Raw genomic sequence first — 57,671 nt, 5'->3', positions numbered from 1 at the left:
ATCTTCTGAGATTGCACTCTATTCAAGCTCTAAAAGCCATGTTGCCAATGCATCTGATGATTTTTATTATGACATGAATCAAACCGACTATGCAGAAATTCCTTTAATCATAAATCAGCTAAATTTTCCCATTGATATTCCAGATAATATACAAAAAGATTATTCATTAATGCGTTTTTATGCTATGGGAGTTGATGCTTGGCGACTTGCTAACCGTTTTAATCAATTAGATTCTTATGAACCTAATTTCTTAGATGGTCTGACAGGTAAGCTATCAACAAATAATCTTTGCGAAGTAACACGTGCATTATCTTGGCAGCAATATACATACGGTTCAGCTAAGTCTAATTCGAAGAATGAATAAAAAACAAATTGGTGAGCATTATGAAAATATTGCTTGCCAGTACTTAATTAAGCAAGGACTTAAACTTATTGCAAAAAATAGTCAATATCGCTATGGTGAGCTTGATCTAATCATGCAAGATAAAAAATGTTTGGTCTTCATTGAAGTGCGTTATCGGAAAAATGCTAATTTTGGTCATGCAGAAATGACTGTAACACTCAGTAAACAGACCAAAATTAAACAAGCGGCTCAACTTTGGATGGTAGCACAAAATTTAAATATTGAAGAAACAGAGTTTAGATTTGATGTTTTTGCCATTACTGGTAAAAACCAACAATGGATTATCAATGCGTTTTAATATTTTTTTAGGTGAAAACGTGCAAGATTTAATTAAAAATTACTTTACAGAAAGTATACAAACACAAATTGTGATGGCTGAATCATTGGGATTCTCAATTGAAAAAGCCGCTAAAATTATTGTTGAAGGTTTGCTTAGTGGCAATAAAATTATGAGCTGTGGTAATGGTTCTTCTGCTGCTAATGTGCAAAGTTTTACTTCACGATTGATTACTAGCATTGCTATAGAAAGACCAAGTATTCCTGCTTTAGCATTAGTATCTGATAACGTTTTATTAAGTGCCATTGTTAATCATGAAGAAATTTATGCCCGCCAAATTCAGGCATTAGGTCAACAAGGTGATATTTTAATTGTAGCAACTTGCCAAGGTAAAAGCCGAGCAATTATCCGCGCTGTTCAAGAAGCGGTAATTAAAGATATGAAAATTGTTGCATTAACAGCATTTGATGGTGGTGAAGTTATTGGTTTATTGGGACAAAATGATATCGAAATTAGAATTCCATCTTATAAAAAAGTCATGGCTTATGAAATGCATGCTATGATTTTAAACTGTTTATGTCAATTGATTGAAAATAATCTATTTAATCACGCTGAATAAATAGAAATAAAAATAGTTTTGTTCTGCCTTAATAATGAATATTATGCTACAATTATAAGCTGTTTTAATGAATTAAATTATTAAGAGAATTTGGTGTTATGACCGAACTAGCCAAAGAAATAACCCCCGTTAATATCGAGGACGAACTAAAATCCTCATATCTTGATTATGCAATGTCAGTTATTGTTGGTCGTGCGTTACCAGATGTGCGCGATGGTTTAAAGCCTGTACATAGACGTGTTTTATTTGCAATGCATGAAGCTGGATATGATTGGAATAAACCTTATCGAAAATCGGCACGTGTAGTTGGGGATGTAATTGGTAAATACCATCCACATGGTGATTCTGCAGTTTATGACACAATTGTACGTATGGCTCAACCGTTTTCATTGCGTTATATGTTGGTTGACGGACAAGGAAATTTTGGTTCTGTTGATGGTGATTCAGCTGCAGCAATGCGTTATACCGAAATTCGAATGCAAAAATTTGCCGGAGCATTATTAACTGATCTTGATAAAGAGACTGTTGATTTCTCGCCAAACTATGATGGATCAGAAATGATTCCTGATGTGCTACCAACTCGTATTCCAAATTTATTAATTAATGGTTCATCAGGAATTGCAGTTGGTATGGCAACTAATATTCCTCCTCATAATTTATCCGAAGTTATTAATGGTTGTTTGGCCTTTATCGAAGATGAAAATATTTCGATTGAGGGTTTAATGGAATATATTCATGGGCCCGATTTTCCAACAGCAGCATTAATCAATGGTCGAAAAGGTATCGAAAACGCATATCGTACTGGTCGTGGTATTATCTATATTCGCTCTAGAGCAACAATTGAAGTTGATGACCATAGTGGTCGTGAAACAATCATTGTTAACGAAATTCCATATCAAGTTAACAAGAAGAAATTGATTGAAAAGATTGCTGAATTGGTCAAAGATAAAAAAGTAGAAGGTATTTCTGCATTACGCGACGAATCAGATAAAGATGGTATGCGTATTGTTATTGAAATAAAACGTGATGCGGTTGGTGAAGTTGTTTTAAATAACCTTTTTTCTTTAACTCAATTACAAGTTTCATTTGGTATTAATATGGTCGCCTTGTATAAGGGGCAACCTAAGTTGTTAAATTTACGTGAGATGATTGAAGCTTTTATTCTTCATCGCCGTGAAGTTGTAACTCGTCGAACCATTTATGAATTACGCAAAGCACGCGAACGAGCTCATGTATTAGAAGGTTTAGCAATTGCACTTGCCAATATTGATCCTATCATTGAGCTCATTCGTGCTGCTGCAACACCTAGTGAAGCAAAAACTAAATTATTGAGCCAAGCTTGGCAACTTGGAAATGTTGCGGCCATGCTAGAAAAAGCAGGTAATGATGCAGCTAGACCAGAAGATTTAGCTCCAGAGTTTGGTATTCATGATGGACGTTATTATTTATCAGAAGCACAAGCTCAAGCGATTTTAGATCTCCGCTTACACCGCTTAACCGGCCTTGAACATGAAAAAATTCTTGATGAATACAAAGAATTATTGCTTCAAATTGCTGAGTTATTGCATATTTTAGCTAGCTCAGAACGTTTAATGGAAGTAATTCGTGAAGAATTAGAAAGCGTTCGAGAACAATTCCAAGATGCTAGACGAACAGAAATTACAGCGAGCAGTGCAGATATTAATATTGAAGATCTTATTGCTCAAGAAGATGTGGTCGTTACTCTTTCCCATCAAGGTTATGTAAAATATCAACCACTTTCAGATTATGAAGCTCAACGACGTGGTGGTAAAGGTAAATCTGCCACTAAAATTAAAGAAGAAGACTTTGTCGAAAAACTATTAGTTGCCAATACTCATGATACGATTCTTTGCTTCTCAAGTCGAGGTCGATTATATTGGATGAAAGTTTACCAATTGCCCGAAGCCAGCCGAGGTTCTCGAGGTCGTCCAATTATTAATTTGTTACCTCTTGAAGAAAACGAACGAATCACTGCAATCTTACCTGTTCGAGAATTTGATGATGAACATTGCGTATTTATGGCTACAGCACAAGGTACAGTTAAGAAAACATCTTTAATTGAGTTTAGTCGTCCACGAAGTGGCGGTATTATTGCGATTAATTTGCGCGATGATGATGAGTTAATCGGCGTTGATTTAACTAGCAATGATCTTTCAGCTATTGTTGATGATGAAGAACTTTATGATGATGCCATTGTTGAAGAGATTGACTCAGAAGATGATAACCTGATTGGTGAAATCTCAACGACTGAAGATATTATGTTATTCTCTGCTAATGGTAAAGTTGTTCGTTTCCCAGCCAATAAAGTTCGTTGTATGGGCAGAACGGCTGCAGGTGTACGTGGCATAAAACTTGATAGTGATGATAAAGTGGTTTCATTAATTGTACCTAGAGGTAACGGTGCAATTCTAACTGCAACTCAAAATGGATATGGTAAACGCACACAGCAAGAACTATACCCAACCAAATCAAGGGCAACTAAAGGTGTTATTTCAATCAAAGTTAGTGAGCGAAATGGTACTGTTGTTGGCGCAGTTCAAGTTGATGAAACCGATCAAATCATGCTAATCACAGATGCAGGAACACTTGTTCGTACTCGTGTTTCAGAGGTAAGTATTGTTGGCCGTAACACTCAAGGTGTCATGCTTATTCGAACAGCTGACAATGAAAAAGTTGTCGGGTTACAACGAATAGCCGAAACAGAAGATGACGCAAGTGAATCGGAGGTATCGGAAAATAATGAACGGGCTGATTCACATCAGGAATCCGAAGATTAATTATTTAATAATTTAAAAGGATTAGTCTTGCTAATCCTTTTTTATTTTAAGAACCGTGAGAAGGAATAGTATTAGATGTCATTTTTTATAAAAAAAATCTTAACAAATCTTGCATGGCAGATTTTGATTGCTTTAATTTTAGGGATCGCGGTGGGTGCTTATTTATATGAACTCTCTATTCCTAGCCATCCTTTACACTCTTATTATCAATTTTCGATAATTAATATTTTCCAACCAGCGGGCGATATCTTTATCCATTTAATTAAAATGATTGTATTGCCTATTATACTTAGCACATTAACTTTGGGTATTGCAGGTATTGGTGGTTCGAAACGATTAGGGGCACTAGGTTTAAAAACAATAGTTTATTTTGAGATTATTACAACTATTGCTATTTTATTAGGTCTTTGCTGGGGAAATATTTTTGCGCCTGGAGTGGGGATTGATCTTTCAACACTTGCTGTAGCAGATGTCAGCAAATATGAAAAAGCAGCAGGAGAATTAAGTGGAAAACCTCATGGTTTAATTGTTATGATTCTTGATATGATTCCTGCTAATATCTTTAAAGCTATGGCGGACGGTGCTGTTTTACCTGTAATTTTCTTTTGTGTCTTTTTTGGTCTTGGCTTAATGTCTTTGCCAGATAAACAACGTGAACCTTTTCTTTTCTTTTTAAAAGTAGTTTCTGATACCATGTTTAAGGTAACTAATATGATAATGCGTTATGCACCTATTGGTGTTTTTGCACTTATCACGGTAACGATTGCTAAATATGGATTTGAATCTCTACTTCCATTACTTAAATTAATTTTAACCGTCTATTCGGCAATGGTTATTTTTACGCTAGTGGTATTAGGATTTGTTTGTAAACTTTGCAAGTTTAATATTTTTACATTATTAAAAATATTGAAAGAAGAATTAGTGATCGCATTTTCTACGGCAAGTTCTGAAACTGCATTGCCTAAAATAATTGAAAAAATGGAAGCTTATGGAGCACCAAAATCGATAACTAGTTTTGTTATTCCTACAGGCTATTCATTTAATCTCGATGGTTCAACACTTTATCAAAGTATTACTGTTATCTTTTTAGCACAGTTATTCCATATAGATTTAACTATTTTGGATCAGGTTATTATTGTTATCACCTTAATGATTGCATCTAAAGGGATTGCCGGTGTGCCTGGCGCTTCAATCCTTGTTTTATCAGCAACACTAGGCAGTGTTGGTATTCCTCTTGAAGGGATTGGCTATATTATGGGGGTAGAACGTATTTTAGATATGGGGAGAACAGTAGTTAATGTGGTTGGTAATGCACTTGCAGCAATTGTTATTGCACGTTGGGAACATGTTTTTGACGATAAAAAAGCAAGGGCTTATGAACATCAGTATTTGAAATAATAAAATAATTATGTAGATTAATTTATTCAAAAAAACTACTTGTTTATCAGGTAGTTTTATGCAAAACATATATTATAGATATTAGAAATATTTTGTCATATCAATTTTCAACTTTCACTCTATCATGGTTACTCATCAGAAAAAATGGACTTTGTAATGTCTTCTTTTGTCATAAAGAGGAACTTAATTGCATAACTTAGTTGTTTAATATTTGCAAAAGCTTTTTCTATATTACTTACCTCTAAAGTAAAAAGTTCGATACCATAATTATTTATAGTTGAGGGAATTATGTAAGGTAAGTGTGATATGGCTTTAAATTAAGATGACAAGCTAAACGTTATAATAACCCCTGTTCTGATGAAATTCTTCATAAGGATTAAATTATATCTCCTCATTGAATGAATATAAAACACTAAAATAAGTAACATAATTTTCTACGTTAGTCTTGTACTTACTATGGGGTATTTACAGAACAGTTTACTTTTTAGGTTATGTTTTTCGTAAAAACATTCAGGCGTCTATACTATTTAGTGATTAATTGAGACTTCGCTGTCTCTATTTTTTTAAAACCTGTGATAACCATTATATCAATCAAAAATTTACAAAACTTACCGAGAGAGAGATAACCTTTAATTGAGATATAGTATTTAGCGATTCAAAAGATAGAAACTAAAAGTTTTAGTAATTTAGGGGAACCAACTTATGAATTTTTAGAGGTTATTTTAGTGATGAGGTATAAAAAATCCGTTATTTCCCTATAAGTTAATATTGCTATTTATGACTAATGCTAGATGCTTGTAAGATAAAGAAAAATAGGTGTATTTTATTGAAAATTTTGATAAATTTTTCCAGAAGTTGATAAAAAACCCAGCAAATGCTGGGTTTTCTTATTTATTTGATAACTATTTAATTTTAGCTTCTTTATAAATAACATGTTGACGAACTACAGGATCGTATTTTTTGATCTCCATTTTTTCAGGCATAGTTCTTTTATTTTTGCTAGTGGTATAAAAATGACCTGTACCAGCAGAAGAAACTAATCTGATTTTTTCGCGTACACCTTTAGCCATGATATGGTTTCCTTATTAGTACTTTTCACCACGGGCACGAAGTTCAGCTAGAACTGCATCAATACCCTTTTTATCGATAATTCGCATACCTTTAGCAGATACACGCAATTTTACAAAACGTTTCTCGCTCTCAATCCAAAAACGGTGAGTTTGAAGATTTGGTAGAAAACGACGTTTAGTAGCATTCATCGCATGAGAACGATTATTTCCTACTAAAGGGCCTTTTCCTGTTACTTGGCATACTCGTGACATGTCAATAATTCTCCGAAATTTCTATGCTTAAGCCTTGGGCGTAATATGTTAATGGAATTAACCTCGTCAGGCTTTTAGTTTGCTGCAGTTCTATCTGAGAAGCAGTCTAACCTCTCACACTACACCCACGATAATGAGGTAGCGAAGTATACGCTGTTATGCACAAATTCTCAAGTATTATCTTATGTAAGCATAAAATAAGTTTAAGAGTATAAAATTTAAATAAGATATAAGTATTGTGTTAGTCGAAAATTCTCCTACATTGCCATTTGTATAAATTAATAAAAAGAGTTTAATAAAATGAATTTAAAATAGTTAAAATTTTCAAGGAACTTAAAAAAGTCAATATTACATATTAAATTAATAATATTTTTCAATCAGTAAACCAAAGTTCAGCCACTAAATTTGAGAATTTCAAAAAGAATTAACCAGCATTTTCGGTAAATTCATTAAATCTTCTTCTATTTATAGTTCTAATTATATTTGCAAAATAATGAAAGCATTTTTGCTTCTCTTTTTATCTGGAGATGTCACAGAATATTATTGAAACCTTAAAGATAAAAATATGAAATAGATATTTATTTAAATTGATAAGATAAGTCTGATGTTTACCATAAAAAATTAAATAACAAAAATCATGCTTTATCTAAATGCACAAGCTTGATTTAAAAGAACTGATTCATGAAAAACTTATTTCTTTCATAGTAAAGAAGTAGTATGAACAGTGCGATTGATAACATGTTAAGTAAGCCTAGTTGTAACCAAATATTGTCTGTCATGTTGAAATGGAAAGTTCCTTGATGGATTTCTGTATCAATAAATTATGGTATTGGTATTATACCTAAAACACTTATTCGAAAGAATTTAATGCTACTTTTGTTTCTATGAAAAAAAGTTATTAAAAGTATATTGTTATTATAACAATGAAAAATAAGCAGTTATTATCTGTTTTTTAAAAATTTTATCATTTCTTAATTAAGTATATTTGGGTGCTATATTGGGGCACTAAATTATTCTATGATAGTTACATTGTCAAAAAAGGTTTTATTGAATGATAATTAAAAGTTACCATTTGTACTAATTCAATAATGTATGGACTACTTTTAATTACGATATGAAAATATTGTTATTTATAAGGTAATTTTTAATAAAAAGTCATTTCTGTGTTAAAGTCTAAGTTATTTCCTATATATTAAACAATTGAATATAAAACAAATTTTTAAATTAAACTTTTTCCAAAAAATGATTTAATTTTAAAATAAATATGCTTTAATACTTTGATCAAGATTTTTTCTATTCAGTTTTTCATGTTTTATTTTCTAACTTTAAAGGAGATTATATGAATCAGTTCACGCCATATAGTATATACGGTATTATCGGTTATCCTCTAGGGCATAGTTTGAGCCCACTAATTCACACAATATCATTTCAAGATCATGGTATTCCAGCAGTTTTAGTCCCATTCACAATTCCTCCAGAAGAAATTGCTACATTTTTTAACGCAGCAAAATTATTAAATATTCAGGGGTTATGTGTCACTATTCCTCATAAACAAACTATCATTCCATATTTAGATGAAGTGAGTGAGCATGTAAAAAAAGCTGGAGCGGCTAATTTAGTCTACTGGGATGGTGATAAGCTTTGTGGTGATAATACTGATATTGTCGGTTTTATGGAGCCTCTTCGAAACAAGAATCTGGGAGTTGAATATAAAAAAGTTTTATTACTTGGTGCTGGTGGAGCTGCGCGTGCTGCTGTTGTTGGATTACAAGATCTTGGTTATACCGATATTACTGTAACGGATATAGTGGATGCTTTGCCACAAGCATTAGCTGAAGAATTCAATCTTAAAACTGTTGCATGGCAAGAACGTAATAAAGTCGAAGCACAAATTATTGTTAATTCAACTCCACTTGGCATGGCAGGAAAGTTTGAAGATCAAACACCTTATGAAAAAGCATGGTTTAAAGGTAAAGGTTTGGCTTATGATATTGTTTATAACCCATATAATACTCGTTTTAGACAAGAAGCAGAAGAAGCTGGATGGGAGTCTATTTCTGGACGTGAAATGTTTATTGGTCAAGCTAATGCTCAATTTAAAATTTGGACAGGTAAAGATATTTCTAAAAGAGCAAAACAGGAAGTTATCAATGCTTTATCTGGAAAATAAATAATAATGACATGCACACTTAATAATACCTAATTAAATGTATTTTTAAGCTACGAAACAAATATGTTTTATTATCTTTGGATTTATTATTGAAAAAATGGTCTTAATAATTTATTTGATTGTATCAATCAAAATATAAAAAGAGCATTTATGATTAACTTAGAATTACAAGTATATCGTCGTATTCTTATGTTAAAAATATCTGAAATAAGTGAGTATATTGGTAAAACAGATGCTAAAACTTGACAGGTATGGGAAAAGGGCCGCAGTTCTTGCCCCAGATTTTGTTGTAACGGCAATGCTGGAATACGATTCGTTATTTTATAATGCATGAAGAATTTGAAAAGGCTAATCCTATCCTTGGTGCTATTCAATGGCGATTATATCAATCAATTGCCACCAAATTTTATTTTCGTAATTTAGAAAATCTATGTTAATTAATATAAAATATAATTGTAAATTTTTGAACATTCAAAAATTTTTAAATTGATTATGTAATTTTATCTTTACATTTTTAATAGAGTTATAGATTCATTTCATAAAAATGAAAGTGTTTTATAATGTTTATTGATATATAAAATAATGATTGCAAAAATTAGAGTGAGTCACTAGCATAATCAACATATTTTGTAATCTGCAAATCTCAAAGGACCAAATATGAATAAAACAATTTTTTTAGTTGGTGCAAGAGCAGCAGGAAAAACAACAATGGGTAAGATGCTTGCTAACACACTATCATTTTCTTTCATAGATACAGATTACCATTTACTTGAAACCACCAAAAAAACTGTAGCCGAAATTGTCGAAAAAGAGGGCTGGGAAGGATTTAGAGCTAGAGAAAGTCAAGTGCTTATCGACACAGCCAAACCTAACTGTGTAATTGCAACTGGTGGGGGAATGGTGCTAGCTGACCATAACCGTGATTTTATGAAACAAAATGGCACCGTTATCTTTTTATTGGCATCTGCTGCAACGTTAACTGCTCGTTTAATGAAAGATCCTAATGTAGCACAACGTCCTTCATTAACAGGATTGTCTATTATTGATGAAATGGAAAAAATTCTAGCTGAAAGATTACCTTTATATCATGATGCCGCGCACCATGTGATTAATGTTGATCAAGATGAAAGCTTAGTTCTTGCTAAAATGCTTGAAATACTAAAAAGTTAACCAAGTTGTTTTTTCAATGCCTTTCTATAAAAAAGAATTAATTTTGAAATTATAATAAATTATTTTTTATTTGATTGAAAAATGTATTTTTTATTATAAATAGCTCTAGAATACATAAATAAGTGTGACGGATTTAAAAGTTTAGCAATAAATTTATACTTATCACTTTCAGATTAATATTGATGCTTGTATATTGGATATAACTCAGGTTTTAAGTTTTTAATTTTAAATATAGGGCACGAAATGGATAATCGAAAAGTTAATTCTTATGGAATTGTTGGATCTATTTATGCAAATTATATTATTCAAAGTATTGCATTAATTGTGATTATGCAATTTTCTGTAGCTCTTTCAAAACAACTTAATACCGATATAGTTGGGCTTGGTTATGTTGCGTCAGGAATTGGCATTGGAAAAATACTTTTAATGTTTGTTGGTGGCGTGCTCTCTGATAAATTTGGCAGAAAGTTATTCATATACTTTGGTATGAGTTGTTACACGTTTTTTTTTATTGGAATGACTTTTTGCTCCAATATTCATATCGCTTTTTGTTTAGCGATTGCTGTAGGGGCTGGTAACTCTTTTTTAGATACAGGCTCAATGCCTGCTTTAACCGAATGTTTTCCAAATTCAGCAGGATCTGCTAGTGTACTAATTAAGGCGTTTATTTCTATTGGAACATTAGTTCTTCCTTTTATTGTCACTTTTTTCTATATTAACCGATTATGGCATGGTTGGGCATTTCTTGGTTTCGCGATTTATTTAATGATTAATGGCTTATTATTATTTCCTCAAAAGTTCCCAAATAAAGATACTACAATAATGGGTAGTGAAGGCTCAAAAAACTACTTCAAAGCTAAACCAAAATTCTTAATTGAAGGTATTTTTCTGATACTTATGGGATTCACAACAACAGCTACCTTTGTCATTATTTTACAATGGCTTCCTACTATCGCTATCAATGGTATTAATATGAGCGATCTCGATGCTAAACAGCTGATTAGTTATTATAGTACTGCATCTATTGCGTCGGTATTTTTTACGGCTTTTATTGTGAAACATTTATTAAAACCTATATTTTGCATTATCATTTTGCCTACATTATCAGCATTAGTATTAATCCTTTTTTACTTGAATATTTCATCATTAATGTGTGTTATCGCTGCTATTGGTATGGGATTTACCGCTGCTGGGGGCGTGCTTCAATTAACCTTGGTTGTTATGCAACAATTATTCCCAACTTGTAAAGGACTTGCTGTTGGATGTGTGTACACTTTTAGTGGTTTATCTTTTCTAGTGATTCCGCTAATAGTGCCAAAATTGGCTATGATAGATGTTAGCTATGTAATTTTAACTGATTTTTTCATTGCATTGTCAAGTATTGTGTTTGGTTTAATCGTATATTTTCGGTTCATTAAAGTTATTGATATCAAAAAAATTTAGAATGTAACATTAATAGGTGTTGAAGAATTATCCTATTTATTCAGTATTAAAAGAGCTTACTTATGCCAGAATAAATAAGATTAATTAGCAAAGTCCAACAAAGTGTGTATAGCTTTTGATGCTGTTCGGAGTATTGTTTATTATGGGGCATTATCGGATAAATTTGAGAGTAAATCATCTATTGCTTTTAGGTAGAGGGGATAGCTCAACGTTTTATGTCGGGACCTATCAAGTCCTAATGTAATCTTTTGCAAAATCACTGGATTGAGCATCAATATTAATTAAAGCTGTACTTGACGCTAGTCAATCTGTAGTGTCTTATCATTATAGTTGAATATGTATTTTATACTGTATTATTTTAAGCATAAATGTACTAATTGTGCTTAAAATATCATTGCTAAATCATAAAAATTTTCCTAGCGGTAAGAAAAAATATTTATAAACTATTTAAAGTAATACGGAGAATTTAAAGAAAAAATAGAAGGTTGAGATAGAAAGTATCTGTTTTATTGTAATTAGTTTTACCTCTACAGAGACTATTTAATTTCTTCTTGTTTAAAAAACTTTTTATAAATGGTTGTATGTATGAATAAACCTTATTTCTTACAAGCTTTCTAATCACAAAACATTGGTATATTAGTTAGCATATTCCTAACTTCAATTTTATTAAAAGGCTTTATGTGCAGGGTGATGGCATTGTGCTTTATTGCAAAAAGTACTTATTAAAATTACCCTTAACCGCAATGACTGAATTTTTCCATGTGGAAAACTGTTGGGTATTTTTTCACATTTTTCGAGCGCAGCAACTGACATAATTCTATATTTAATATTGGATATCAACCAATTTGGGTTTATGTTATTTTGTCTTAGTATCAGTTATTGCTGCCTTAAATACATTATTAGCTGTTATTGAGTTAACACATTACTAATAAAAATGTTTGGCTTTCCTATCAACTCCCCTTAATACCTAATAAAGAAAGATATTTTAATAAAAAGAGATATAAAAACTCGATGTTTTTTTTATTTATATTAAAAATATTGTTTTTAATACTTCCTTGTTAATTTAAATTATCTATTTTAATCCTGCATTTTTATATTACTAAAGTCTCTGTTTTTTAGAATTTGTTAAAAACTTCTTGCTATTAAATTTAAAATAAATAAAAATACATAAAATATGAATAAATATTCATTAAGGTCTTGTGACAATGAAAGAACGAACAACTGAATTGGTCGAAGGATTAAGGCACACTGTACCTTATATTAATGCTCACCATGGTAAAACATTTGTTATCTTACTCACTGGAGCGGTGTTAAAAAGCAATAATTATTCAAGTATTATCAATGATATTGGATTACTCTACAGCCTTGGTATCAAACTTATTATTGTTAATGGCGCTCGAAATCAAATTGATGAATCACTCAAAAAACACAATATTGAACCTAAATACCATAAAAATATGCGCATCACTGATACAGAAACGCTAGATATAATTAAGCAAATAACTGGATTGCTGCAACTTAATATTACTGCAAGCTTATCAATGAGCTTGAATAATACACCATTACAAGGCGCACATATTAGTGTTGTTAGCGGTAATTTTGTAATTGCTCAGCCTTTGGGAGTGGAAGATGGTGTTGACTATTGCCATACGGGTAAAATTCGCCGTATTAATAAAAAGGCTATATCTGAACAACTGGAGCGGGGCTCAATGGTGCTATTAGGACCTGTTGGCGTTTCAGTTACGGGAGAAAGCTTTAATTTAGCTTCTGAGGATATTGCTGCAGAAGTTGCTATTCGTTTAAAAGCAGATAAATTAATTAGTTTTTGTGATGAACAAGGTGTGCTTGATGAAAAAGGACATGTCATTACCGATCTTTACCCAAATGATGTAGATAGTTACATTCTTCAAAAAGAAAAGCAAGGAAAGCATTTATCTAGTGAGGTTCGTTTTTTACGTGCGGCATCGAAAGCATGTCGAAGTGGGGTGAGACGAAGTCATCTAGTGAGCTATTTGATTGATGGTTCTATTTTGCAAGAACTATTTTCACGGGACGGTATTGGAACACAGGTCGCAATGGAGCATTCTGAACAAATTCGTCTTGCAACTATTAATGATATTGGTGGAATTTTAGAGCTTATTCGTCCTCTTGAAGAACAGGGTATTTTGGTTAGACGTTCGCGCGAGCAGTTAGAAATTGAAATAAATAAATTTATTATTATTGAACGTGATAATATGACTATTGGTTGTGCTGCTCTCTATCCTTATCCTGAAGAAAAAATGGGTGAAATGGCGTGTGTAGCAATTCATCCTGATTATCGCAATTCATCTAGAGGCGATTTACTGATACAAAAAATAGAAGAAAGAGCAAATAATTTAGGTTTAGAAAAAATATTTGTCTTAACTACACATAGTATTCATTGGTTTAGAGAAAAAGGGTTTAATCCAGCCGTTGTAGATGATTTGCCTATAAAAAAGAAACAGCTTTATAATTATCAACGCAACTCAAAAATTTTAATACTTGATATGCTTTGATTAACGTATTATTAAGTTTTATCCTAAAAAAATTAGCATTTAGTAGAATGTAAAATTTGCATCGTAAATGACTTTTTTAGATAGAATCCTCTAGGGCGCGTTAATATAATATCCCCATTCTCGCCAATTGCTTCTGTTAAAGCCTTTCCATTAGCGGCTTTTGGTCTAATTTGCAGATAAGTACCATAACGAGCTGTGATTTTTTCAATTTGACCGAGGGCAATCATGTCCATGAGCTCTTGCCAATCTTGCTTTAGTTGCTGTTCTTGTTCTTTAGTGGGGGTCCACAAAATAGGGTGACCAACTTTTCGTTGATGTAGTGGAATCGATCTTTCACCTTCTATGGGAATCCAAAGTACTTTAGAAAGCTTATATTTAACGTGACTAGTTTCCCAAATAACACCATAATTTGCCATAAGTGGTATTACACTGACAAAAGTGGTTTCTAAAGGGCGCCCTTGTTTATCAACAGGGATTGTTTTTAATTCAATACCAAGATTAGCAAAATCACGCAGCGCTTTACTACCGGCGTTAGCCCCTAAAAATGTTTCAATAAGGTTGCCTACCCAACCTTTTTGTTTATTAAGGTTACTTGGTATAGGGATATTTAAATATTGTGCTATTTCACCGAAAGTATAACCAGCTACTAACTGCGCTCGGTTTAACAATTCTTGTTCACTGGTTGGATAAAATGTTGCCATGTAAAAAACGTTATCACTTACTAAATAAACCCACAGTTAATCAAAAAACTGTGGGCACCAAATTAAACTTAATTAACTTAATTTTTCAACCCAATTAGCGTAACAATTAATGATAATAGAAAGAAATTCTTTTGTTTTTTCGTTAATATTTCCATTTTCATCAAAACCTGAATTAATATTACCAATATAAGCTTCTGGTTGTTGCATAGTTGGCATATCCAGGAAAACCAATGATTGGCGAAGTTGATGATTTGCACTAAAACCACCAATGGCACCTGGTGATACTGAAATTACCGCAGCAGGCTTTTTAGCCCAAACACTCTTGCCATAGGGTCGAGAACCTACATCAATAGCATTTTTAATAACTGCTGGTAAGCCACGGTTATATTCTGGAGTTACAAAAATTACACCACTACATTCCATTATTTCTTTTCGGAAAAGTGTATAAGGTGTAGGTGGTATATCAGTATCAATATCTTCGTTATAAAGTGGTAAATCGCCTATTTCAATTATATATAACGATATAGAAGAAGGAGCAATTTTTTGTAAAACTTTTGCTACTTTCAAGTTGTAAGAATCTTTACGTAAACTTCCGACTAATACGGCAATTTTTTTACTCATTTTCAATCCTCACATATGCTTAATAGAAGAGGCATATATACTGCCTCTTATCAACATTATTCACTATTAAAAATTAGTAATTAATGACCAGATGAATCCATTTTACGACCAGTTTCAAACAAGAACCATGCACGTCTTTCAGTTTGATCAATCCACTCTTCAATTAAACTTGCTGTTGCTGTGTCATTATATTTATCGCAAATATCGTGTGCCACACGCATACGTTCTGTTAGTTTAACATTGTCTTGGCATAGCTCAGCAAGCATATCAGAAGGCTCAACAAAATCAGCATCATTATCACTAATACTTTGTAATTTTGAAATATGACCAATTGATCGTAATGTTGTGCCACCTAATTTACGTACACGTTCAGCAATTGGATCGGTCATTGCGAATAGCTCTTCACCATGATCGTCTAACATTAAATGGTAATCACGAAAATGGGGACCGCTTACGTGCCAATGAAAGTTTTTTGTTTTTAAATATAAGGCAAAAACATCAGCTAACACAGAGTTCATTGCACCAGAAATATCTTTTGATGCTTTTTGCCCTAAGTCAGTTGGAAATAAAATTGCAGATTGTTGAATTTTTTTTGCAGAAATAGTACTTTTAGCCATAACATATTCTCCTTTTGTAGAATAATTTATTTACTGTACTTTACCAAAGTACGCTAACTACTTATAAATGTCCAATAATATTAGGCTATTTTTAACTATCACTGCTATTTCAGCAATCTATTATTTTTTAATTTGAACATATTAAATTATTATTTAAAGTAAAAGAAAATATTTTAAATTTTTATGAGGTTAAATATTTTAAATCTTTAAGATTTATAACTTTTTTTCGAAGTTAAACTTAATCAGTTGTGATCTTATTTAACATTAGCACAATAATAAGTGATAAACTGAATAAGAGAATAAAGTAAAAATGGCATTTAAAGCAATGATTGGGTACATGCAAAAATCTACACCAAAAAGTTTAAACTAAAAATTATTTCGCTCATTCTAGATAAAAGACATCCGTTTTCACAAATTTGTCGGGGCGTAAATATCAATAAAACTATATTAAGTTATTGGTAGCATTCTTATGTTAAATACAGATACTTAATTAATCTTATTTGTGGAATAATTAATGTAGGGACATAGCCAATATGTTTTTTATAATTTAAGTATCGATAGATATCGTTATTAAGGATAATAATTTAGATAATAAATATTATGGTAAACGTTGTATAACGATGCATTAAAGTAATTAAAGTTAGAGTAGTCCATAAATAAACTTAAAAATAAATTTTTATTTTCCTACTTCAATTTCGGACGTTAGCTGAGCTATAAAAAACATAAAGCAAAAAAACATCCGAAAAAATAAATTTAGTTTTTATTGAAAAAGATGGTTATTTTTTTGCTTATCTCATCTTTTAGAAAAGCAATCTTGCTCGGATAGTCCCTGATACATTTTTTAACTTAACTAATAACTCTTCAGCTTTGTCTTGCTTAACTCTATCAATATCAATAACAACATAACCAATTTTTGAGTCAGTTTGTAAATATTGGGCTGAAATATTTAGACCTTGTTCGGCAAAGAGCGTATTGATAGCGGTTAATACACCAGGTTGATTATGATGAATATTGATAAAGCGACTTGAACCTTTCTCGGGAATGGGTAACGAGGCTTCAGGGAAATTAACGGCAGAAAGTGTAGCTCCAGTATCTGAATATTTTGCGAGTTTAGTTGCAACTTCAATACCAATGTTTTCTTGCGCTTCGCTAGTTGAACCGCCGATGTGGGGAGTAATAATCACATTATCAAATTGACATAATGGAGATTCAAAAGGGTCGCTATTACTAGCTGGCTCTGTTGGAAATACATCGATTGCTGCACCACTAATTTTGTTTGTTTTTAGCGCTAGAGTTAAAGCATCTAGATCAATAACTTTACCTCGAGATGCGTTGATTAAAATTGCACCATTTTTCATGGTGTTGATTTCATTTTCACTAATCATTTTGATTGTTGTTGTGTTTTCAGGTACATGCATACTAATAATATCACTTATAGCAAGTAAATCTTTCATTGTTGGTATTTGTTTAGCATTACCTAATGGCAATTTTGTCTCAATATCGTAAAAATAAACATTCATACCAAGTGACTCAGCTAGTACGCTTAATTGACTACCAATATGTCCATAACCAACAATTCCCAAATTTTTACCACGTGCTTCGTGAGAGCCGGTAGCAATTTTATTCCATTTACCTTGATGTGCTTTAGCGTTAGCTTCTGGTACTCGGCGCAATAATAAAATCGCTTCTGCTAGTACTAGTTCAGCAACAGAGCGCGTATTTGAAAATGGCGCATTAAAAACAGGGATACCTTTAAAGGTAGCTGTCTCAAGATCAACTTGATTAGTACCAATACAAAAGCAGCCAATACCAGCAAGTTTTGGTGCTGAATTAATGATGTCTTGGGTTAATTGTGTCCTTGACCGGATGCCAACAAAACGGACATCTTTTAAGGCTTCTTTAAGTTCAGAATGTGATAATGCACTTTTAAGATATTCAATATTGTTAAAGCCTGCTTTTTTTAATGTTTCTATTGCACTAGGGTGAACCCCTTCAAGTAACAAAAACTTATTTTCATCTTTGGTTAAAGCTTGAACAACCATTTTTCCCTCTCTTTTTTCCCTTTTAGGATATACATTGATGATTATTGTTACACAACTCGATGAAGCTTATCATTTTAAATAAACTTATTTTACCTCTTTTACGCCCATAGGCGTGCCTATAAGTGCAATATCAGCACCTTTGTTCGCAAATAATCCAACTGTTACAACACCTGCTATATTGTTGATTCGATTTTCTAATTCTATGGGATTAGCAATAACAAGATCATGAACATCCAGAATAACATTACCATTATCGGTTATGACATCTTGACGATATACAGGTTTACCGCCAAGCTTAAATAGTTCACGAGCAACATAGGAACGGGCCATTGGAATTACTTCGACGGGTAAAGGAAATTTTCCTAAAATATTAACAACTTTCGACTCATCTACAATGCAAATAAATTGTTTAGCAAGTGCCGCAACTATTTTTTCACGCGTTAAAGCTGCCCCTCCACCTTTAATCATTTGCATGTGATGATTAATTTCATCTGCACCATCGACATAAATATCTAGACTATTGACTTCATTACAGTCAAGCACAGGAATACCATAACTTTTTAATTTTTGTGTGGATGCTTCTGAACTCGATACTGTTCCTTTTATTTTAGCTTTAATTGTAGCTAACGCATCTATAAAATGTGACGCTGTCGAGCCTGTGCCAACTCCCACTAATGAATCTGGCTTTATAAATTTTAATGCAGACCATCCAACTGCTTTTTTTAATTCATTTTGTGTCATAATATTACCGTATTTTGAGCATAATTTTCTCAAAAAAAATTTTTTTTGAAAGCAAAATTTTTGAAGATATGGCATAGTAACGAATTGGAAAGCAAAAATCATTAGGATTTTAAAAAATATATTAATTTTAGAGATATATTTAAAGCTTTTTGCGATATTAAAGTAACTTGATTACCCAAGCAATGATCAAATCATTAGTAAAGAGATTATGAAGCGTCCAGATTATAGAGCATTACAAGCATTAGATGCGGTGATAAAAGAACGAGGATTTGAAAGAGCAGCAGATAAATTGTGTATTACGCAACCTGCGGTATCGCAACGTATTAAACAATTAGAAAGCTTTTTTGGTCAACAACTTCTTGTTAGAACCATTCCCCCTAAAGCAACGAAACAAGGTGAGCATTTATTAGGCTTATTACATCAAGTTGAATTGCTTGAGCAACAGTGGTTAGGTGATAATGAACAAAATATTACACCTCTATCATTATCCATTGCGATTAACGCTGATTCTTTAGCAACTTGGCTTTTACCTGCGTTAAAACCTGTTTTAGATAAGAATATATTACGTTTTGATATTCAAGTAAAAGATGAGGAGCATACTTTAGAACTTTTGCGTTTAGGTACAGTGGTGGCAGCTATTAGCATCCAAGCCAATCCTTTACCTGGCTGCCTATCTGATTTATTAGGAGTATTGGATTATATTTTTGTTGCTTCTCCTAATTTTGCTAAAAAATATTTTCCTAATGGTGTAACTCGTGCATCCCTTTTGAAAGCGCCAGCTGTTGCTTTTGATCATTTAGATGATATGCATCAAGCATTCTTGCAAGAAAACTTTAATCTTACTCCAGGCAGTGTCATATGCCATATCACTAGTTCGTCAGAAGCTTTTGTTCAATTAGCTAAGCAAGGTTCTGCATGTTGTATGTTGCCGAGATTACAAGTTGAACAAGAATTGAAAAATGGTGAGCTTATAAATTTGACAGAAGGGTTATATCAAAGGCGCATACTGTATTGGCATCGTTTTGCACCAGAAAGTAGTATAATGCAAAATATCTCTGAAACATTGATTCGTTATGCGAAAAATACATTATTACAACCTCAAGATCGTAAATAATGATCATAATTTGAAAATCATTTACTGATAAGAGTTGGGTGTCCCAAAAACTTTCTAATAAAAATTTGTATTAACTTAAAGAGCTTAAGATATGAGCCAATTAAAAAATGACCGTTATTTACGTGCTTTGCAATGTCAGCCAACTGATTACACACCAATTTGGATGATGCGCCAAGCTGGTCGTTATTTACCTGAATATCGACAACTGAGAGCTAAATCAGGTAATTTTATGACAATGTGCCAAACTCCAGAGCTTGCATGTGAGGCAACGTTGCAACCTTTAAAAAGATTTGATTTAGATGCTGCTATTATATTTTCTGATATTTTAACTATCCCTGATGCCATGGGCTTTGGTTTATATTTTGGCGCAAGTGAAGGACCTAAATTTACTAAGTCTATCTCTTGTTTATCAGATATAAAACAATTGCCGATTCCCGATCCGATGCAATCTCTTAAATATGTAATGGATGCAATTAGTCTAACGAAAAAAGAATTAAATGGTAAAGTACCATTAATTGGTTTTTCAGGTAGTCCATGGACATTAGCTACCTATATGATCGAAGGTGGTAGTAGTAAAACGTTTACTAAAATAAAAAAAATGCTTTATGACGAACCACAAGCATTGCATCTGTTATTAGAAAAACTTGCTCATAGTGTTGCGTTATATCTAAATGCGCAAATTCAATCGGGTGCGCAATCAATTATGATTTTTGATACTTGGGGCGGAGTGTTAAGTCATCAAAGCTATCAAACATTCTCACTTGACTATATGCAATTGGTTTTATCGCAATTAAAGCAAGGTAAAAAAAGTGAAGATATAACCTCGTACATTCCTGTTACTTTATTTACTAAAGGGGGAGGATTATGGCTTGATAGTATTATTAATACTGGTTGCGATGCGGTGGGTGTGGATTGGACAGTAAATTTAAGTCAGATTACTCAAAAAGGCAAAATAGCAGTACAAGGGAATTTAGAACCTTGCGTTTTATATGCAGGAAAACAAGTAATTGAATCCAACGTGGAGGTCGTTCTTAATGAGTTTGGTCATCACAATGGGCATATTTTTAATTTAGGTCATGGTATTCAACAAGATATCCCTGTAGAGAGTGTACAGCATTTGATTGAAGCGGTGCACCGACAGTCAAAAAGGTTTCATCATGATTAAAAATCCTGTTCAATTAAGAATAGAAAAATTACCAGTATGGCAGCAACGTTTATTTATGGTTTGCCTATGTGAGCGTATGTATCCAAACTTTGTTATTTATTGTCGTCAACAACAGAATGAAGAAAATGCAAAAAATTATAAAAAAATACTTGATTTAGTTTGGGAGTCATTATTGGTTAAGGATGTGAAAATTAATTTTGATTTACAGTTAGAAAAATTAGAAGCAATGATTCCTGTAATTACGAATGATAGTCCATATATTGTGTATCCTGCAATTGATGCGTGCCAAGCATTGAGTGAACTTTTGCACTCATATATCAGTGGTGAAATAGCTGAACATAGTGCCAAAGTCAGTAGTATATCAGCTGTTACTATTGCAGAATTTGAAATGACAAAATCTAATATTGAACTTTCAGAAGATGAACAGCTGCTTTTACCTTGTGTTATTGATGAATTTGACTTGCAATGGGATATTTTTCGACTGTTACGTGATGAAAAAAATGATGCAGTCGATTTGATAAAAGGTTTAAGGGCTGAAATTAGATTGGCTGAAACAAGTAATATTGGGTTATTTTTGAGCGATTAAAACAGTCAAGCCCTGATTTTTTTACTTTTTAATAAATTTTCCTTTTATATTAGAGCAATATAGACTACATTTAGTAGCAATGTAACTAAATGTTGTTTACAGGAAGAAAGTTAATCAATTAACTTTTCTGATTATGTTAACTTTAACAATAAAATAAATATGTAAGGATATTTCCATGAATAAAACAGAACTTGTTGATGCAATTGCTAGTAAAGCAGATATAACTAAAGTTGCAGCTAAAACTGCATTAGAAGCTACATTAGCGGCTATCACTGAATCATTAAAAGCTGGTGAGCCAGTTCAATTAGTTGGTTTTGGCACATTCAAAGTTAATTCTCGTAAAGCTCGCACTGGTCGTAATCCAAAAACGGGTAAAGAAATTAAAATTGCAGCAAGTAAAGTACCTGCATTTGTATCAGGTAAAAGCTTAAAAGAAGCAATCAAATAAATTACTTTTTCTTATAGTCAAATTGATTGATAGAAGTAATAGGTCATAGGGTGTATCCTTATGGCCTTGTCTTTAAATAAAAAATAAAATTCTTTAAAACAAGTTGATTTTAGGCTTTATTATCCTATTTATAAGTAATATTAAATCCTAATTACAAATTATACCGTTAACAATTTTAAGCGGTTATTTCAACCAATTTCGCTTGTAATATATTAACCAAATCTTGGGGCACGATTTCAATTTCTAATCCTCTTCGTCCGCCTGATATAAACATGGTAGAGTGCTCACTTGCACTCAAATCAATAAGTGTGGGTAGTTGCTGTTTTTGACCGAGTGGACTAATTCCTCCCACCAAATAACCTGTTACCTTTTGGGCTAAATTAGGAACAGCTAAATCTATTTTTTTACAGTTTAATACTTTTGCGGCTTTTTTAAGATCCAGATGACTATCGACAGGCAATACACAGACCGCTAATGTTTTATTATTACCATTTAAACTCACAATCAAGGTTTTAAATACCTGTGCCGCTGTAATATTCAAACTGGGATCAAGCTTATCAATAGCTTCTTGCCCATAATTGGTTTGGTTTGGATCGTGCTTATATTGATGGATATTAAATTTGATTTTTAACTTTTTAAGTAAATTAATCGCTGGTGTCATAATTGTTATCCAAATGGTTTTTCATTATAACAAATATAATACACAGCGAATTGATATAGCAAGTGAGTTTCCCCACCAATCTAAACTGGTGGGGATGAGAATAATTAAACGATCAAACTATTAGTTTATTGCTGATCATCTTTTGTTGGAAAGTTTGAGTTAGCATCATTAGTTGCTAACCAATAAAGACGATAGAAAAAGCTCGTCAGGAAGATATCAAAAAAGGCAGAACAGAACGAAAAGATAATATTAACTACTATATTGTTTTCACCGATTATCATAAACAATTTAGTAATAATCATTAAATATGCGATATTAATTAATAGCATAAGAAAAGAAGGAAGCCATTGCGTTTTTGTCAGTTGACAACTTAACGAAAATAACTCAGAGAAGCTTTTTTGTTTAGATTCAGCTAATAATCCAAAAAAGAAGCTAGTAAAAATAAAGAAAAGTACAGAGAAAATAATTAGCGTTATAAAAATTAATGAAATAATCAAAGGTTTGGGAAGTAGTGAATTTAAAGTAATAAAGATTAAAAATAAAAATAATACTATAACAACTAAGTGAAAAATCATCGCAAAGTAAAAAACAATAATTTTTAATAGATTTTCTAATACTTTAGACAGTAATAATTTGGGGTTAAGTTTATCACTTACATAAAGATTATAAACTGTTGCAATACTAATTGATTTTATAGCAATATAGATTGCAACTTCTATAATAATGACTGATACATAGCTAGCGATGTTTCCTGATAAATATAATTGTGTATACGTTTCTAGTTTGTAAAAGTAGTAACTTATAACTGGGCTCATTAGTGCTACTAATAGGCTTACAAGCGCAATTGGTATAATACGATTACGAAAAAAATTGCATGTTTGTGTAAAAACTAAAGAAAAAGGAATTTTTTTTTGCATTTCTATATAAGTTCCTTATATGTGGTAACAGGTTTAGTTACCACTATTATTTTTAAACGATTAAATTCGTAAATTAAGCTTGCAATAATGAAATATCAGCTACTTTCAAAAATAAGTTTTGTAGCTTTTTCAAAAGCGCTAATCGATTAAGTCTAATATCTTCATTGTCAACCATAACCATGACTGAATCAAAAAATGCATTCACTGTCTCTTTTAATGACGATAATTCAATTAATGCATCTTGATAACGGCTTTCACTAAAATAAGGTGAAAGTTTATCGGTTAAAATCACCAATTTTTTAGCTAACTCGCCTTCAGGACCTGCTTCTAACAATGCTGCATTGATCTGTTCAGGAATAGTAACCTCAACTTTAGATAAAATATTTGACACTCGCTTATTAGCTTCGGCTAATGACGAAGCTTCGGGCAAGGTCCTAAAGTGAGTTACTGCTTTAATGCGTGCATCAAAATCAGCGGGTTTAGTTGGATTAAGTGCTAAAACAGCTTGAATTGTATCAATGGCAAAACCTTGCTCTTGGTACCAAGCGCGGAAACGACCTTGCATAAAATTAACAATATCATCAACCACATTCTTATTGGTCAGTTTACCGCCATATAATGATGCGGCATAATTGGCTAATTCAACTAGATCTAAAGATAATGCTTCTTCAACAATGATTCGTAACACACCAATAGCAGCGCGACGCAATGCAAAAGGATCTTTATCACCTTTAGGATGTTGACCAATACCAAAAATACCGGCTAAAGTATCCAATTTCTCAGCGATAGAAACTGCACAAGAAATAGCAGTGCTTGGTAATTCATCACCAGCAAAACGCGGTTTATATTGTTCTTCAATGGCGGTTGCAACTTCAATGCTTTCGCCATCTTTAAGTGCCAAATAACGACCCATAATGCCTTGTGTTTCAGGGAATTCAAAAACGGTATTAGTCACTAAATCGCATTTTGTTAATTTGCCCGCTCGTTTGGCTTGCTCAACATCAGCACCAATTTTATCGGCAATAAAGCCTGATAACGACTCAATGCGAATTGCTTTATCCTTAACTGTTCCAAGTTGTTGTTGAAATAAAACTGTTTCAAGGCGGGGCAAACGGTCTTCTAAACGTTGTTTTAAATCAGTTTGATAAAAGAACTCTGCATCGGCAAGGCGAGGGCGAACTACTTTTTCATTACCCGAAATTACAACTTGTGGATCTTTTGACTCAATATTAGCCACAAAGATAAAGTTTGGTAATAATTTGCCTTGTTTATCATAAACGGGAAAGTATTTTTGATCGCCTTTCATGGTATAAACCAAGGATTCAGCAGGAACTTCTAAAAATCGTTCCTCAAATTTAGCAGTTAACACAACGGGCCATTCAACCAGCGATGAAACTTCCTCAAGCAAATTATCTGTTAAATCTGCTTTACCGTTTAATTTTGCTGCTTCTTCTTCAGCTTGTTGTTTAATAATAGATTTACGTTTATCGTAGTCAGCAATTACTTTACCACGTTGTTCCAAAATTTCAGGATACTGGTCTGCATTATCAATAGTGAACTCTTGTTCACCCATAAAACGATGACCACGAATAATGCGATCTGATTTAATCTCTAAAATCGTACCGGGCACAAGCTCATTACCATACAACATAGTGACAGTATGACATGGACGAATAAATTCAACTTGACGAGCTGCCCAACGCATTGGTTTAGGAATAGGTAATTTACTTAATGCGGTTTTAACCATATCACATAACAAATTAACAACAGGTTGACCTTTTTGATTTTGAGTATAAGAAAGCCATTCACCTTTATCAGTTTGTATACGTTCAGCCTGATCAACAGTAATACCGCAACCACGAGCCCAACCTTCAGCAGCTTTTGTTGCATTGCCATTGGCATCAAAGGCTGCGCTGACCGCTGGACCTCGTTTAACTATTTGACTATCGGGTTGCGTATCATTCAAATTCAAAACTTTTAATGCTAAACGACGAGGCGATGCATACCAAAGCACCTCACCATGTTCTAAATTGGCATTGTCAAGCTGCTGTATAAAATTAGCCGCAAAGCTTTCTGCCAATGTGCGGAGTGATTTTGGTGGTAACTCTTCGGTACCAATTTCCACTAAAAATGTTTTTTGCATAATCTTCTAAATTCCTACTTTGATGCGCTTTCGTTAGATTGTGAATTTTGGCACATAGGGAAGCCAAGAGCTTCGCGAGATGCATAATAGGCTTCTGCCACCATTTTTGTTAATGTTCTGATGCGCAAAATATAACGTTGTCGCTCTGTTACTGAAATTGCTTTACGAGCATCAAGTAAATTAAAACAATGAGCCGCTTTTAAGATGCGCTCATAAGCAGGTAGTGGCAGTGGTTTTTCTAACTCCAGCAAAAACTTAGCTTCTTTTTCGTGTTGTTCGAAACAATAAAATAAAAATTCAACATTTGCATATTCAAAATTATAAGTGGACTGCTCTACCTCGTTTTGATGAAACACATCGCCATAAGTTGTTTTACCAAATGCACCATCACTCCAAACCAAATCATAAACACTGTCCACGCCTTGGATATACATTGCTAAGCGCTCAAGTCCATAAGTGATTTCACCAGTAACAGGCTTACATTCAAGCCCACCAACTTGTTGAAAGTAAGTAAATTGGGTTACTTCCATACCATTTAACCAAATCTCCCAACCAAGCCCCCATGCACCAAGGGTTGGGTTTTCCCAATTATCTTCAACAAAACGAATATCATTAACAGTTGGGTCAAGACCTAATTGTTTTAACGAACCTAAATAAAGCTCTTGAATATTATCAGGAGAAGGTTTTAAGATAACTTGAAATTGATAATAATGCTGAAGCCTGTTTGGATTATCACCATAGCGGCCATCAGTTGGGCGACGTGATGGTTGAACATAAGCCGCATTAATAGGTTCTGGCCCCAGTGCACGTAAACAAGTCATAGGATGAGATGTCCCCGCACCAACTTCCATATCCAATGGCTGAATCACGGTGCAACCTTGATTAGCCCAATAATCTTGTAACGTAAGTATTAAACCCTGAAAGGTTTTGACATTAAACTTTTGCATGCTGTTATCTTAATGGTTGAATTGATATTTTCGATAATTTAAATAGTGCTGTATTTTATACTTTTTCTTGTTGCTTGTGAAATCTCTAATCGTGCAATCTTACTATATCATTCAATCATTATCATCTAATAATCTAATAGGCTTTTGATTTTGCATCTTTACCAATTTGTAGGTATAGTGACATTATCATTAATACTTGGTAATAAATTATAAATAAAACGCCATGTCTATTTATCTAAAATTTTTTGTTATCACTTTAATTTTGGCCATCAAAATTAATTCTGTTTACGCTGATGATAATCAAAAGTTAGAATCCTTACGTCGCTCGATTGAAGAGCAAGAAAATCGTTTAGCTCAGCAGAGCAAAGAGCGTTCACAATTAGTGAAAGCATTAAAAGAACAAGAAACCGAAATAGCCAACTTGCTAACATTAATTGAGAAAAATAGTTTATTACTAAAGAAATTTAACGAACAAATTAATGAATTGATAAAGCAGATTGATGTCTTGAAGATTAAGCAAAAACAGCAACAAGAAGTATTGGCAAAACAAATTGAAAGTGCATTCAAAATAGGAAAGGCAGCAGGATTAGAACTGATTTTCTCCGGTGAAAAAAGTGAACGTAATGAACGTATTATCTCTTATTATGGTTACATTAATGAAGTAAGACAACAACAAATTCGTGATATTCAAATAACACAAATGCAATTAGATGAAAAGAAAAGTGAATTGCAGAAAATGCAGGCTTCTCATAAAACAATGCAAAATCAACAAAAAAAGGAGCAAAAACGGCTTGAAATAAATTGGAAAAAACGGCAAAAAACAATTATGTTTCTTGAGTCATCAATGCAGGCGAATAAACAAAAATTAGCAAATTTACGTGAAAACGAAGCAAAATTACAAGCTAAAATTGCGCAAGCTGAACAAGATAGTAGACGCATTGCTGAAGAAGAAGAAATGCAAGCTCAATATATTGCCGAAAAGCAAAAAAATACTAATTATATTCTCAGCTCAGATGAAAAAGCCCTGATGGCAAGGGTAAGTGGAATTGGTAAGCCGCAACATCAATTCAATTGGCCTGTAAGTGGAACTGTTGTTCATCAATATGGTGAGTCTTTACAAGGCGAGCTGCATTGGAAAGGTTTGGTAATTAATGCCGTAGATGGTACTCAAGTTAAAGCAATTACTGATGGGCGAGTAATTTTAGCTAACTGGTTACAAGGGTATGGTTTTATTGTGGCTATTGAGCATGGTAAAGGGGACATGAGTTTATATGGATATAATCAACGAGTATTAGTGAATGTAGGAGATAAAATTAAAAGTGGGCAATCGATAGCTCTTGTAGGATCGAGTGGAGGGCAAAATATACCGGCCCTTTATTTTGAGATTCGTCGAGATGGTAAGGCTCTTGATCCGAGTGGGTGGCTGAAATGAAGAAACATTTGGTCTGTATATTAATTTTAAATTTTTGGATATTAAATATACAAAATGTATGGGCAGCAAAGCTCGCTATTGTTATGGATGATTTTGGATATCGCCAACGCTATGAAGAACAAATTATTGCATTATCTTCTCATATTACCATTGCAGTTTTACCTTATTCTCCTAATGCCAAGCGCATTGCTACAATGGCTCATCAACATGGGAATGATGTGATTATCCACCTACCTATGGCTCCTTTAGGTAAACAGCCATTAGAGAAATATACGTTGTTTCCTCATATGACTGAAGCAGAAATAAGCCGAATTATTGATAATGCTGTCGAGCGAGTGCCTTATGCAATTGGTGTCAATAACCATATGGGGAGTTTGATGACATCAAACCAAAAAGGAATGGAATATGTTATGAAAGCATTAAGTCAGTATTCAATGTTTTTTTTGGATAGTAAAACCATTGGCAAAACACAGGTAAAAGCAGCAGCCCATAATTATAATATTCCTGTTGTTGTCAGAGATGTATTTTTAGATGATGACCAAAGCGAAAAAGCAATTAGGTATCAAGTTGATTTGGCTATTTCACTTGCGCGCAACAATGGATATGCTATCGCAATAGGTCATCCTTATCCACAAACGATTAATGCATTAAAATTCAAGTTAGCCAATTTACCTGCTGATATTGAGTTAGTTAGCATAAGTCACTTAGCTACTCCATTAACTAAAAGGTCAAAAATAATTTTAAAAGATATTTTTGAAAAATATAAAAAACAATTTAGTAAAATATATTATCTTTTTTCTAATGTGCGATGACGAATTTGTACCTGCTTATTTTGTGCTCTGAAAATTTCAGCTAATCTTTCAGCAATGAAAACGGAGCGATGTTGACCACCAGTACAACCAATAGCAATAGTTAAATAACTGCGATTATTTTTTTCTAACATTGGAAACCATTGTTTTAAATAATTAGCAGTTTGATAAATAAAATTGGTAACTTCATCATGATTTAATAAATAGCTTTTTACGGGTTCATCTAGACCTGTTAAGGGACGTAAACTGGCATTCCAATGTGGATTAGGTAAAAAACGCACATCAAATACAAAATCGGCATCAATAGGCAAACCATATTTAAAACCAAATGATTCAAAAATAATAGTGAGTTCTCTTTCTTTTTTTCCTAGAACCCGTGATCTTAAGATATCTGATAATTCATGAACAGAAAGATTATCAGTATTAATGACTAAACTTGCATTTGATTTCAGGGGTTCTAAATATTTTTTTTCAAGATCAATAGCTTCTTCAAGTGAATATTGTTGATTAGTTAAAGGATGTATTCGCCTTGTTTCACTATAGCGCCGTATTAATGTATTACGACTACAATCAAAAAAAATAATTTCAGGCGTGACAGATTCGGGCAAACGTTGAAATATATCATGATTAAAATCAGAATTTGCAGGTAAGTTTCGAATATCAATACTGACAGCAACAGGTGTATTGTTATTCTTTAAAGTATCGGCTAACTGAGGTAATAAAACAATAGGAATATTATCAACACAATAAAACCCCATATCTTCTAGGGCTCGTAATGCAATAGATTTTCCTGAGCCAGAACGACCACTTACTATCATTAGAATCACTATATCAACTCCAAAATGATTGATGCTTTAATTATATACTGTTTATTTCCAAATGGGTAATTCTGATTAAAAATAATAATAGTATAAACAAAATTTTTTTAAAAAGGCTCAGTTTTGATTTTCTTAATTAATTGCTTAAGAGCTTGCCCTCTGTGAGAAATCTGGTTTTTGTGTTCTTTCGAGAGCTGTGCTGCTGTGAAATTAAGTTCTGGGATATAAAAAATTGGATCATAACCAAAACCGCCTTCACCTTGAGCTTCATTTAAGATTAAACCTTGCCATTTTCCCAAGCAGATAATTGGAGTTGGATCGCTTTCGTTTCGCATAAAAACTAATGCACAATAAAAGTAAGCTGTACGTTTTTCTTTCGGAACATTTTGTAGTGCATCTAATAGCTTTTGATTATTGCTTTTATCATTCCCATGTTCACCAGCATAACGTGCAGAATAGATTCCTGGCTGACCCTTTAGAGCATCTACCGATAATCCAGAATCATCAGCAATAGCTGGTAATCCAGTGAATTTGGAGGCATGTCTTGCCTTTAAAAGTGCATTTTCAATAAATGTTAAACCTGTTTCGTCGGCATCCGGTACATTAAATTGGCTTTGTGCAATAATATCAAAACCGGCATTAGCGAGTAATGCTTGCAATTCATTGACTTTACCTTGATTATTCGTTGCTAAAACAATTTTTTGCATTTTAATTTCCTTTATATCAGTTAGTTATCTGTTACTGATTTGAGTAGATTATATATAACGATTGCTAATTTTATATTCCTGCTTTTTTAAAAATCAGGCTCACAGCTAAACGTCATACTTTCGCCTGTTTTAGGATGGTTAATTGTTAGTAATTGAGCATGTAATAGCAACCTTTTTGACATAGCAAAGGCTTCAGGGTGGGCATAGAATTTATCGCCTAAAATAGGGTGACCAATGGCTTGCATATGTACCCGTAATTGATGTGATCGCCCAGTAAAAGGAAATAATTTCACTCGAGTTGTGTTGTCAGGATTGCGTGAAATAACTTGATATTCTGTCAGCGCATGTTTGCCATTTTCTAAATCGACCATTTGCCTTGGTCGATTGGGCCAATCACAAATTAGTGGTAATTCAACACGACCAGAATCTTGTTCAAGATGTCCATGCACAACAGCAATATAGTTTTTTTTAGGGATACGTTCACGAAACTGTTTTTTTATCTCTCGATCGGCGAGTTTAGAAAGTGCGGCAACCATGATACCACTGGTCGCCATATCTAACCGATGCACGGATTCGACGTAGCTATATTTTTGTTGCAATCGGTGAATAATACTATCAATAAATTGAGGTTTATTGCCTGAAACCGACAAAATACCCGGTTGTTTATTTACAACCACAATATGGTCGTCTTGATATAAAACAGATAGCCAAGGATCAATGGGGGGGTGATATTCCAAAAGCATTTAAATGTGACAATTTGTAAAATGAAATTGTCACATATTTTAACAAATTCAAAAAAAAGTGCTAGTTGAATGCAAATTTTACTTATTTTTCATTGTATTTTTTGGCGAAAAAATCTGTGAGAACAGCACAATCAAGCCAACAATAAGATAAGAAGCAAAGATGATGATCATCCACTGTGACATTTCAATAGTTAAAAATGTCCAAACTCTATCAGAGCAGGAGCCATAAGAGTTAAACATGCTAGGCAACCAAGAATTTAATGACAGCCAAGAGGGAAATTCCACATTAATTGCACAAGTATCAGCGAGATTTGGTTCAAATTGTAAGTGTGCATGGAGTGTAGCTAATCCAAAGCCCTTGTAAGCACTATAAATCCAAACAAAAATCCCAACTAATCTAAAGGTTATTTTATTAGGTGTGATGAGCCCAATAATGCTTGCAAGCATAATTCCATAAATAGCACAACGTTGATAAATACAGAGTGTACAAGGAGCAAGTCCTAAGCCATGTTGAAAGTAAAGCGCTATTAATTCAAAAGCAAAAGTTGAAAAGAAAAGTAAAAACCAAGCAAATCTTCCTTGTGAATATTGGTTAAGTTGTAATAGCATACTATTTAATTCTCCCAGATTCCGTTATAATTAGTTAACTTTAATTATGCTGAAAATAACTGATTTATTCCTTGATTGGAAGTAGTGTAGTTTATTTTCTAATAATGTAAACGACTTTTATTTACTTATAGCGGATTAAGTACTTCTTATGGACTCAAATGCTCCACATACAAAACTACAAGTCTCATTTGTTACTATTTCTGAGGAAAATGCGACACAGCGTATTGATAACTTTTTAATCACCTATTTAAAAGGTGTACCAAAAAGTATGGTTTATCGCATTTTAAGAAAGGGTGAGGTTCGTGTTAATAAAAAACGGATTAAACCTGAATATAAATTAAACATTGGCGATGAGATTCGTATCCCTCCTGTTCGTATGATTGAAAAATCTACACCAGAAATTTCGACCAAGCTTAATAAAGTCGCTGATTTAGAAAAGGCAATCATCTATGAAGATGAGGTAATGTTGGCAATTAATAAGCCATCAGGTATTGCTGTTCATGGCGGTAGTGGCCTAAGTTTTGGCGTGATTGAAGGATTACGCGCCTTAAGACCTGAAGCGAAATTTTTAGAGTTGGTGCATCGCATAGATCGCGAAACATCGGGCGTGTTATTGATTGCTAAAAAACGCTCAGCACTAAAAGCGTTACACGAGCAGTTGCGCCTTAAACAAATACAAAAAAATTATTTGGCGCTTGTTAAGGGAAATTGGCCTTCTGAATGTAAAGTGATACAAGCTCCATTGCTTAAAAATGTATTAAAAAGCGGTGAGCGTGTGGTGAAGGTTGATAAAGAGGGTAAGCCTTCTGAAACGCGCTTTAAAGTTGAGGAGCGTTTCAATTTTGCTACTTTGATTAAAGCTAGCCCTGTTACTGGTCGTACACACCAAATTCGCATACATACTCAATACGCTAATCATCCAATTGCTTTTGATGATCGTTATGGCGATAGACAATTTGATGGGTTATTAGCTGATACGAAGCTTAATCGTTTATTTTTACATGCAGCAAGTGTAAGGTTTATTCATCCTAAAAATTTGCAAGAGATGCAATTAAATGCACCAATGGATGATGTTTTGCAGGCTTGCTTGTCATATCTAAGAAAAGATAAATATCAAAAAACAGAATCTTAAAATAAAAAAGGTAGTTACTACGAATGAAAGATATTAATTTATATTTAATTAGGCATGGGCAAACGCAGTGGAATATTAAAGATCAGATGCAAGGCTCTAAAAACTCACCGTTAACTGAACAAGGTATTTTAGGTGCTAAATTGACTGGACAATATTTAAAAAATGTTCCTTTTATTCAAGCATACTCAAGTACACAACAACGAGCTATGGAAACCCGCGATTATATTGTTAATGAAAATAATATTGCTATTCCTACTTTTGAGCTTGCTGATTTGCGTGAGATGGATTTTGGTATTTGGGAAGGTAAACATGTACCGACCTTAAAACAAGAAGTGCCCGAATTTAACATTTATTTAACTGAACCGGCTAATTTTGATGCTTCAGTCAATCAGGGCGAAAATTATCTTGATATACTAGGGCGTATGAAGCAAGCGTTAAATATCATTGTAAAAAACGCACCCCAAAATACCGGTGATATTTTGGTTGTCTCACACGGTACTGTATTACGCATATTACTTTGTGTTTTAAATGGTGGTGATTGGCGTTTACATCGTGATGAGGATTATTTCCCTCGAATGCTAAATACTAGCATTAGTGTGGTTAATTATAAGCAAGGTAATGAACAATCTGAAGGGAAATTTACTGTAAAATTCTTCAATAATGTGGATCATTTAGCTGATAAATAAGTATTTTGTTATCTTCTCGACTAATGGGTGTGTAAATAATTAGTCGAGAGGGTTTTGTTAATAAAATTATCGTTTATAAGCTGCATAACGTTTTTGTAGCTGTTTTAATTGATTAATTCTTGCATCAATTTTGGAAATCATTGTCTGATCGCCTTTTGTTTGATTCTTAGCATTTTGTAATAGTTGAATGGATTGTTGAAATTGACCTTCTAATGCAATTAATTCCGCTCTAGCACTCATTTCTTTTGCTCTTGCATGTAATCCCCCGTAAGCAGTGACGAGTAATTCCCATCCATTTGAGTCATCGTTATGGTCAAAAGTATAGCGATGTAACAAGCTTACGGCTTGTTGATAGTTTTTGTTTTTTATATACGCATTAGCTAAGTTTAGTTGCAATGTAGAACTATTTGGTGCTTTTTTTAATGCTGCCTGTAGGCGAGTTATTGCAGTACTGCTATTGTTGAGCGCTAAATCAATATCAGTCATTAAATCAATATACCAAATATTATTGGGATCACTATCTAATAATGGCTGTAGTTGTTGTTTCGCTTTTTGATTATTTCCACTTAGATTATCTGCTAAAGCATTAGCATAAATAATAGCTGTTTTACTTTGTTCATTGTTTAGTTTTTTATAATCTTCAACTAATAGCTTTGCGGTATTTTTATTTTTAGCCATTAATATGGCCAATCGAGCTTTCGCTAAATAGTAGTTTAATGACGGAGATACATTTTTTTTGCTATATTGCAATGAACGATTTCGAATATCGGTTAATCGGCTGTTAGGTAATGGGTGAGTAAGTAAAATTTCGGGAGCCTTACTACTAAATCGGCTTTGATCGGCAAGTTTTTGTAGAAATTCTGATGAAGCATAAGGATCAAATCCGGCTTTAGCAAGCGTCCTAAGACCAACCCTATCAGCTTCTTGTTCATTACTTTGTGTAAAACTAATTTTACTTTGAGTTGATCCTGCTATAGTACTTGTCATGGCAGCAATACCTGCTTCAGGATTAGCCAATGTAAGTAAGATTGAACCCAGCGTAGCTCCCCAAATATAAGGGCTATTGCGGTTTTGAGCTTCCATTGATCGAGCTAAATGGCGTTGTGTTACATGACCAATTTCATGTGCCATAACCGATGCTAATTGACTTTCGTTATCTGTGTCTAAAATAAGTTTCGAATGAATAACAACATTACCACCAAAAAAAGCAAAGGCATTAAGCATATCACTTTGCATAATATAAAAATGGAAAGGTGTTTGTACTGATTCTGATTTTGAAACTAATTTTTTTCCTAAATCATTAATGTATTGATTCAAGATTGGATCTTCGATGATAGGGGCTTGTGCTCGTAACATTCGCATATAATAATCGCCCATTTCCATTTCTTGACCAATATTTAGTGTTGATGCAGCAGCAGTTCCTATATCGGGGAGATTGATATTATCAGCATAAACAATAGATGTACTTTGTAATAATAATGAGGTGGATAATATCAATGCAATTGTTTTTTTTAACATTATTCTAACCAATTAAAATAAGAGTTGCGTTAATTTATTCTAGCTGAAAAAAATAACAATATCACTTTGAATTTATAATTAGAGGTTTAACTTATTTGATGTAACATGTGTTACGAATAATAATGCCTATTCTTGAATTGGTAAAATAACAACAACTGGATTAATTTGTTGTTGTTATTTTGATTTTTATGAGTGGCTTTATTATGCTTTTTGACAGCGGTTTTGGATAAATTCAATGATGTTGTTAACTTTCACCATTACTTTATCACCACCTGAACGGTGTTTGTATTCCACTTCTCCATTATTGAGGTTGCGTTCACCAATTACGATAGTATGAGGGATCCCGATTAGTTCCGCATCAGCAAACATTACGCCAGGGCGCTCTTTTCGATCGTCAAATAAAACTTCAATGCCAGCAGCTTGTAAATCAGCATAAAGCTTTTCGGCTGTTGCTTGAACTTTTTCGGATTTGTGCATGTTCATTGGAATAATGACAACGCTAAATGGAGCAATCGCTTCTGGCCATACAATACCACGATCGTCATGACATTGTTCAATTGCAGCAGCTACAATTCGGCTTACACCAATGCCGTAGCAACCCATAATCATAACGTGGTTTTGTCCATCTTCACCTTGGACTGTTGCTTTCATTGCTTGTGAATATTTTGTGCCAAGTTGGAAGATATGTCCCACTTCAATACCTCGTTTAATTTGTAATGTGCCTTTGCCATCAGGGCTAAGATCTCCTTCAACCACATTACGGATGTCTTCAATGCGAGGTAAAGCAGTGTCACGTTCCCAATTGATATTAAAATAGTGTTTATGATCGATATTGGCACCAGCGCTAAAATCGCTCATCACAGCCACGTCACGGTCAATAATAACTGGCATATTTAAGTTAATTGGACCTAATGAGCCTGGTCCGGCATTCACAATCGTACGGATTTCTTCTTCGGTTGCAAATTCTAGTGGTGAGGCAACGATATCGATTTTTTCGGCTTTGATTTCGTTTAATGTATGATCACCTCGAACCAGTAAAGCTACTAATTGATGGCCACTCTCTTTCGTGGCTTTAACCATCAAGGTTTTTACAGTTTTTTCAATCGGCAAATTGAATTGTTCGACTAATTCGTCAATAGTTTTGGCATTAGGAGTATCGACTAACTCCATTGCTTTTGTAGGTTCAGTGCGTTTTTGTGTTGGTGCTAATGCTTGAGCCATTTCTATGTTAGCCGCATAATCAGATTCGGTTGAAAAAACAATATCATCTTCGCCACTGTCGGCTAATACTTGGAACTCATGTGACCAGTTGCCACCAATTGATCCTGTATCAGCACGCACCGCTCTAAAGTTTAAACCTGCACGTGTAAAAATTGCGCTATAGGCTTTATACATCTCATCATAAGTTTCTTGTAATGATTCTTGTGTAGTATGGAAAGAGTATGCATCTTTCATAATAAATTCACGTGAACGCATCACACCAAAGCGAGGGCGTACTTCATCTCGAAATTTGGTTTGAATCTGATACACGTTAAGTGGTAATTGTTTATATGAGCTAACTTCATTACGCAGTAAGTCAGTAATCACTTCTTCATGAGTTGGACCTAATACAAAATCACGGTCGCCACGATCTTTAATACGTAATAATTCAGGGCCATATTGTTCCCAACGTCCGCTTTCTTGCCAAATATCAGCAGGCTGTACAACTGGCATTAATACTTCTATTGCACCGGCTTTATTCATCTCTTCACGAACAATATTTTCTACTTTTTTAAGTACACGGTAACCAGTGGGAAGCCAGGTATATAAACCAGCAGCCACTTTTCGGATCATGCCTGCACGTAACATTAATTGATGGCTAATGACTTCAGCATCAGCAGGAGTTTCTTTTAGCGTAGAAAGAAGGTATTTACTGGTTCGCATAAATTTATCCTGAAAAAATAATTATATTTAAAAATATACTAAAAAATGCTAGTTAGTTTAGCAGCACCTAGCGCAACACTAAAGTAATTTTATTATTAATTGACGAGATAACAGTAGATTAATAATAAATTAGTTTAGTCGTTAATTTAAGGCAAGAAAAAAAGTATAAGTATAAATTACTTAAATTTAATTACTATGTTAACTATTAATATTTTGTGGTTTTGGGATTAAAAGTGTTTGTTAATATAAATTGATAGGAAATTTCTTTTAATTGTTAGCTTAATTGATATCTTTTGTGAGTAAAAAATTGTTGGAAGAGTAAAGATTAAATAGATGTAATTATTAAAATGTATATTTATAAGATATGCCATACGACATGATATATCTTATAAATATTGAGTATTTTCTAAATTGATTGTTGCTCTTCGCGTTCTTTAATTTCTTGTTTTTCTAATTTTTTTAAAATCTTTTTATGAATACCGCCAAAGCCACCATTACTCATAATTAAAATTGCATCAGTTGATTTAGCTGATTTAGTTATCATTTCAACAAGTAAATCGATATCACCTGACCAATATGCAGGCTGAATACAGGCATCAACAACATCAGCCACTAACCAGGGTAATTGTTCAGGTTGGAATATAAAAACTTCATCAGCACGACCTAATGATGGCGCTAATTCATCTTTCGATATACCTAATTTCATAGTATTTGAACGAGGCTCTAATACAGCAAGAATACGGCGGTTTGCGCCAATTTTACTGCGTAGTGCTTCAAGTGTAGCTAAGATAGCTGTTGGATGATGAGCAAAATCGTCATAAATTTCAATATGATTGACTTCACCATAAAGTTCTAAACGCCGTTTAGCATTAACAAAAGAACTGAGAGCTAAACAAGCATCATCAGGTTTAATACCAACATTATAAGCTGCAGCTATTGCCATTAACGCATTATGCATATTATGTTCACCTACAAGTGAATATTCAACTTCCCCCACCTTTTGGCTATTTAAATAGACGGCGAAATGACTTGCATCATTATTAATTCGTTGTGCTAACCAACCAGTTTCAGACTCGGTAAATACTTGTTCACTCCAACAGCCTTTGGTAAGTACTTGCTTGAGATTTACATCTTCATGAGGTGATATAATAAGTCCATTACTTGGCACTAATCGTACTAAATGATGAAATTGTTTTTGAATAGAATTTAGATCATCAAAAATATCAGCATGATCAAATTCTAAATTGTTCATGATAAGTGTTTTAGGGCAATAGTGCATGAATTTTGATCGCTTATCAAAAAATGAACAATCATATTCATCCGCTTCAATCACAAAAAAGTTACTTTCTCCTAACCTTGCGGAAACATCAAAATTACCCGGTACTCCACCAATAATAAAACCTTGTTGATAACCTTGTTTTTCTAAAATCCAGTTGACCATCCCTGCTGTTGTGGTTTTACCATGTGTGCCTGCCACGGCAATGACCCAGCGATCTCGTAAAACGTTATCATGCAACCATTGCGGTGCTGAAATGTAAGGGATATTATTATCTAATATATACTCAATACAAGGATTGCCCCTTGATAATGCGTTACCAATAATTACTAAATCTGGTATAGGATTGAGTTGCGATGGATCATAGCCTTCAATGATATCAATATTTTCTTTTTTTAAAAGGGTGCTCATTGGAGGATATACATTTTTATCTGATCCTGTTACTTTATGACCAAGTGAACGAGCTATTAATGCAATTCCTGCCATAAATGTGCCGCAAATTCCAAGAATATGAATACGCATTTTTAGTCCTTAATTTTGTATAAAATTTTGTAGGTAAAAATATCTCATTTTTATCAATATTATTTCAAATAATCATTTTATGTAAATTTGAAACAATTTAATAATTATAATCGATTTTTCTTGCTTAAGCGATAGGCCACAAATGCCTAATTAATAATTTAACAGCTTGATTACCTCGAAATTCATCAACATCTAAATGGTAAACAATTTTAACTTTTTTTATGGAATGATCTGGCCACTCAAGTCGGTTGACATTAAACGCAATACCTTCAATAAGTATGCTACTATTTACGGGTTCTAATAGTAGTTTTAAATGTTTGTCTGCTAATAATCTTTGTTGGTGAATAACAAATTCACCATCAAAAATTGGTTCAGAAAAACCTTCTCCCCATGGTCCTGATTCTTTTAGCAGCTTAGCTATAGAATAGGTAAAATCTTGTTTATCTACTTCACCATCAGTTTCAATAACCTGATTTAATGTATTTGAATTTAATCGGTTAACTAAAAGAGAATCAAAACATTGTCTAAAATAGGCTAAATTTTCTTCGCGTATTGTTAAACCTACAGCCATTGAATGACCACCAAAACTGACTAAAAGATCAGGGTGCATTTGATCTAATTCGTCAAGTAGATCGCGTAGATGAACACCTTGAATAGAACGCCCAGAACCTTTTAAAAAACCATTTTGTGCTGAAGCGAATGAAATAACTGGTCGGTAATATTTATCTTTTAAACGAGCTGATAATATACCGATAATCCCTTGATGCCAATCAGGATGATAAACAACTAAAGAATTTGGAATAGAAATATTTTGCTTTTCTATTTCCTCAACAAATGCTAAGGCTTCTTTGTGCATAGCCTGCTCAATTAACTTTCGATCACTATTGAGATTATCAAGATCAGTTGCTTTATTAAGCGCTATATCATAGTTATCACAAAGTAATAATTCAACGCCAAGTGACATATTATCCATTCTTCCTGCAGCATTTAATCTTGGTGCAATATAAAAGGCGAGATCTGTAGAGGTAAAGGAAGAAGGGTCTTTTTTGGCTATATGTAATAATGCTTTGATTCCTTCACAGCAATAATTTGAGCGTATTCTTTTCACACCTTGGTGAACTAATATACGGTTATTATGATCAAGTTTAACTACGTCAGCAATGGTACCTAATGCCACTAAATCTAATAAATTAGCAATATTATATTCGATCAAATTTTTGTTAGAAAACCAATTTTCTTGTCGTAATTTAGCGCGCAACGCTAACATAAAATAAAATGTTACACCAACACCAGCTAAGTGTTTAGATGGAAAAGAACAATCCGGCAAATTAGGATTAATTATCGCATCGGCATTTGGCAATTGTTCGGGACATAAATGGTGATCAGTAATAATTACTGTCAAGTTAGCTTGCTTAGCAAATTCAACTGCATCAACTGCTGAAATACCATTGTCTACCGTAATAATGAGATCTGTTTTTTGTAAAATAGCTTTTTCAACGACACTTATACTTAAACCATAACCATCTTCAAAACGATCTGGAATAATATAATCAACAAATTGGCATCCCATTGCTTTTAGCGCTTTAACAGCAAGAGCGGTACTCGTCGCACCGTCGGTATCAAAATCACCAACGATCATAATACGTTTATTACTCACCATTGCTGTATAAAGAATTTCAACTGCATTATCGATACCATATAACTTATCATAATTACATAAATTTCGTGTCGTATAATCAAGCTCTTGCATGCATGTGATACCACGCAGGGCAAAAATTCTCCGCAATAATAATGGGATATCTTTTGACAACTCTGGAAGTGATTCTGGTAATTTACGATGTAGTAGTTTATTCATATTCTTAATGTTAGCATTATGCTAACATGTATCTTCACATTAAGCTTAAATTTTAATTTATTATAAATTTGCTACAAATTAATTGGTTGATTTTTTGGCTAAAATATCAATTAATTTGTCTGCAGGTACATAACCTGAAACAAGTTGTCCATTTGGTAAAACAATCGCAGGTGTACCATTAATACCAAGCTGCCTACCTATGTTAAATTGTTGGGTTACATAAGGTATCATACTATTTGCCGGAGAAATTGATTCGCCTTTATAGGCTTTTTCAAATGCCGATTTACGATCAGCCATACTCCAAATTGATTGCATATTTTTGCCTATCTCACTATCAGCGCCAGCACGAGGAAAAGCAAAATAGTGTACTGAAATACCCACATCTAGATATTGGTTAATATTTTCGTGCAGTAATTTGCAGTAATGGCAGGTATAATCAGTAAATACAAAAATGATATATTTTTCATTTTTCGCTTTGTAAACAATGGCATCTTTTTCAATTGATTTTATTAGGTTTAAATTGTTATTATTCGCAATATTTTCAGGTTCGTTACCTTCAAAGTTGTAAATAGGACCTTGTGTTAAGTATTTACCATCATCGGAAACATAAAATAGACCGTCGGGGGTCATCACATTTTTTAATCCATTGACTGGACTATTTGAAATTTTAAAATCTTTGTCTTCATAACCTAATTTTTTCATTGTATTGGAAATATCATTGTTGCTTGCCAGTAATGGCGTTGTAATTAATGCAATACTTAAACCTAAAATTAATTTTTTCATTTAATTATCCTTATTTTGTAAGCTTTAAGCTCGAGGATGATGTTTACTATGTAACTGTTTTAATCTTTCTGTAGCGACATGTGTATATATTTGTGTTGTTGACAAACTACTGTGCCCCAATAGCATTTGAACAACGCGCAAATCTGCACCGTGATTAAGCAAATGCGTTGCGAAAGCATGGCGAAGAACATGAGGAGAAAGTAATTCAACATTTATATCAATTAGTATCGCATAATATTTTATTCGATGCCAGAATGTCTGTCGTGTCATTTTTTTGCCTAAGCGACTTGGAAAAAGTACATCTACAGGCCCATTTTTTAATAGATCATCGCGAGCATATTTAAAATAATACTCAAGCCAATAAATTGCCTCTTCGCCGAGTGGCACTAAACGTTCTTTATTGCCTTTACCTACTACTCTTACTACGCCTTGACGCAAACTAATATCGCTGATTTCTAAATTAACTAATTCGGAAACACGCAAACCTGTTGCATAAAGAACCTCTAACATTGCTTTATCACGAAGTTCGATTGAATCTTCAATATTGGGTGAATTAAGCAAGGCTTCAACTTGTGATTCAGTAAGATCTTTAGGTAGCTTCTTTGCTAATTTTGGTGATGAAAGAACGGCGGTTGGATCATCGTTGCGGTAATTTTCTTGATATAAATATTGAAAGAAACGTTTAGTAGCACTAAGCAAACGAGCGGAGCTGCTGGTTTTATAACCATCATTAACTCGTTGCATTAAAAAATATTGTAAATTATGTGTTTCTGCTGTAAGGAAGCTGACATCTTGCTGTTGTAGTGATTGACTAAGTGATAATAAATCAAGTTTGTAAGAATCAATCGTATTTTCAGCTAAATTACGTTCTAACCATATTGAGTTTAAAAACTGTTCAATGAGATTTTTATTTTGTAGTGAGGCATTTTTTTTAGGCACTATAAAGTTATCTCTGCTGATATTTATTTTTTCATATTATATATCAACTCTGCTTAGGTTGCATTTTTAATAAAATGATTTAATTAGTAACAATAGGAACTATAGGAAATCTTGTTTAAAAATAAAATTCCGCCAATGTTGATTGACGGAACGATAAAACAGATAATAGGAAAAGCTTTTTTCTCTAATTATAACCAACTATATTATAACTATAAATAATTGGTTAATGTTAATCAATTTCCTAATTCAAGATCAATAATTTCAATACTATCTTTACCACCATAAATATCATACCAAGGTGTTGCATATTGTTTTAATATCTTATTGAGATGCTCAACATTTTCACGACCAGTTTGATCTAGCCAAAGTTTTAAACCTTCTTTACCGCCATTAGCATAGGCTGCAATACCTTCAAACCATGTTGCTCTCCCTCCAAGGATGCCGCTATATTTGGCGCCATTTTCACCGGCAAAAATAAGTTCTTGGTGGAAGGTCTTTGTTGGTACACCAGCACTTAAATATATAAAAGGGCGGGTTGCTACTTCACTTGCTTGTTTAAAATAGTCAGCAGCTTGTTTTTGTGTGTAAACAACTACATTGTTGTCGTTAAAGCCTTCTACATTCTTAAACAATACGGGAACTTCGAGTTTTAAAATATCAATATAATACTGTTCTTTAGTAAACTCTTTTATCGTATTGATGACTTTTTGAGGTTTGATTTTTGCAAATTCAGGACTTTTATCATCGGTTATCACGTTATCATATACAATCGGTTCAACAAATACAGGAATATCAGCAGCTCTAGCTTCATTGCCTAAACGTTCTAAAAAAGCATGTTTTTTGTCTAAAATATCTTGAGGATCATCCGGATTATAATAAACCAATACTTTTGCGGCATCGGCACCTTTTTTTATTAGGCGTTGTAATGAATCCTCAGGCAAAATATCGGGTAATCGTCCTGGAGTATTGGCATCATATCCTGTTTTTTCGTATGACATGATTAATCCAGCATTGCTATTTTTAGCTGCCATGCCTTTAAAACCATATTCTTCATCTAACAAAATTGCACTAACATATTTAGTTAATTCTTGAGAAACAAGTTCTTTAAATTCATACACCATATCGATATGATAACGATCTTTTCCAACAGCAGATTCCATCATTTTAACCATTGAACCACGTTGATCAATCGCTAATGCTGCAATAATACCATCTTGATTTGATAATTGTTTCATGCGCGTGAATTTACCACGAGTAATACGTTTTATAGCCATTTTGCAACTCTCCTTTAAGAATAAAATCTTCTCATTGTAGGTTTTTGCTTGCTTGTTTATTAATCATTTGGTGCTGGTTTTATCTATCCCCATCATTTGTTATATTTCATTTTTATTTTTACTATTTTTTGAAAAAAACTTATGATTATCTTTTTTAGTTAATATTTTATTTTCCAAAAATTAGGGAATTCGTTATATTAATACACAATATTAAAGTTTAATGTAAATAATAATTTACAAGGATGATTATGCTGGACATAGTAACCACTACGCAGATACGCACATTAAACCATCAAGATTATAAAACATTGGCGCTTTCTGCATTAGGTGGAGCATTAGAATTTTATGATTTTATTATTTTTGTCTTTTTTTCAATAACTATTGGTTATCTCTTTTTTCCAAATGATATGCCAGCTTGGTTAAGTCAAGTTCAAACATTTGGTATTTTTGCTGCGGGATATTTAATACGCCCATTGGGTGGAATTATTATGGCGCACTTTGGTGATCTTTTAGGCCGAAAAAGAATGTTTACACTAAGCATATTGCTTATGGCATTACCCACATTATTTATAGGTTGTTTACCCACTTACACAAATATTGGTATTTGGGCTCCTTTATTACTTTTACTTATGCGCTTATGTCAAGGCTTAGCTGTAGGCGGTGAAGTCCCTGGAGCTTGGACTTTTGTTGCAGAACATGTACCGAAAAATAAAATTGGCTTAGCTTGCGGAATTTTAACAAGTGGTTTAAGTCTAGGCATTTTACTTGGTTCATTAGTTTCAACTGCGATGAATAAATTTTTATCTTCTGAACAGATAATGGATTGGGGCTGGCGTATTCCATTTATTATTGGTGGTGTTTTTGGATTGATTGCGATGTATTTACGTCGTTGGTTAAAAGAAACACCAATTTTTCTTGAAATTAAAAAACGTAAACAACAAGAATTATCTAAAAAAATACCTGTTATTACGGTATTAACTCAATACTTGCCTCAAACCATTTTATCAATGCTACTTACATGGGTACTTTCTGCTGGTATCATGGTTATCATGCTCATGACGCCAATTTTGTTACAAAAACAGTTTGGTTATTCACCGATTGATGCGTTGCAGGGTAATATATTAGCAATTATTGGATTAATTATAAGCTGCACTTTCTATGGCATGATGATGGATAGATTTTCTATAGGTAATGTTTTGTTTATTGGATGTTTTATTGCAGCAATTATGATCATTATCTTTTATTTTTGGTTAGATAATCCTCATATTTTATTTATTACTTACTCGCTGACAGGATTTAGTATAGGTATAGTTGGTTCTTTTTCTTATTTTATGGTTAAAGTGTTTCCTGCGCAAATTCGTTATAGTGGAGTCTCGTTTTCATTCAATATGGCCTATGCTATTGCAGGAGGCATAACGCCTTTACTGATTTCATTTTTTAGTGATTTCGTCAGTAAAATGGCTCCCACTATTTATGTGGTTGGATTATTTTGCTTAGGCGCCTTCATTGGATTATTTTTATTAATCAATAATAATTGCCAGAAATATCTTGCTACAGACATGAAATAAACGTAATTATTATCAATAATAAGGAACGAATATTTGTTACTCGTTCCTGTAAAATAAAAACATATTAGCGTTGTCTTCAAAATTACTTAAACTTTATCTTTTTTAAATAGCTAAATATTTGTTGATTTTCTTACATATCCATTAAAGTCATATCACTTTTTGCGGCTTTATTAATTACCAAACGGCATAGAATCCTGAGATATTTTTTACAAAAATATAATCTAACAAATGAATAGTTATACAAATACCACATAGTAATTACACTGCTGTAGAAATAATTATTCTTTTATAAATTTGTGAAATTACTCATATTTTTTCAAAATAATTCGTTTAGAATGATAATCAATTATATTTTAACTTTAAAATTATTTAGGAGAAAAATATGAAAGCTGCTGTTATCAAACAAGAATGCGATGGACAAGTCGAAATTAAAGATATCCCAGTTCGTCCTTTAGAAGAGGGAGAGGCACTTGTTGACGTTGAATATTGTGGTCTTTGCCATACTGATCTCCATGTTGCAGCAGGGGATTTTGGTAAACAACCTGGACGCGTTATAGGACATGAAGGTGTAGGGATTGTGACTAAAGTTGCCCCAGATGTAAAAAGTCTAAAAATTGGTGATCGAGTAAGTATTGCATGGTTTCATGCAGGTTGTGGTACTTGTGAATATTGTATTTCTGGAAATGAAACATTTTGCCGCAGCGCATTAAATTCAGGTTATAGCGTAGATGGAGGTATGGCAGAACAGTGCATAGTTAAGGCTGATTATGCGGTTAAAGTGCCAGAAGGGCTTGATCCAGCACAAGCAACAAGTGTAACTTGCGCTGGTGTGACTACTTATAAGGGTATTAAAGTGGCTGGTACTAAACCAGGGCAATGGCTTGCTGTATTTGGTATTGGTGGATTAGGAACGCTCGCTATCGAATATGGTAAAAAAGTTTTTAATAATAAAATCGTTGCAATCAGTAATAGTGATAATCAATTAGAATTATGTAAAACACTAGGTGCTGATTTGGTCGTTAACCCTAAAAAAGTTGAGGATGTGGGAGATTATATTAAAGAACACACTGGAGGTGGAGTGCACGGTGCTGTTGTAACTTCTGTGACTAAAACAGCATTCAATCAAGCTATCAATTCAGTGCGACCTTTAGGGCGAGTGGTTGCCTTAGGTCTGCCTTCAGAAAATATGGATTTAAGTATTCCTAAAACAGTATTAGATGGTATTCAAGTTTTAGGTTCATTGGTTGGCACTCGTGAAGATTTAGCCGAAGCATTTCAGTTTAGTGCAGAAGGTAAGGTCGTGCCGATAGTTGAAAAAAGGCCATTGGAAGATATCAATGATATGATCGACGAAATGAAAGCAGGTAAAATTCGAGGTCGTATGGTTGTAGATATGAAAATGAAGAAGACTAAATAAGTTAACCTTAATTGTAATTCAAAAAGCTAGCTATATGCTGGCTTATTTTTATAAATAAAAATATTATTTATTTTATTTATTTAGTTTTTTATATAAACGATACTAATCTTCCTTGTGTTTTATGAATAATTCCCTATCATAACAAAATTTCGCCGTTAATTTTATATGTTTTAAGAGGAACTTTATGGCAGAGCACAATTTAGAGAATAACTTGCGCAAGGATCTTGGTTTAGTTTCTGCATTATCACTAGTTGTTGGAATGGTTTTAGGTGCAGGAGCTTTTATGAAACCACCATCAGTATTAGAAGTTACTGGTGATTATAATTATGCGCTATTAGCGTGGATAATAGGTGGCGCCATTTCTATTTGTGGCGGGTTAACACTTTGTGAATTAGGTGTAATGTTCCCAAAAACAGGAGGAATGCTAGTTTATTTAGAAAAAATATATGGCACCAAAATTTCTCATCTCTATGGTTGGATGATGACAGTTATTTTTGCTCCTTCATTAGTTGGAGCGTTGGTTGGATATTTTAGTTCAGTATTTTGTCTATTATTTAATATTGATGATTCTTATACAATGGCGGTAAGTGCTGGTGTTTTGGGTTTTATTGCTTTTATTAATGCTATTGGTATTAGAGAGGCAGGTTATTTACAGACAATTGCTACTGTTTGTAAACTTATTCCTATATTGTTATTGGCTATATTTGGATTATGTGAAGGAAATGGCCAAGTCGCATTATTCACTGCTAGTGGTCAAGGTATTGAATCTTATGCTCCTTTTGCAGTAGCTATTCTCGCCACCCTCTTTGCTTATGATGGTTGGGCACAAGTTGCATCAGTAGCTGGTGAGATTAATAATCCATCAAAAATATTACCTAAGGCGATTATTTTTGGCATTATTTTTCTTGTTGTTGTTTACGCTTGTATTAATATTGCATTATTTAAGATTTTTCCTGTCCAAGAGATGATTTCACTAGGTCATGATGCATCATCTGTTGCTTCACAACGGATGTTTGGACATTTTGGCGGAAATTTAGTTGCTGTTGGTATTATGGTTTCGATTCTTGGCGGAATTAATGGATATATTATGACGTTATCTCGTACTATATTTAGTATGGCTGAGAGGGGAACTATTATTGGCGCGCGTTATTTAAGTACTATTGATGATGATAGCCGCTCACCTGTTAATGCGATTATTGTTTTAGTTATTTTTTCTTTCTTATATTCAACGCTTCTTGATGCAGACCGTTTATCAGAAATCTCAATGTTTTCAATTTGGGTATTTTATTTACTAACGTTCGTTGGAGTGATGGTTGCTCGTAAAAAATACCCAGAAGTACATAGGCCTTATAAAGTTATTGGTTATCCAATAATTCCCATCATTGCAATGCTAGGGGCTGCTTATGTTATTTATGGTATGTTAGTTTACCAAACCATAAATGGTATTGTTTCTATCGTACTGACTTTAATTGGTTTGCCAATATATTATTATTACTATGGTAAAAATAAAAATAGAGAGCTTTCTCTTGGTGAAATGAAAAAATATACAATAAAAAGAATGGTAATCATTGCAGTTTCAACAATTATTATTGTAAATTTGTTTGTTGCTTATGGTTTTTTTGTTAGCAACTAAAATTAAAAGAGTTTATGAAAAAATGCCAGGCAAATTGTCTGGCATAATATTTTTTATAAATGAGATAATGATTATTGACTCAATGTTCTCTTTGATGCTTTTTAGGTTTAAAGGCATAGTTGAATGTTACCAATAATGCAAAAATAGCAATAAAAATCCCCATTATAATATCTTTATTAAGCCATTTAGCCATATTACCTAAAATAATCCCAATACCACAAAAATCTACATCTGAAAAAGTTGTATTTGCAAAACCAAGTGATCCTAAAACAGGTAATAAAAGAACTGGTAAAAATGTCACTAATAAACCATTAGCGAATGCGCCAAGCATTGCACCTCGGCGACCGCCCATAGCGTTACCAAATACACCTGCTGTGGCACCACAAAAGAAATGAGGAACAACACCAGGTAATATAAGAACGAAATCTAATTGCCCTAAAAAAAATAGTCCAACTAAGCCACCAAGGAAACTAAATAAAAATCCAACAAGCACAGCATTAGGGGCATATGGAAATACTACGGGACAATCAAGAGCTGGTTTTGCATTAGGTACTAATTTTTCTGAGAAGCCTGTAAATGCAGGTACAATTTCGGCCAGAATTAATCGTACACCTTGAAGAATAATAAATACACCGGCAGCAAAGGTAATCGCTTCTATAATCGCATAAACTAAATAATTTTCACCGCTACTTAGTTCTTTTTCGACATAAGAAGAACCAGCAAATATGGCTAAAATGAGATAAATAACCATCATTGTTAATGAAATTGAGATTGAACTATCTCGTAAAAAACTTAGATTCTTAGGTAAATTCATATCTTCTGTTGATCGAGATTTTTTACCTACAGCTTGCCCAATCCAGCCAGCTAATACATATCCTAAAGTACCAAAATGACCAAATGCGACATCACTATTACCCGTAATTTTATGCATGTGAGGTTGTGCTAAAGCAGGGAAAAATGCCATGATGAGTCCCAGAACTAACGAACCTGTGAATACAAGTTGCCAGCCACCAAATCCTGCTACAGTTAAAATAATACTAATCATACAGGCCATATAAAAAGTATGGTGTCCTGTCAAAAAGATAAATTTTAAACGAGTAAAACGCGCAACGATAATATTGGCAACCATGCCAAATGCCATAATTAATGCGGTTGCTGTACCATATTGTTCTAACGCCATAGAAACAATTGCTTCATTATTAGGAATAATTCCTTGTAATTTAAAAGCCTGTTCAAACATGCTCCCCAATGGAGTAATCGCACTGATTAGAACTGTTGCTCCACCACCTAATACCAAAAATCCGAGAATCGTTTTAATAGTTCCTTTAATCGTATCAGCAAATGGCTTTCGTTGAATCAATAATCCAATCATAGCAATAAGACCAACTAATACAGCAGGAACCTTTAAAATATCAACAATAAATTTTACTATTTCTTGAATCATAGCAATACCTCATGATTTAATCAGCTTTTAGCAAAATGCTCAACGAGTTTTGATTCTAGATCGTTGATATCAATAATATTGCTTAGTACGACTAATTTATCTGCAGGGATTCCTGAGCTAGTGGCTAAATCTTTTGTCATAACAAACAGATCGGCTTGATCTGGTGCTATAGACGCAAGATCTGCATGCGTAACTTCAGCATCAACATTTAATTTTTTTAGTACTTTTTTAATATTCATTTCTACCATAAAACTACTACCTAAACCTTGACCACAAACAGCCATAATTTTCATATCTTTTTCCTTTAGTTAGTCTTATTAAATTTAATAACGATTAATTATTGATAGAATTTGTTCACGATGTTGGGCATTAAAAATTGTCTGAATATCGTTTACTTCAGTAAACAATGTTGCTAATTGAGTTAACATTTCTATGTGACTTGTATTATCAATTGCAGCTAATAATGTAATTAAATATACGGGGTCATTATCAGCTGAGTTGAAGTTGACACCGTGTTTCACAACTAACATGGATAATCCTAACTGATTCACACCTTGCTCAGGTCTGGCATGAGGCATAGCAATACCTGGAGCCAACACATAGTAAGACCCCATTGTTTCATGCGATTTAAAAATTGCCTCAATATAGTTAGGGGAAATAGTATTATTAGTTAATAAAGGCGATGCACAAAGCTGTATAGCTGCTTTCCAATCACTAACAGAATCAACAACATTTACTGTTTGTTGTGTTAAATATCTTGCGAGCATTTTCTCTCCATTAAAATATTTATGACAATTTATTAAATAAACTATCATATGGTTTAAACATAGCCACCTATAAGATAATAGAAATGTGATAGCGCTATCAAACTTGAATGAAATTTTATTTATTTTGTGATTTAGATAACATTTTTAATGAATTAATCAAAAATAACCCTATTAATAAAATAATATTATCTAAAAAATTGTCATTTAAAATAATAGGCTATTGGCGTTCACATTAATTTATCGCTAGCTTGATGATGGTTAAAATCAACATTCCTTAGATACTGCTTAGCTCAGATTAAATTAGGATAAAAAATGCAAAGTGTAAAAAAGCGAAGAAGTACAGGGCAGATTACTTTATTCGATGTGGCTAAATATGCAGGTGTGGGCACTATGACTGTGTCTCGTGCTTTACGCACTCCTGGAAGAGTTTCAGATAAACTTCGCAAAAAGATTCAAATTGCTATTGATGTGTTAGGATATAAACCAAATGTGGCAGCGAGTTTGTTAGCCTCTGCATCGGCTAACCCAGTTATTGCGGTTATAACCACAAAAATCCATGATCATTCTGCTCAAATCTTACTTGATGCATTACAAGCAAGTTTAACTAAACAAGGATATACAATATTGTTTGTTGAATCTGACTATTATTATAAACGAGAATCACAGTTGCTGGATAATCTATACAATTATAACCTTGAAGCAATATTGTTATTTTATGTCGAAAATGACGCTATTATTGAAAACATTAATTTAAAAAAAATGATTCCAATTATGAATATTGGTAAGCGAGATGATATATCAGCAGATGCTTACGTAGGGTTAGATAATAGTTTGGCAATGTATATGTTAACCGAACATATAATAAAAAAAGGTTATCAAAATATTGGATTACTCTGTGCTAGCCATCAAAATTTTCTTTTTCAACAACGTTTACATGGCTGGTATAAAGCAATGTTAGATTATCATTTACCTACTCACCGAGTTATCAATGCTGCTCTACCTCCCAACTTTAGTACTGGAAGTTTATTACTTTCCGATATACTGTTAAATTGGCCTGAAATTAATGCATTAATTTGCACTACAGATGAATTAGCATGCGGTGTGCTTTATGAGTGCCAACGGCGACATATCCGAGTACCTCACCAATTAGCTGTTAGTGGATTTGGTGATAACGAGTTTAGTCAATTCAGTTTTCCTCCTTTAACAACGGTATCTTTACCGTCTGAAAAAATAGGAGAATATCTAGCGAGTCAATTATTAAATAAGTTAAGAGGTGAAACTCATTGTCATAAGCCAGATTTGTCTGTGTTAGTTCCTACACTTCGTTTAAGAACAAGCAGTTAGTTATTATTGGATGGATTTTGAGTATGCCTCTAATTTACTAGTAAGTAACTCTAAAAATAATGAATAATTGCATCAGGTTATGGCTATTTTATTTAAATTTATTTGCCAAATAAGATATATGTCAATGCTAAGCCTTCTATCTTGATTTTTTACAGGGAACTTGTCAAAGAGTAAATACTGAACCCAAAGGCACCAATTTTCCGTAAGCTATAGTAATAAAAGGAAGAAAGATTTTTAAAATGTCAGAAAATAGGTAGTGGTCGGCGAGAGAGGATTCGAACCTCCGACCCACTGGTCCCAAACCAGTTGCGCTACCAAGCTGCGCTACTCGCCGTTAGGAAGCGCATGATACTGCGCTTCCTAAAAAGTGTCAAGACTTACCACGAAAAATTATGCTTTTTATTTCCTTATTTTGATAAAGGAGCGGGTGTTTTACCAATACGTTGATAAAATTCAACAACAAAACCCTCATAACTTTTATTAGCAACCGCCTCTCGAATTTCTGCCATTAAGCGTTGATAATAGCGTAAATTATGAATAGTATTTAACCTAGCGCCTAAGATCTCACCACATTTATCTAAGTGATGGAGGTACGATTTAGTATAATTTTTACACGTATAACAGTCACAATATGGATCAAGAGCCGAGGTATCATCTTTATATTTAGCATTACGAATTTTAACTACACCATTTGTCACAAATAGATGACCATTACGTGCATTACGGGTTGGCATTACACAGTCAAACATATCAATACCACGGCGTACGCCCTCTACTAAATCTTCAGGTTTACCTACACCCATTAAATAACGAGGCTTATCAGCAGGCAATTGTGGGCATGTGCCTTCTAAAATGCGATGCATATCGGCTTTAGGTTCACCAACGGCAAGTCCTCCAACAGCGTATCCGTCAAAACCGATTTCAGTTAATCCTTTAATAGAAATATCACGTAATTCTTGGTGTATACCTCCTTGCACAATGCCAAAAAGCGCATTTTTATTGCCTAATTCGTCAAAACGCTGACGGCTACGTTTTGCCCAACGTAATGACATCTCCATTGATTTTTTAACATAGTCCCATTCGGCTGGAAAGGGGGCACATTCATCAAAAATCATCACAATATCTGAACCAAGATCATATTGGATTTCCATTGAAATTTCAGGAGATAAGAAAATTGAATCACCATTAATAGGATTACGGAAATAAACACCTTCTTCTTTAATTTTTCGGATATCGCCAAGACTAAAAACTTGGAATCCACCTGAATCAGTTAAGATTGGTCCAGGCCATTGCATAAAATCATGTAAATCTCCATGTTTACGCATAATTTTTTGTCCAGGTCTTAGCCATAAATGAAAGGTGTTGCCAAGTAATATTTGTGCGCCTGTTGCAGCCACTTCTTCTGGCGTCATGCCTTTTACTGTGCCATACGTGCCAACAGGCATAAATGCTGGGGTTTCAACAATATATTCGACGCCACGACGTTCGAATTTCATACGTCCTCGACGAGCTAGCCCGTCAGTATTGCCTAGTTCAAATTTCATTTTTTTGTTAACCTCTTGCGACCAAATAAACAGTTTGGCACAAATTAATTATTACCATAATACATTTTGTATCAACAAATTGACCATCTAGTTTATCGTTCCTAGCTTAGATAGACAACTTTTAGAAAGGATTAAAACATTTTAACCCATGTTATTTCATTATTATCATGTTTAATAGCGTGCTCACCTATCAGTTGTCAAAAACAAAATAATCAAACTTTATTAATTATATCAGTACAAAAAATCATCAAAACAAGTTGTTTTAGCAATTAGTTAACAAGCATTCCTAATTGGCTAACTAAAGCTTAATCAGAGTTAATTCGATGCATTTTTCAGAAAGCCAATAATATTAAATAGAAATATTACTCATCGTTCTGCTTAGCAATAAACATAGCATCACCATAGCTAAAGAATCGATACAGCTCTTTTACGGCTTGTTGATAAGCGTTCATAGTATTTTCATAACCAGCAAAGGCTGAAACTAGCATAATTAATGTTGATTCAGGTAGATGAAAATTTGTGATTAATGAATCGACTACATTAAAATGATAACCAGGATAAATAAAAATTTGTGTGTCACCAAAAAATGGTGTGATGCAGCCAGTTTTTTGAGCGGCGCTTTCTAGCGCTCTAACAGATGTTGTGCCAACAGCAATGACTTTATTTCCACGAAATTTACAAGTTAGAACTGCATCTACTACTGATTCAGGAACTTCAGCATATTCCGCGTGCATAACATGTGATTCAATATTTTCAACTCTAACTGGTTGAAAAGTGCCAGCACCAACGTGTAAAGTGACAAAAGCGATTTCTGCGCCTTTTTCTTTCAGTTTTGCTATTAAAGGATCATCAAAATGCAGACCAGCTGTAGGAGCAGCAACAGCGCCTGGCACTTTACTATAAACAGTTTGATAAACCTCATGATCTTGCTCATCATCTGGGCGATCGATGTAAGGAGGGAGCGGAATATGCCCTATTTTATTCAAAATACTGAGTACATCATTCGGAAATTGCAATTCAAATAAGGTATCATGCCGAGCTAACATGGTTACTCTGATTGGTTCATTTTCTCCTAATAACAATTCTGTTCCTGCTTTAGGCGATTTTGATGCTTTAATATGGGCAAGTGCTCGGTTATTATCTAATAATCTCTCAATTAGTATTTCAATTTTTCCTCCCGACATCTTTTTACCATATAGGCGAGCAGGAATCACTTTTGTATTATTAAAAATCAGCAAATCACCAGGATTGATTTTCTCAATAATATCAGTAAATACACCATGTTCAATTTTGCCGGTATTACCATCAAGAGATAAAAGTCGGCAGCTACTTCTTATTTTAGAAGGATGCTTTGCTATAAGTTCTTTCGGAAGCGTAAAATTAAAATCGGATAGTTGCATAATTATAAACCTTAAAAATGAAGAACTAGTCTAAATGCCATAAAATAAGTAAGCAAGCAATTATTTATTGATTATTATCAAAGTTAGTTTAAAATTCGTTTCGGTTAACTGACGTTATCAAAAAAATCAATTATTATTTATATAAGGAAAATAGTATGAAAAAACATTCAAAAGCCTTTTTTGCTGTACTTCCTTTAGTTGCTTCAATGTCATTAGTTGGCTGTAACAGCATGGGCTTTGATGATTATGCTAATTTTGGGATGAGAGGTATAAAAGCTGCAACTCTTAGTGATAATGAAGTGAAAACGTTGAGTGCCAAATCATGCGCTCAAATGGATGCTAAATCAAGAATTGCCCCAGCAAACAATGCTTATACTAAACGATTAAGAAAGATTAGTAAAACACTTGGTAATAATTTAAATGGAATACCAATTTCATATAAAGTATATCTTACAAAAGATGTTAATGCATGGGCAATGGCTAATGGATGTGTTCGTGTTTATAGTGGTCTAATGGATATGATGACTGATAATGAAATTCAAGGCGTTTTAGGGCATGAATTAGGTCATGTTGCTTTAGGTCATAGTAAAAAAGCTATGCAAGTTGCTTATGCAACTGAGATTGCTCGTGATGCAGCTGCTAGTTCTGGAAATGCTGCAGTAACTACACTATCTAAATCTAAATTAGGAGCTTTGGCTACAGCAGTTGTTAATGCTCAATTCTCTCAGACCCAAGAAAAAGAAGCTGATAACTATTCTTTTGATCTCTTAGTTAAGAAAAAAATTAATCCTGCAGGGCTTGCAACAGCTTTCGATAAGTTAGGTAGTGGTGATACATCATTATTAAGTAGTCATCCATCCTCATCATCACGAGCAGCAAATATTCGTAAAAAAATTGCAGATTTGAAAAAACTAACAGAATTGAAGAAATAAATACTGTAGACTAAGTTGAAAGGCGCCACTACGGCGCTTTATTTATTTTCAAATGAATGGTTAAAATAAATTTACTTTAGTAAGTTGCACTTTCTTAAATTAACTTATTAATCTGCTTTGACTAAACATTTTAAATAATTTGACTTAACTATTAAATTAATAGTTATGGTTTAATCCTTATCTTTATTGTTATCAAAACATTAATAATTTATTAAATTATTTCTCAAAAGTTAATATTCAAATAATCCGAAACACATAATGTTGCTATATTACTAGTTAATAATGAACTAGTTTAAATCAATTTAAACTTTCAATCTTTTTAAAGAAAAAAATAAAATACCTTTGCAAAATTGTATATTTAAAACGCTAATTCCTTATATTTTAAAATATAAGTGTTAATTATAATAATTATTGAATATTTGTAATGATAAATGTATTATTACGAAAATTTTTTGATAATTTAGTTTTAAATAATTTTTATTTCGTAAATTATCTTAAAATTAATTGTTCGGACATCGATCACCTTTATAGGCATTGACTAGTATTTAAACCAATACCTACCAAATGGTTTTTGATAGTTGCTATAAATCATCAATTCATTGTTTATGACGATGAAGTAATTATTATATAAATTGTGGATGCATTAATGGAAGTTGCTACATCAATTAACTGATAGATAGATTGTTATCGTTACTTACAGTGGTTTAGAGTTAATTAAAAAAGCAATTGACATTAAGGTAAAGGAAGTAAAAGTAATGAAAAAACATAACTGGACTCGGCATTTGCCTTGCCTAGGCGTAAGTGCTGCTTTTTTACTTAGTTCAAATACTATTTATGCTGGCACGCACTATGTACCTAAACTAAATGTTATTCGGGATGAATTTAATACAGAAGAGAAGCTTAATCTCAGTATTTATAACCCAAAAGTTAAGTTAACATCCGATGGGTTATTTACCACTCCAATGGGGCTTTATGTCTACACCAACTATCCCACCAAAATAGCCGAATATCAAATTACAATTTACCGACAATCGGACGTGGATAATCAATATCCATTAAAGACATTGCGTTTTAGTGATATTAGTCCTTATGAAGCGGTATTATGGAATGGTGATACCGATAATGGTGAGCCGTTATCGATTGATACAGAGTATAAAGCGGTTTTAACTACGATTAGTCATACAGGATTAAAAGATAATGTTTATGCGGTAATGTTTCGTACTTTGGGTCATGGCGTGACTCAAGAAAGTGATTTTATTGCTTATACTAAACCCAATGTTGAAGCTGATTTGGTTAATAACGGAGCGTTATTTTACGGTCAATTAAAATCCGACAGTACGATTCCTGGATTTGGGCAAAGTCGTATTGATCATCAAGGTATAGTTGCCTCAGCTCAAGATCGTAAGGTAGTAATACAAATGAGCGGTCTGAACGATAAGAAAGAAGTCATGCTAAATGGTCAGCGATTGGTGGTGGATAATCATGGTCGAGCCATGCGTGAGCTGATTTTGTCTCCTGGTGAATATGAATTTAATTTAAGTTGGCAAGATGAAGAAGGTCAACGCCAATCTCAAAATGAGAAGTTGGTTGTTGAACAAGAAGACGATATTTTTTACGTAGGTATTGTGGATATTACTTATGCACAAAATAATGTGACAGGAGAAGGTAAAGCCATATTAGAAGAAGCTGACAGTCATCATTACAGCGGCAAGGGCAGTTGGGATGGTCGGGTTGCATTTTATTTAAAAGCCAACAAGGG

General features: G+C 33.3%; 51 protein-coding genes and 1 tRNA gene (1 of these 52 running past the window's edge). 24 read left to right on the top strand and 28 right to left on the bottom strand.

Annotation, left to right across the window (positions count from 1 at the left end; translation table 11 throughout):
• The 5 genes from A9G48_RS04575 to gltP form a co-directional block, all read left to right on the top strand.
• Positions 1-364, top strand: partial view of a penicillin-binding protein activator gene (locus tag A9G48_RS04575; RefSeq protein WP_065575823.1) — the 3' end only. Its footprint begins 1,490 nt before the window's first position; only the last 364 of its 1,854 coding nucleotides appear in the window; its start codon lies beyond the left edge, outside the window; it ends in the stop codon at positions 362-364.
• Entirely contained in the window at positions 357-701 is a 345-nt protein-coding gene (locus A9G48_RS04570) for a YraN family protein (RefSeq protein ID WP_034946966.1), read from the top strand. Before A9G48_RS04575 ends, A9G48_RS04570 begins: the two co-directional genes overlap by 8 nt.
• A 19-nt stretch (positions 702-720) precedes the next feature.
• Complete coding sequence (locus A9G48_RS04565) at positions 721-1,299, top strand: SIS domain-containing protein (protein WP_034947085.1); 579 nt, start codon at positions 721-723, stop codon at positions 1,297-1,299.
• A gap of 98 nt (positions 1,300-1,397) precedes the next feature.
• The gene (gene gyrA / locus A9G48_RS04560) at positions 1,398-4,097 is read left to right on the top strand and encodes a DNA topoisomerase (ATP-hydrolyzing) subunit A (RefSeq protein ID WP_034946963.1); all 2,700 of its coding nucleotides are present in this window, start codon (positions 1,398-1,400) and stop codon (positions 4,095-4,097) included.
• A gap of 87 nt (positions 4,098-4,184) precedes the next feature.
• Positions 4,185-5,495 (top strand): glutamate/aspartate:proton symporter GltP, encoded by a 1,311-nt coding sequence (gene gltP, locus A9G48_RS04555; protein ID WP_034947082.1) that lies wholly within the window; start codon positions 4,185-4,187, stop codon positions 5,493-5,495.
• 902 nt (positions 5,496-6,397) lie between these two features.
• Here the strand turns inward: gltP and rpmG are convergent.
• Both rpmG and rpmB read right to left on the bottom strand, forming a co-directional pair.
• Positions 6,398-6,565, bottom strand: a complete 168-nt coding sequence (gene rpmG, locus A9G48_RS04550) for a 50S ribosomal protein L33 (RefSeq protein WP_025314526.1) — start codon at positions 6,563-6,565, stop codon at positions 6,398-6,400.
• Between the two features lie 15 nt (positions 6,566-6,580).
• On the bottom strand, positions 6,581-6,817 hold the full coding sequence (rpmB, locus tag A9G48_RS04545; RefSeq protein WP_034946960.1) for a 50S ribosomal protein L28: 237 nt from the start codon (positions 6,815-6,817) through the stop codon (positions 6,581-6,583).
• A 1,339-nt stretch (positions 6,818-8,156) separates the two neighbouring features.
• Here rpmB and aroE point away from each other — a divergent pair.
• The 5 genes from aroE (at position 8,157) to argA (ending at position 14,134) form a co-directional block, all read left to right on the top strand.
• Positions 8,157-8,987 carry a shikimate dehydrogenase gene (gene aroE / locus A9G48_RS04540; protein WP_034946957.1) on the top strand — a complete coding sequence of 277 codons (831 nt, stop codon included), beginning with the start codon at positions 8,157-8,159 and terminating at the stop codon, positions 8,985-8,987.
• Positions 8,988-9,298: 311 nt separating this feature from the next.
• On the top strand, positions 9,299-9,424 hold the full coding sequence (locus A9G48_RS12155; RefSeq protein ID WP_442903335.1) for a hypothetical protein: 126 nt from the start codon (positions 9,299-9,301) through the stop codon (positions 9,422-9,424).
• Between the two features lie 220 nt (positions 9,425-9,644).
• A complete protein-coding gene (aroL, locus tag A9G48_RS04535; RefSeq protein WP_034946955.1) occupies positions 9,645-10,157 on the top strand; it encodes a shikimate kinase AroL in 513 nt (170 codons plus the stop codon).
• A gap of 243 nt (positions 10,158-10,400) precedes the next feature.
• A complete protein-coding gene (locus A9G48_RS04530; protein WP_034946952.1) occupies positions 10,401-11,600 on the top strand; it encodes an MFS transporter in 1,200 nt (399 codons plus the stop codon).
• 1,205 nt (positions 11,601-12,805) lie between these two features.
• Positions 12,806-14,134, top strand: coding sequence for an amino-acid N-acetyltransferase (argA, locus tag A9G48_RS04525; RefSeq protein ID WP_034946949.1), 1,329 nt, complete (start codon positions 12,806-12,808; stop codon positions 14,132-14,134).
• Positions 14,135-14,166: 32 nt separating this feature from the next.
• Here the strand turns inward: argA and mutH are convergent, their stop codons facing one another.
• The 5 genes from mutH to rpiA form a co-directional block, all read right to left on the bottom strand.
• Positions 14,167-14,835, bottom strand: a complete 669-nt coding sequence (gene mutH / locus A9G48_RS04520) for a DNA mismatch repair endonuclease MutH (protein WP_034946946.1) — start codon at positions 14,833-14,835, stop codon at positions 14,167-14,169.
• A gap of 72 nt (positions 14,836-14,907) precedes the next feature.
• Positions 14,908-15,456: an NADPH-dependent FMN reductase gene (locus A9G48_RS04515; RefSeq protein WP_034946943.1), complete on the bottom strand. Its 549-nt coding sequence runs from the start codon at positions 15,454-15,456 to the stop codon at positions 14,908-14,910.
• A gap of 80 nt (positions 15,457-15,536) precedes the next feature.
• Complete coding sequence (locus A9G48_RS04510; RefSeq protein ID WP_034946940.1) at positions 15,537-16,073, bottom strand: Dps family protein; 537 nt, start codon at positions 16,071-16,073, stop codon at positions 15,537-15,539.
• 800 nt (positions 16,074-16,873) lie between these two features.
• Entirely contained in the window at positions 16,874-18,115 is a 1,242-nt protein-coding gene (serA, locus tag A9G48_RS04505; RefSeq protein WP_034946937.1) for a phosphoglycerate dehydrogenase, read from the bottom strand.
• A gap of 84 nt (positions 18,116-18,199) precedes the next feature.
• Positions 18,200-18,856, bottom strand: coding sequence for a ribose-5-phosphate isomerase RpiA (gene rpiA, locus A9G48_RS04500; RefSeq protein WP_034946934.1), 657 nt, complete (start codon positions 18,854-18,856; stop codon positions 18,200-18,202).
• 208 nt (positions 18,857-19,064) lie between these two features.
• On the opposite strand from rpiA, the gene A9G48_RS04495 reads away from it, so the two are divergent.
• The 4 genes from A9G48_RS04495 (at position 19,065) to A9G48_RS04480 (ending at position 22,169) form a co-directional block, all read left to right on the top strand.
• Positions 19,065-19,970: a LysR family transcriptional regulator ArgP gene (locus A9G48_RS04495; protein WP_034946931.1), complete on the top strand. Its 906-nt coding sequence runs from the start codon at positions 19,065-19,067 to the stop codon at positions 19,968-19,970.
• 91 nt (positions 19,971-20,061) lie between these two features.
• Positions 20,062-21,135 carry a uroporphyrinogen decarboxylase gene (gene hemE / locus A9G48_RS04490; protein ID WP_065575822.1) on the top strand — a complete coding sequence of 358 codons (1,074 nt, stop codon included), beginning with the start codon at positions 20,062-20,064 and terminating at the stop codon, positions 21,133-21,135.
• On the top strand, positions 21,128-21,721 hold the full coding sequence (locus tag A9G48_RS04485; RefSeq protein WP_034946926.1) for a YjaG family protein: 594 nt from the start codon (positions 21,128-21,130) through the stop codon (positions 21,719-21,721). The genes hemE and A9G48_RS04485 overlap by 8 nt, the downstream gene beginning before the upstream one ends.
• 175 nt (positions 21,722-21,896) lie before the next feature.
• Positions 21,897-22,169: an HU family DNA-binding protein gene (locus A9G48_RS04480; RefSeq protein WP_034946923.1), complete on the top strand. Its 273-nt coding sequence runs from the start codon at positions 21,897-21,899 to the stop codon at positions 22,167-22,169.
• A gap of 175 nt (positions 22,170-22,344) precedes the next feature.
• On the opposite strand, the gene ybaK is transcribed toward A9G48_RS04480, so the two are convergent.
• From ybaK to glyQ, 4 genes are all read right to left on the bottom strand, one after another.
• Positions 22,345-22,830 (bottom strand): Cys-tRNA(Pro) deacylase, encoded by a 486-nt coding sequence (ybaK, locus tag A9G48_RS04475; RefSeq protein ID WP_034946919.1) that lies wholly within the window; start codon positions 22,828-22,830, stop codon positions 22,345-22,347.
• 125 nt (positions 22,831-22,955) lie between these two features.
• Entirely contained in the window at positions 22,956-23,747 is a 792-nt protein-coding gene (locus tag A9G48_RS04470) for a hypothetical protein (RefSeq protein WP_034946916.1), read from the bottom strand.
• Between the two features lie 73 nt (positions 23,748-23,820).
• Positions 23,821-25,893, bottom strand: coding sequence for a glycine--tRNA ligase subunit beta (gene glyS / locus A9G48_RS04465; protein ID WP_034946913.1), 2,073 nt, complete (start codon positions 25,891-25,893; stop codon positions 23,821-23,823).
• 11 nt (positions 25,894-25,904) lie between these two features.
• Positions 25,905-26,837: a glycine--tRNA ligase subunit alpha gene (gene glyQ, locus A9G48_RS04460; protein WP_034946911.1), complete on the bottom strand. Its 933-nt coding sequence runs from the start codon at positions 26,835-26,837 to the stop codon at positions 25,905-25,907.
• A gap of 223 nt (positions 26,838-27,060) precedes the next feature.
• Here glyQ and envC point away from each other — a divergent pair, with 223 nt between their 5' ends.
• Both envC and A9G48_RS04450 read left to right on the top strand, forming a co-directional pair.
• The gene (gene envC / locus A9G48_RS04455) at positions 27,061-28,269 is read left to right on the top strand and encodes a murein hydrolase activator EnvC (RefSeq protein WP_051825318.1); all 1,209 of its coding nucleotides are present in this window, start codon (positions 27,061-27,063) and stop codon (positions 28,267-28,269) included.
• Positions 28,266-29,081: a divergent polysaccharide deacetylase family protein gene (locus A9G48_RS04450; protein WP_051825317.1), complete on the top strand. Its 816-nt coding sequence runs from the start codon at positions 28,266-28,268 to the stop codon at positions 29,079-29,081. The genes envC and A9G48_RS04450 overlap by 4 nt, the downstream gene beginning before the upstream one ends.
• On the opposite strand, the gene rapZ is transcribed toward A9G48_RS04450, so the two are convergent.
• The 4 genes from rapZ to dsbB form a co-directional block, all read right to left on the bottom strand.
• Positions 29,057-29,905 (bottom strand): RNase adapter RapZ, encoded by an 849-nt coding sequence (rapZ, locus tag A9G48_RS04445; RefSeq protein WP_034946908.1) that lies wholly within the window; start codon positions 29,903-29,905, stop codon positions 29,057-29,059. The genes A9G48_RS04450 and rapZ overlap by 25 nt on opposite strands.
• A gap of 98 nt (positions 29,906-30,003) precedes the next feature.
• Entirely contained in the window at positions 30,004-30,603 is a 600-nt protein-coding gene (locus A9G48_RS04440) for an XTP/dITP diphosphatase (protein ID WP_034946905.1), read from the bottom strand.
• An 86-nt stretch (positions 30,604-30,689) separates the two neighbouring features.
• Complete coding sequence (gene rluA, locus A9G48_RS04435; RefSeq protein WP_034946903.1) at positions 30,690-31,346, bottom strand: bifunctional tRNA pseudouridine(32) synthase/23S rRNA pseudouridine(746) synthase RluA; 657 nt, start codon at positions 31,344-31,346, stop codon at positions 30,690-30,692.
• A 78-nt stretch (positions 31,347-31,424) separates the two neighbouring features.
• The gene (gene dsbB, locus A9G48_RS04430) at positions 31,425-31,955 is read right to left on the bottom strand and encodes a disulfide bond formation protein DsbB (RefSeq protein WP_034946902.1); all 531 of its coding nucleotides are present in this window, start codon (positions 31,953-31,955) and stop codon (positions 31,425-31,427) included.
• 148 nt (positions 31,956-32,103) lie between these two features.
• On the opposite strand from dsbB, the gene rluC reads away from it, so the two are divergent.
• Positions 32,104-33,087 (top strand): 23S rRNA pseudouridine(955/2504/2580) synthase RluC, encoded by a 984-nt coding sequence (gene rluC, locus A9G48_RS04425; RefSeq protein WP_034946900.1) that lies wholly within the window; start codon positions 32,104-32,106, stop codon positions 33,085-33,087.
• A gap of 23 nt (positions 33,088-33,110) precedes the next feature.
• Entirely contained in the window at positions 33,111-33,773 is a 663-nt protein-coding gene (locus A9G48_RS04420; protein WP_034946897.1) for a histidine phosphatase family protein, read from the top strand.
• Between the two features lie 66 nt (positions 33,774-33,839).
• Here the strand turns inward: A9G48_RS04420 and A9G48_RS04415 are convergent, their stop codons facing one another.
• From A9G48_RS04415 to A9G48_RS04385, 7 genes are all read right to left on the bottom strand, one after another.
• Positions 33,840-35,291: a beta-barrel assembly-enhancing protease gene (locus A9G48_RS04415; RefSeq protein ID WP_034946894.1), complete on the bottom strand. Its 1,452-nt coding sequence runs from the start codon at positions 35,289-35,291 to the stop codon at positions 33,840-33,842.
• A 201-nt stretch (positions 35,292-35,492) separates the two neighbouring features.
• Positions 35,493-37,214: a proline--tRNA ligase gene (gene proS / locus A9G48_RS04410; protein WP_065575821.1), complete on the bottom strand. Its 1,722-nt coding sequence runs from the start codon at positions 37,212-37,214 to the stop codon at positions 35,493-35,495.
• Between the two features lie 406 nt (positions 37,215-37,620).
• Positions 37,621-39,012 (bottom strand): UDP-N-acetylmuramate:L-alanyl-gamma-D-glutamyl-meso-diaminopimelate ligase, encoded by a 1,392-nt coding sequence (gene mpl, locus A9G48_RS04405; protein WP_034946889.1) that lies wholly within the window; start codon positions 39,010-39,012, stop codon positions 37,621-37,623.
• 124 nt (positions 39,013-39,136) lie between these two features.
• Positions 39,137-40,867, bottom strand: coding sequence for a single-stranded-DNA-specific exonuclease RecJ (gene recJ / locus A9G48_RS04400; protein ID WP_051825316.1), 1,731 nt, complete (start codon positions 40,865-40,867; stop codon positions 39,137-39,139).
• A 78-nt stretch (positions 40,868-40,945) separates the two neighbouring features.
• Positions 40,946-41,650 (bottom strand): bifunctional protein-disulfide isomerase/oxidoreductase DsbC, encoded by a 705-nt coding sequence (gene dsbC / locus A9G48_RS04395; RefSeq protein WP_034946885.1) that lies wholly within the window; start codon positions 41,648-41,650, stop codon positions 40,946-40,948.
• 24 nt (positions 41,651-41,674) lie between these two features.
• Positions 41,675-42,589 carry a site-specific tyrosine recombinase XerD gene (gene xerD / locus A9G48_RS04390; protein WP_034946882.1) on the bottom strand — a complete coding sequence of 305 codons (915 nt, stop codon included), beginning with the start codon at positions 42,587-42,589 and terminating at the stop codon, positions 41,675-41,677.
• 233 nt (positions 42,590-42,822) lie between these two features.
• On the bottom strand, positions 42,823-43,857 hold the full coding sequence (locus A9G48_RS04385) for a tagatose 1,6-diphosphate aldolase (RefSeq protein ID WP_176701990.1): 1,035 nt from the start codon (positions 43,855-43,857) through the stop codon (positions 42,823-42,825).
• A 254-nt stretch (positions 43,858-44,111) separates the two neighbouring features.
• On the opposite strand from A9G48_RS04385, the gene A9G48_RS04380 reads away from it, so the two are divergent.
• From A9G48_RS04380 to A9G48_RS04370, 3 genes are all read left to right on the top strand, one after another.
• Positions 44,112-45,431, top strand: coding sequence for an MFS transporter (locus A9G48_RS04380; protein WP_065575820.1), 1,320 nt, complete (start codon positions 44,112-44,114; stop codon positions 45,429-45,431).
• Between the two features lie 382 nt (positions 45,432-45,813).
• Positions 45,814-46,848, top strand: coding sequence for an alcohol dehydrogenase AdhP (gene adhP / locus A9G48_RS04375; RefSeq protein ID WP_034946876.1), 1,035 nt, complete (start codon positions 45,814-45,816; stop codon positions 46,846-46,848).
• A 184-nt stretch (positions 46,849-47,032) separates the two neighbouring features.
• Complete coding sequence (locus A9G48_RS04370) at positions 47,033-48,481, top strand: APC family permease (RefSeq protein ID WP_051825313.1); 1,449 nt, start codon at positions 47,033-47,035, stop codon at positions 48,479-48,481.
• A 79-nt stretch (positions 48,482-48,560) separates the two neighbouring features.
• Here A9G48_RS04370 and A9G48_RS04365 read toward each other — a convergent pair whose 3' ends face one another.
• The 3 genes from A9G48_RS04365 to A9G48_RS04355 are packed head-to-tail and all read right to left on the bottom strand — an operon-like array spanning position 48,561 to position 50,692.
• Positions 48,561-49,925 carry a PTS ascorbate transporter subunit IIC gene (locus A9G48_RS04365; protein WP_034946873.1) on the bottom strand — a complete coding sequence of 455 codons (1,365 nt, stop codon included), beginning with the start codon at positions 49,923-49,925 and terminating at the stop codon, positions 48,561-48,563.
• A gap of 20 nt (positions 49,926-49,945) precedes the next feature.
• Positions 49,946-50,218: a PTS sugar transporter subunit IIB gene (locus tag A9G48_RS04360; RefSeq protein WP_034946870.1), complete on the bottom strand. Its 273-nt coding sequence runs from the start codon at positions 50,216-50,218 to the stop codon at positions 49,946-49,948.
• 30 nt (positions 50,219-50,248) lie between these two features.
• On the bottom strand, positions 50,249-50,692 hold the full coding sequence (locus A9G48_RS04355; RefSeq protein WP_034946867.1) for a PTS sugar transporter subunit IIA: 444 nt from the start codon (positions 50,690-50,692) through the stop codon (positions 50,249-50,251).
• A 312-nt stretch (positions 50,693-51,004) separates the two neighbouring features.
• Between A9G48_RS04355 and A9G48_RS04350 the strand changes: the two genes are divergently transcribed.
• Positions 51,005-52,036, top strand: coding sequence for a LacI family DNA-binding transcriptional regulator (locus A9G48_RS04350; protein WP_034946864.1), 1,032 nt, complete (start codon positions 51,005-51,007; stop codon positions 52,034-52,036).
• Positions 52,037-52,293: 257 nt separating this feature from the next.
• Here the strand turns inward: A9G48_RS04350 and A9G48_RS04345 are convergent.
• The 3 genes from A9G48_RS04345 to queA all read right to left on the bottom strand — a co-directional run bounded on the left by A9G48_RS04345 (position 52,294) and on the right by queA (position 54,980).
• Positions 52,294-52,370 (bottom strand) — tRNA-Pro (locus tag A9G48_RS04345).
• Positions 52,371-52,443: 73 nt separating this feature from the next.
• Complete coding sequence (tgt, locus tag A9G48_RS04340; protein ID WP_065575819.1) at positions 52,444-53,580, bottom strand: tRNA guanosine(34) transglycosylase Tgt; 1,137 nt, start codon at positions 53,578-53,580, stop codon at positions 52,444-52,446.
• A 362-nt stretch (positions 53,581-53,942) separates the two neighbouring features.
• Positions 53,943-54,980 (bottom strand): tRNA preQ1(34) S-adenosylmethionine ribosyltransferase-isomerase QueA, encoded by a 1,038-nt coding sequence (gene queA, locus A9G48_RS04335; RefSeq protein ID WP_034946857.1) that lies wholly within the window; start codon positions 54,978-54,980, stop codon positions 53,943-53,945.
• Between the two features lie 155 nt (positions 54,981-55,135).
• Between queA and A9G48_RS04330 the strand changes: the two genes are divergently transcribed.
• The gene (locus A9G48_RS04330) at positions 55,136-55,912 is read left to right on the top strand and encodes a M48 family metalloprotease (RefSeq protein WP_034946854.1); all 777 of its coding nucleotides are present in this window, start codon (positions 55,136-55,138) and stop codon (positions 55,910-55,912) included.
• Positions 55,913-56,667: 755 nt separating this feature from the next.
• A partial coding sequence (locus A9G48_RS04325) for a hypothetical protein (protein WP_141672956.1) occupies positions 56,668-57,671 on the top strand: 1,004 nt, incomplete at its 3' end.

The sequence above is a fragment of the Gilliamella sp. wkB18 genome, from assembly GCF_001690875.1.
Lineage (GTDB): Bacteria > Pseudomonadota > Gammaproteobacteria > Enterobacterales > Orbaceae > Gilliamella > Gilliamella apicola_A.
Note: the sequence above shows the minus strand (reverse complement) of the source record. Positions and strands in the feature narration are given on the sequence as shown.

Coding starts and splice junctions, on each gene's coding strand:
- A9G48_RS04570 (WP_034946966.1), top strand. CDS start 357: ATGAATAAAAAACAAATTGGTGAGCATTATGAAAATATTGCTTGCCAG.
- gyrA (WP_034946963.1), top strand. CDS start 1,398: ATGACCGAACTAGCCAAAGAAATAACCCCCGTTAATATCGAGGACGAA.
- rpmG (WP_025314526.1), bottom strand. CDS start 6,565: ATGGCTAAAGGTGTACGCGAAAAAATCAGATTAGTTTCTTCTGCTGGT.
- rpmB (WP_034946960.1), bottom strand. CDS start 6,817: ATGTCACGAGTATGCCAAGTAACAGGAAAAGGCCCTTTAGTAGGAAAT.
- aroE (WP_034946957.1), top strand. CDS start 8,157: ATGAATCAGTTCACGCCATATAGTATATACGGTATTATCGGTTATCCT.
- aroL (WP_034946955.1), top strand. CDS start 9,645: ATGAATAAAACAATTTTTTTAGTTGGTGCAAGAGCAGCAGGAAAAACA.
- A9G48_RS04530 (WP_034946952.1), top strand. CDS start 10,401: ATGGATAATCGAAAAGTTAATTCTTATGGAATTGTTGGATCTATTTAT.
- argA (WP_034946949.1), top strand. CDS start 12,806: ATGAAAGAACGAACAACTGAATTGGTCGAAGGATTAAGGCACACTGTA.
- mutH (WP_034946946.1), bottom strand. CDS start 14,835: ATGGCAACATTTTATCCAACCAGTGAACAAGAATTGTTAAACCGAGCG.
- A9G48_RS04515 (WP_034946943.1), bottom strand. CDS start 15,456: ATGAGTAAAAAAATTGCCGTATTAGTCGGAAGTTTACGTAAAGATTCT.
- A9G48_RS04510 (WP_034946940.1), bottom strand. CDS start 16,073: ATGGCTAAAAGTACTATTTCTGCAAAAAAAATTCAACAATCTGCAATT.
- serA (WP_034946937.1), bottom strand. CDS start 18,115: ATGGTTGTTCAAGCTTTAACCAAAGATGAAAATAAGTTTTTGTTACTT.
- rpiA (WP_034946934.1), bottom strand. CDS start 18,856: ATGACACAAAATGAATTAAAAAAAGCAGTTGGATGGTCTGCATTAAAA.
- A9G48_RS04495 (WP_034946931.1), top strand. CDS start 19,065: ATGAAGCGTCCAGATTATAGAGCATTACAAGCATTAGATGCGGTGATA.
- hemE (WP_065575822.1), top strand. CDS start 20,062: ATGAGCCAATTAAAAAATGACCGTTATTTACGTGCTTTGCAATGTCAG.
- A9G48_RS04485 (WP_034946926.1), top strand. CDS start 21,128: ATGATTAAAAATCCTGTTCAATTAAGAATAGAAAAATTACCAGTATGG.
- A9G48_RS04480 (WP_034946923.1), top strand. CDS start 21,897: ATGAATAAAACAGAACTTGTTGATGCAATTGCTAGTAAAGCAGATATA.
- ybaK (WP_034946919.1), bottom strand. CDS start 22,830: ATGACACCAGCGATTAATTTACTTAAAAAGTTAAAAATCAAATTTAAT.
- A9G48_RS04470 (WP_034946916.1), bottom strand. CDS start 23,747: ATGCAAAAAAAAATTCCTTTTTCTTTAGTTTTTACACAAACATGCAAT.
- glyQ (WP_034946911.1), bottom strand. CDS start 26,837: ATGCAAAAGTTTAATGTCAAAACCTTTCAGGGTTTAATACTTACGTTA.
- envC (WP_051825318.1), top strand. CDS start 27,061: ATGTCTATTTATCTAAAATTTTTTGTTATCACTTTAATTTTGGCCATC.
- A9G48_RS04450 (WP_051825317.1), top strand. CDS start 28,266: ATGAAGAAACATTTGGTCTGTATATTAATTTTAAATTTTTGGATATTA.
- A9G48_RS04440 (WP_034946905.1), bottom strand. CDS start 30,603: ATGCAAAAAATTGTTTTAGCAACGAATAATCAAGGTAAAGTCAATGAA.
- rluA (WP_034946903.1), bottom strand. CDS start 31,346: ATGCTTTTGGAATATCACCCCCCCATTGATCCTTGGCTATCTGTTTTA.
- dsbB (WP_034946902.1), bottom strand. CDS start 31,955: ATGCTATTACAACTTAACCAATATTCACAAGGAAGATTTGCTTGGTTT.
- rluC (WP_034946900.1), top strand. CDS start 32,104: ATGGACTCAAATGCTCCACATACAAAACTACAAGTCTCATTTGTTACT.
- A9G48_RS04420 (WP_034946897.1), top strand. CDS start 33,111: ATGAAAGATATTAATTTATATTTAATTAGGCATGGGCAAACGCAGTGG.
- A9G48_RS04415 (WP_034946894.1), bottom strand. CDS start 35,291: ATGTTAAAAAAAACAATTGCATTGATATTATCCACCTCATTATTATTA.
- proS (WP_065575821.1), bottom strand. CDS start 37,214: ATGCGAACCAGTAAATACCTTCTTTCTACGCTAAAAGAAACTCCTGCT.
- mpl (WP_034946889.1), bottom strand. CDS start 39,012: ATGCGTATTCATATTCTTGGAATTTGCGGCACATTTATGGCAGGAATT.
- recJ (WP_051825316.1), bottom strand. CDS start 40,867: ATGAATAAACTACTACATCGTAAATTACCAGAATCACTTCCAGAGTTG.
- dsbC (WP_034946885.1), bottom strand. CDS start 41,650: ATGAAAAAATTAATTTTAGGTTTAAGTATTGCATTAATTACAACGCCA.
- A9G48_RS04380 (WP_065575820.1), top strand. CDS start 44,112: ATGCTGGACATAGTAACCACTACGCAGATACGCACATTAAACCATCAA.
- adhP (WP_034946876.1), top strand. CDS start 45,814: ATGAAAGCTGCTGTTATCAAACAAGAATGCGATGGACAAGTCGAAATT.
- A9G48_RS04370 (WP_051825313.1), top strand. CDS start 47,033: ATGGCAGAGCACAATTTAGAGAATAACTTGCGCAAGGATCTTGGTTTA.
- A9G48_RS04365 (WP_034946873.1), bottom strand. CDS start 49,925: ATGATTCAAGAAATAGTAAAATTTATTGTTGATATTTTAAAGGTTCCT.
- A9G48_RS04360 (WP_034946870.1), bottom strand. CDS start 50,218: ATGAAAATTATGGCTGTTTGTGGTCAAGGTTTAGGTAGTAGTTTTATG.
- A9G48_RS04355 (WP_034946867.1), bottom strand. CDS start 50,692: ATGCTCGCAAGATATTTAACACAACAAACAGTAAATGTTGTTGATTCT.
- A9G48_RS04350 (WP_034946864.1), top strand. CDS start 51,005: ATGCAAAGTGTAAAAAAGCGAAGAAGTACAGGGCAGATTACTTTATTC.
- tgt (WP_065575819.1), bottom strand. CDS start 53,580: ATGAAATTTGAACTAGGCAATACTGACGGGCTAGCTCGTCGAGGACGT.
- queA (WP_034946857.1), bottom strand. CDS start 54,980: ATGCAACTATCCGATTTTAATTTTACGCTTCCGAAAGAACTTATAGCA.
- A9G48_RS04330 (WP_034946854.1), top strand. CDS start 55,136: ATGAAAAAACATTCAAAAGCCTTTTTTGCTGTACTTCCTTTAGTTGCT.